Here is a 57671-nt window from a genome sequence, read left to right as displayed (position 1 = left end):
AATGCTTTAAAGAATGGTTTAACCAGAATCCTTATGCTTATTTTAAGCATTGTTCTATATTTAAAGATTCTACTCTATCTGAGGCTTATTATAAAGAGTTTAAAAATTCTTATTATCAACTTAATTTAAAATATAATTTAAACCTGCTTAATTTTACTTCCTCACTATTATTTCTCGCTTCTTATAATTGCTGCATAAAAAAACAATCTCCATCCTCATCAATTTTTACTAAAGCTATACTTGAAAATTTCATAGATAAACTTCATGAAAAACCAGATGATATCAGAAGTTATCTTGAAAAGCTAAATATTAAAACCATTGACTTTAAAGATGAACTTAGAAACATCCTTAGCCTAATTGCTTCGGAAGCCTTATATTTTGAAGATATACCTTTGAGGTTATTAGATTATGCAAGTACTAGTGATGTTTTAAGAGTAATAATTATTATTGTAAACACAAAGGAATTCATAAATGAAAGAAAAGTAATTCCCTTTAAACTTTCAAGATATAGTTTCATGACTATAGATGAGTATAAAAATTTTATGAGCTCTATAAGTGAGTCTTATCTTAGAATATATGATTATGATGAAGAGGTTAGAAGAAAAATTGAAGAAGATCTTAATTTATGAATTTTAAAAGGCTATGTTGAAAACATAGCCTAAAAAGATATTAATACTCTTTTATCCTTTTGTCATTTAGAATTGGCCATATGTACTTTGTCCCTACAACCATACTTTCTATCTCACTAAAAGTTAATTCTTTCATTAAATTATAAACTTTCAAAAAATCCTCTTTACTTAAAGCATGATTCTCTCCCTCTACAATCACCTTATTTTTTGATACATGATATCTAAATTCTATTCCATTTCTTCTACTAAAAGTATTTCGCTCATTTAGTATTATTCTACACCAAATACTATTAAACATAACTAAAAACTCCCTTTTTTTCTTAATGTTGAAAACAACTTTCCTTCATTAAAAATTATAACATATAATTACTATAAATTAAATTAACTGTAAATAAATAGTTAACTCATCTTCTTAATCCACTTATTTTCTTTATATTCTTACATTTAAACCTAATTTCATATTTTAAATTCTTTTTCATAACAAATAACTCCCAATCTAAAATATTATATGATACAATGTAATAATGTTAATATTAGAATATACTTTTGAAAGGTGGGTGACACTGTTAAGAGGTTTCCTCAAAATTAACAGTAAACTATGACAAATAATAAGAAAAATACTCCAATATTTAAATACAATAAAGCTGAAAAAAGAAATAAAAATTTTATGTACATGGACTTTAGAAGAGCAAATTGCTACAATTGCACTTTTTCAAACTCAAACTTCAACTATGCTAGCCTTAGAGGAGCACATTTTAAATCATGTGATTTCTTTGAATGTAGTTTTGAATCTACAGAATTTATAGGAACTAACTTAAAGAAAAGTAAATTTAAAAAAGCTAAATTTAAAAATGTAATCTTTGAAGGAGTTAACTTAGATGGAGTTGACTTCACTGGAGCAACATTTGAAAATGTAATTTTAATAGATACTGATATAAGTAACACAATTGGTATGGGTTTTGATTTAGATGAAATCAGAGAATTCAAAGAAATGCCTGAACTTAATGAAAGTGAAGAACTTAAAGAAGCAGTTTTAAATGCGCTTAAAAATCCTTACATAAAAAAATCAAGAGTTTTAGACACAAAAGAGGGTAACATAAATCCAATAAGCCTATTAAGACTTAAAGAATATTTTAAGGAAGATGTTCTTATCAAAGGACTAAATCTTTGTGAAGAAAATATAGATAGAGACTTCTGCACTCTAAGCTACATATATGGAGCTATAAAAAGATATATAGCTGAAGGATTACTTTAATTTTATAAAAAAACAAAATGCTATATCAAAGTAACATTTGATATAGCATTTTTTATTAAATTCTATTTCTCTTCATTTCTTTTTGTAAGTTTTTTAGTACCTTCTTAGATCCCCTTTCTATATCTCGTTCAAACTTTCTATCTTTAAAGCTTATAAATAATGAATTTAAATCATATCCTTCTGGATAAAGCTCCTCTGCCTTTAAAACTAACTTAACTCTATTTGTAGGCAACTCTAAATACTCTTTTTTATAATAAACAGTAATCTTATTGTATTTATCTTCAGGCTTATACACTATTCCTTCTTCATTAAAATCTAATAAACTAACTCTATCCCCTATAGAGAACACATCTTTATCTAAAACTTTCTCTTTCTCTTCAAAGTCTACCTTTCTCTTTATTTTACTTTCTTTTACTTTATCTAGATTATACTCTTTGCTACTAATATACTTTTCTGCTCTTCTCAATATATTATCATTTATACCCATTTTCTTAGATATCCAAAGAGCATTACTCTGTCCCGATTTTCCTATTACAAGTTTATAAAGAGGTTGGAGTGTATCACTTTTAAACTGCATAGCTGAATTTTCAAAATCACTATGACTTTCCGAAAAATTCTTAATCTCTCCATAGTGAGTTGTTGCAATAGTTATGCATCCCTTATGATAAAATTCTTCTAAAATAGCAATAGCAAGTCCAGCCCCTTCATTTGGCTCAGTTCCACTACCTATTTCATCACATATTATAAGAGTTGATTTATTACATTCTTTTAATATTTCAGATAGATTTTTCATATGAGATGAAAATGTACTCAATGAATTTTCAATGCTCTGATTGTCACCTATATCGACAAATATTTTCTCAAATATACTTAATTCTGTTCCAGCTTTTGCACTTATATGAAAACCACTTTGCACGGCCAAAGAAAGTAATCCGACTGTTTTTAGGACTATAGTTTTTCCACCAGCATTAGGTCCTGTTATTATTAAGGATCTATAATTTTCTCCTATCTCAAAATCCAAGGGAACTACTTCACCCTTTAATAGCGGGTGCTTTCCAGAATTAATTCTTATATAACCATTATTATTTATTTTGGGCTGAATCCCATTTATATCCTTGCTATACTTAGCTTTAGCAAATATCATATCATACTCTGAAATAACTTCTATATTTATCTTTATTTCCTTTATTTTATTAAATACAAGATTAGTTAACTCTGATAATATCCTATATTCTTCTACAGATTCTTCAGATTTTAAAACTGCTAATTCCATTGTATATTTTGATATTGTTTCTGGCTCTATAAATACAGTTGAGCCTTTTGAAGAAACTTCAATAATAGTTCCCCCAACCTGATTTTTAAAAGAAGCCTTTATAGGAATAGTAAATCTATCATTTCTTTTACTAATAAAAAATTCTTGTATATATTTTTTATTTTCATTATTCTTTAAAAATTTTTCCAATCTCTCTTTAATTTTTTCCTCACAATTATCTATGTGCCTTCTTATTCTTTTTAGTTCTTTACTTGCATTTGAATCAATTAAAGAACCTTTTATACTTATTTCAATTTCTTCTTCGATATTCAAAAATGTGCTTATTGATTCACTATAAGATACTAGTGTAGGTGCATAAAACTCTTTATCTCCCATAAACCTTTTTATTTTTCTGCATCCTCTAAAAAAGTCGCATATGGCTACAAGTTCTTCCGGCTCCGCTATAATCCCTTTTTCTATATTATTTATTATTCCCTTTATATTCGAAATACCTTCTAAAGGAATATAACTAGCCATATCTAAAATTCTTGTTCCTTCACTAGTCTCATCTAACCTCTTTTTTACAACTTTAATATTTGAACTTGGTTCTAATCTATCTATTAACTCTTTTCCTAATCCACTTACACAGTATGATTTAACAATTTCCCTTAACTCATCAAATTGTAGTTTTTCAAACGTATTCTTGTTCATCCTTATCCTCCTCATAAATGATATTTTCCATTTTCTATGAAGATAACTACTATTATTTCCTTTAAGTATTCTTACAAGTTATTAAATTTAAAATTTATTTTGTAATACTATTTTAGTTAGTACATTTTTTACTTTTTACCTTAAATAATAATCATATTATTTAATATAAATAATTAATAAAAAAAGCTGTGGATACTCCACAGCCAATAAATGCATACCTATAATTTAAACTCATAAAACTAAATATTAAGCGTAAACTAAAAACGTAAATCTACTTTGTTTACACTAAAAAGGTATCTTAGCTAGATTGTATCTTCATAGAATTAATTAAATAAATCCATAGCAAACAAAGACATATAATTAATGTCTCTAAAAGAGAATTTATTTAAATATTAAGTTATCTATTTAGATACTACCTCACTCATAAAACACCTCTTAAAATTAAAATATTAATTAGATATTAATACATAATTAAATCTTAGTCAATTAACAATATGTAAATATATAATTTATATTTATTTTAAAATTTTGTACTTTTAATGATATACTATTCATAGAATTATTTATTCATTATTATATAATAATAGGTTTTATTTTAAATAAGATTTGCTTTATAACAAAAACTTATTTTAACATTAAAACAAATATTTACTTAAAAATTCTAAAGATAAGAGGTGGAAAATGTTTAGACATATTTTAGAAGGAGCTATTTGGATTATAAATGCCATATCAATAATTGTTCTCTTATGGGGAGTTCTTTTAACTGTTAAGGATTTTATAATCTCAGAAATCAAATCTAAAGACCGTATTGAAGTTGTACAAAAGATAACAGTAGTAAAAAACTGCTTAGGAACTTATATACTACTAAGTTTAGAAATTTTAATTTGTGCTGATATTATAGAATCTATATTAAATCCAACTTTTCACGATATCATAGTATTAGCATCCATTGTTGTAATAAGAACTGTAATATCTTTCTTCTTAAACAAGGAGATTGAATCTAACAAAGAACATCTGATTAAATAATAAAATACTGATAAGAGGAAGTGATTTCTTTGGTAGATAAAATTTTAAAATTCATAATAATTTTTCTACAAAGCATCTCAGTTATTATTATTGTATATGGTGTAATACTTACAATAATAAACTTTTTAAAAATAGAATTTTCAAAAGATAATAGAATTGTAACTGTTCAAAAACTTACAATTATAAAAAATTTCTTAGGTAGTTATATATTATTAGGTTTAGAAGTTTTAGTTTGTTCAGGTATAATACTTTCAATTTTAAGACCTACTCTATATGATATTTTATTATTGGGTTCAACAGTTGCATTAAGAACTATAATATCTTATTTTCTAAAGAAAGAACTTAAAACACCTACTAAAGAGGCCAAATAAGGCCTCTTTTCCATTCTTAATTACCAATTTGCAACAAAATAACATATAATATCTTAAACTATTTCTATATTGAAATAAATCAATGTTCTGAGGTTTACCATGAATTTAAATTATATTTTTTCATTATTTATTTTTTATTGCAAAAAATTACTTTCAAAAGAATGTACTAAATTATTATTTTGTTTTATAATTTCACAAATAGTATTGATTCTTATTTCTAAAAAAGATTATAATAATAAAATTTCACAACCAGCCTACAAAAAATATAAACTCAAAAGAAAATTACCCATACTATTAGCTAACAATACTAATCCATCTATTGATTCATCTGCTGATTCTTCAAGTGATACTTTCAAAATACCACTAAAAATAACTTCTAATATAAAGCATTTAAAAAATTCTACTCATTTTAAACAAAAAGATTTACCTATTAAAACCTTTAACTTTGATAAAATAACAACTTCATTACCTCCTAAAACGCCAATATTGTTAAATGACTTTTCCATCGTTGAATCATTTGTAGGAAATATATGTTTTTATAAATATATCTTAAATATTAAAAATATAAGAAATAACTTAATACTTAAATCTAGCACATTAATTTTAGATAATGATAATAGAAAATGTGGTGTATTATTTTTAAGCGGCTATCTTGAAATTGATCTTATGTATTCTATTCCTGATACTCTTAATCTTCCTATAATATCTTCCACTAAAAACTATGTGATCAGAGTTCCTTTTAGTAGTGCACTTCATGTTAAATTCGAAAACGAAGTTTCAGGAGATAAATTCTATTTTACTAATTTAAATATATGTTTAAAAGATACTAAATACTCAGTTAATTCAAAGCTAATAAATGAATCTAAGCTAGATAATGATATTTCTCTTTTTAATGCTATAAGACTTTCTACAATAGTAAATTATTCTGTTGAACTATATGATTTCTCTAATGATAAATAAACTCTATTTAAATCTTAATAAATATATTGTAGAAAATTAGAACATTAAGTCACAAAAAAGAATACTATATAACATAAGTTATAATAATATAAAGTTATGTTATGAGGTGAAGAAATGAGTTCATATTGCGAAAAAGATTTCCCTGTATGTGCTGAGGATATAGATGTAACTGTTACAAATTTTAATGCTACACTTAAAGAGAGGGACTATAACCACGGTGGTGGACAGCCTCCTATGGACTATATAAAAGCTAAAGTTCTTGCTAATGTTGCTAAGGTTAAAGTTACTCAACCTTTAACAGATACAATAACAATTCCAGAAGGATTTTACGCTATAAAAAATATTTCTAGAAGACTAGTTTTAACTCAATGTTATGTTGTTCCTAATGAGATAAAGCCACATTATTGTGCTAATCCATATTCTAATGGAGGATACGATCATAATAAATGCGATGCACATCTATTTGTAGAAGGATATATTCTTAAAAATGTAGAGTATGCTACTCCAAGTGAAAATCAACCTCCAGTTGATTCTTGCAATAGTTGTGTAGCTATGAGAAATGACTATAAAGACTTAACTGCTAAAATAGAATTTAGTTTTTCAGTTCCTATAGAATTAGATGGCGCTGACTTCCCAGTAGATATAGATAAAGATGAAGCTGCAGTATTAAAAGACTGCATGAAACCTTGCGATAAAGGTACTATGAGTGAATCAGACTGTGAAAGATTCTATACTCAATCAGTTCATTTACAAGAACCTTTTAAGTGCGAACTAGATAACTATAAAATATCTGAAGCAGTTATTAATAAAACTAGCTGTACTTTAACTAACCCTGATTTATTTGACACAATCGTTGAAAAATTAACTCTTAACTTCAATATTTCAATATTCCAACTTCAAGTTAAGAAATTACAGTTGCATCAATATATGCCACCAGCTCCTTAAATAGAAAGATAATAAAGAGTGCTTAAAAAGCACTCTTTATTATTTATAATTATTTATTACTTTTTCAAAAGCAATTCTTTTATTGCCATCATCTAAATAAATAATTCCACATCTTTCAAATCCATTCTTAATCAATGAATTTTGCATAACAATATTGTCTACATGAGTATCTATCTTGATACTAAAGACTCCATTTTCAGCTGCCAATTTTTCTGCTTCTCTTAATAATTTAGAGAATACTCCTTTTCCCTTAAATTCATTATGTACTGCTACTCTATGCATTACAGCGTATCTATCATCTGTAATCCAATTTCCCTCATAAATATTTTCATAAGTTTTCTCACCATCAAAAGATATACTTGATATTCCAATTATCTTATTGCCATTATCTATAACATAGCTAATATCCTCTTCTATATCATTTCTTAGGTCAGACTCATATGGATACCCATCTTGCCACTGATCAACACCATTTTCCCTCAAGAACTTTTTTGCTTGTTCTATTAAATCTACTAAATCATTCAAATCAGAAATGTTACTTTTTCTAAATCTCAAACCTACTCCCCCTAAATTTCAAACTATATTTTTTATTATACTAAATCAATTAATATTTCTAAATATTAATTAATTTAAATTCTTATCAAATAGTGTAGGCTCTTGCATATTATATAAATTATACTCTAATTAACATTAAAGGAGTTTTATTTATGAAAAAGAAAGGTTTATTCCTAGCATTATCGGCTATAATCCCTGCTGCTTTTGTAGCCTTGCACTCAAATCCTAAAACTTCAATACGAACCCATATTTTAAAAACAGGTAATTTTAAAACTGCATTAAACACAGAAATTATAAAAAATGAAAAATATACTGAATTAAACGACCAAGAAGATGAAGAAATATATACTGTAAGTGAGCCTGTTAATGAAAATGGAACTATGCACTTTAATTATAAAGTAAAGAAAAAATGGTTTCTTTACTTTTCTAAACACTTTCTCTCATAATACTTAAAAAGGAGTCAAACATAATTTGACTCCTTTTCTTATAAAATATATATTATTCCTGCTGCTATAATAAAAAAAAATATAATTATCCCTATGAATCTATCTATTTTATACATTTTTATTCCTAATAAAAATATAGCTAAAATTAAGCTAGCTATTGCATATGGCATTAAAATTAATGCTAATTTACACCCCAAAAACTTCAAGATTAATATAATAACTATAAAAATTTCTAAAAGCAAAATTGAAGCTGTCAACATCCTATTTTTCAAATACTTTCCCCCTTAAAAGTAATTATAGATAACATAACTCTTTTTAAATAATCATCCTAAAATCACACTTTATTTACATTTCATTTACAATTTAACACTATATTTAAGCAATCACAAGGAAAAACTTTCGATTACATTCGACATTTTTTTGTTTTGTTTCTGCTATGTTTTTACTTCATATATTTTTCAATAAGATGCTTAGCTCTATATTTTATATTTTTTAACAGAATATCATTCATAATAAAAAAGCTAGCAAAAATTTACCAGCTTTTTCTTTATGTTTGAATTATTTTTTTCTATTATTATAAACTTTAAATATTAAATATGCTCCAAATATGATAGTGTAAACTATTATACTATCCCAAGAGATTGTCTTCTTATTTAATAAGATAACCATTATATGTAAATATACTAAGATATAAAATGGATATGCCCATTTTTGCACTTTATTCCATTTACTTGGCGTCATTTTAATTCTAACCTTTCTAAATGATGTTATAAATAATGGAATCATTATTATAAAAGCTATTGTTCCTAAAACCACCAAAGCTATATATGCAACACTTAATTGGTTGCCCCTTAATAAATTTAATAAAAACTTATATAAATAAATTACACAGTGAGGAATTATAAGTATTGATGCCATTATCGCCATCTCTGCCCTTGCTCTTAAAAGCTTTTTCGTTATTCCCCATCTTTTATTTAGAGACCCCGCAAACATTACTAATATAAATAAAGCAGTTGCAACATACCCTTTCATGAAACTTCTTTCTATCACATATAAAATTCCATCTAACTTAAACCCGGTATTAATTTTTATAAGTTCATACCATGTAACAATTATAGAAATTATTATAGCTAGTCCATAAAATAATTTTGATTGTTTTTTTAAAATAGAGTTTAATCCTACTGTTAAAATTATTGCTCCTATTAATGAATAAATTAAATACTCCATCGATTTCTCCTTTCAATTGTTGTTGACAATCATTTTCATTAAGATGATACTATATTATTTATTCAAAGTCAATTAAAAATTTATCAATATATTGTTCATTTTTATCACTTTATGTACATAGTAATTTTCTTTTTATACATCGTTTATATAAATTAAGATTTTCTCTTTAATTACTTATTGTTAAAAACTTAATTATATAAAAAATAGAGCCAAGTTTTACTCGACTCTATTTTTTATATAATTTTCCAATTAAATTTCTTGCTGTAATACAATCTATTAACTATTTCTTATTTCAAGAAATTCTTCTTTTTCTTTATAAGATTTTAGTGATATATATCTTAATATTAATCCAAGTATAGTAAGGATTATTGGCCCTCCATAAGTTTTTATTATAAGCATAATCGCTTCATTTCCTGAACTTCCAACAACATCCTGAAGACCAGCTCCAAAGAATCCAGCACATGAAAGTATTAATGCTATTCCAGCCACTGTATATGCTACTATATCGGATTTGAAAAATTTAAATTCTAAATTTTTATTATTCTTTCTAAATGATATAAATGCACAAATTAACACAACATATGGAATAACTACTGCTAAGGATGATAAATCAGTTAATAGCTTGAAAAAGTCATTTACTGAACCAATCCCTAATAAAGGTATTGATATTAATACTACCAAAATGGCACATTGTGTCCAAAGTGCATTTACTAAAGTTCCATCTTTTCTTTTCTTTGTTAAATAACTTGGAAATGTTCCTTTCGGCACTTCACTAAACATAGCTCTTATTGGAGATTCCATCCAAATTATATAAGCAGCAATTGATGTTATAAGATTTATAGCTGCATATATTTGAACTACAATTCTTCCGTTTATCCCAAAATTATTTGCTAATATATAATAAACAACATAACCTGCATCTTGGATTCCAGCCTTACTTAAAACTTCTGGTGAAGCTATAAGTTGAATTGCCACTGATCCTAAAATATATGATAGAGCTATTAAAACTGTTGCTATTACCATTGCCTTTGGAAATGTTTTCTTAGGATTTTCTGTTTGCATTATGTATGTACCAGCCACCTCAGAACCTGATACTGCAAATAATAGCCATGAGAATGTTGAAAAATAACTAACATTAAAATCTGGTGTTACACTTTGCACAGTAAATTCTGTTGCTGATGGTTCCCCTAAAAAATATCCTAAAATAGCCATAACTATAAATATTACCGTAGCAGCTAAAGTAAACTGACCTCCAAAGTCTGCAAGTTTAGAAAACTTACTAACTCCTATTGTTGCTATATATGTCATACCTATACATATGAATATTGATAGTATAGGTAATAAATATGCATTTGAATCTGTAAATATATTTCTTCCTAATATAGCCCATGAAGCAGCTACTGGTATTCTTGAAAATACCATTTGTAAATAAAATAATATTCCTATAAAATATGTCCAAGTTCCTATAAATGCCCATTTTTCTCCTATAGCTTTATTTATCCATGAATATATTCCACCCTCTTTATCCTGGTTTGCTGAAGCCATTTCAGCAATTATTCCGCATAAAGGTAAGAAGTAAAATATTGAAACTATTACCCATGAAGGTATTGCTGCTGGCCCTAAGTAGACAGCATTACTTGATATATTACTAAATCCAAAAGTTGGCACAAATATCATCATTACCAATGCCCATAGTTTTATTTTTTTATCCTTTCCCATTATGAAATCCCCTCTTTTGTAATTTTAAATTCAATTAATCATTTGTTAACTTTTTATTCATTTGTTCTAATGGAATTATAACACCCCTCAAATAAATCCACAACTACTTTTTGTATATTTATGCATATTTATTTGTTTTTATAAACAAATTATAAACTAAACTATCTATCATATTTCTTTATCAAAAGAAATCTTTATTTTGATATATTTCACAAAAAAGAAAATAAAAAAACGTTAATTACACTTTTTCTGTAATTAACGTTTTTTTATTTATGTAATACTCTATTCTCTTATCCATTCTATAACTTGATCATTTAAAGTGGCCACCTCTTCTTTGTCAACTTTAGTTACAAAGATTAAATCCCCTTCTTCAACATGAGGTTTTAGTTTTTCTAATATATCTTTTGCTCTCATTTCAGACTTAACTATGAAACTTGTTGGCATAAAGTGTGCCCACGCTCCTAAAGTCTTTATATGCGCTTTGATTTCATAATCATCACGCTCATGATGGTGATGATGATCCTCTCCATGATTATCACCACATGAACATGAGTGACTTTCTTCTTTCAAATAATAAGTTATCATATAAGTTAACATATATATAAATCCTCTTTCTCTCTATGTATTTTCTTAACTATATCACTATTGATAAATAATTTCAATAGAAACTCCATATCATTTTACAAGAATTAACCTTATATATAAAATAAAGGCTCTTTCACCGTGAAAGAGCCTCTTAATACATATTATGAAAATTGGTGTTATATTTTAATCAGTAAAATTACTGGGTATCTTATAATCCTACTGACTGTCTTATTTAGTTAAAATATATCTAAACTTATTGGGTAGATAATTTTAGATACTATGTACATTTAAAAGTTTGATTATTAAAATAAATTGGGTAGATATACCTCAATAATCAAAACATTTAATTTTTTATAATTAAATATTTATTATTAAAATTGTTGTTTAATGTTTGTTAAAGTTTACTTAAAGTCTAAATGTGTTTATGCTTTTTATTTTAATTTTATAGTTTTTTTAAATTGCTAGCTTCATAAAGGCAGAAGCTAGCAATTTATATTTATAATGTTTTTATATACTTAAATACTGTAATTAAATCTATTAGAATGCAGCTTTGAATATTTCAACGATATCTCTTTCATTACCTTTTCTTGGGTTACTGAATGCATTACCATCTTTAAGAGCCATTTCTGCCATATATTCAAAATCTTCTTCTTTTATTCCTTTGTCTCTTAATCTTGCAGGAATTCCTATATCAGTTGATAATCTGAACATTGCATCTATAGCCTTTTGAGCAGCATCCATTACTGATAATCCTTCTATGTTTTCTCCCATGAATTCAGCTATATCAGCGAATTTTTGAGGATTAGCTATTAAGTTATATTTACATACGTGTGGTAATAACATAGCATTAGCTACTCCATGAGGCATATCATATAATCCACCTAATTGGTGAGCCATAGCATGTACATATCCTAAGTTAGCATTGTTAAATGCCATACCTGCTAATAATGAACCGTAAGCCATATTTTCTCTAGCTACTAAGTTTTCTCCTAAAGCAACAGCTTGTCTTAAGTTTTGTGATATTAATTTTATAGCTTGTATTGCAGCGGCATCTGTTACAGGGTTAGCATCTTTTGATACGTATGCTTCTACTGCATGAGTTAAAGCATCCATTCCTGTTGCAGCTGTTAATCCTGCTGGTTTTCCAACCATTAATAGTGGGTCATTGATTGAAACTAAAGGTAAGTTTCTCCAGCTTACTATAACAAATTTAACTTTAGTTTTTGTATTTGTTATAACACAGTGTCTAGTTACTTCACTTGCAGTTCCTGCTGTAGTGTTTACTGCTACTATTGGAGGAAGAGCATTTGTTAAAGTTTCTATTCCTGCATAGTCATAAAGATCTCCTTCATGAGTTGCAGCGATACCGATTCCTTTACCACAGTCATGTGAACTTCCTCCACCTACTGTTACGATCATATCACAGTTTTCATCTTGGAATATTTTTAATCCTTCTTTAACGTTTGTATCTTTTGGATTTGGTTCTACTCCATCATAGTAAGCAACTTCTATTCCTGCTTCTTTTAAATATTTCTCAGTTAATTCAACTGCTCCACCTTTTAAGCTTCTTAAAAATTTATCTGTAACTATTAAAGCTTTCTTTCCGCCTAATATTTTACATCTTTCTCCTACTACTGATATTGAGTTAGCTCCCATAAAGTTTACACTTGGTACTAAATAATCGTACATTCTCATTTTAAATTCCTCCATTTTGTTTTAAATTCTTTGACAACTAATTTTAATTTATGTATTTTAATATTTAGCTTGTACCTTTTGTTTAATTTACAAGTTAAATAATATTAACTTAAGGTATTTCTTAAAGATTATTGAAAGCATCTACTGCAGCTTGAGCTATATCCATATCTTCTTCTACAGTTCCACCACTTACTCCTACTGCTCCGACAACTTTTCCTTCAACTATAATTGGGAATCCACCACCAAATGGTACAATTCTGCAGTTATTAGTTAATTGAAGTCCATAAAGACTTTGTCCAGGTTGAACACATTCTGCTATTTCATGACTTCCTTGTTTTAAGCAAGCAGCTGTATAAGCTTTATTTATAGCTATATCTATGCTTGTTATAAAAGCATCTTCCATTCTATGCATAAGCATTAAGTTAGCTCCTGCATCAACTGCTGCAAATATAACTGGAACATTTATTTCAGCGGCCTTTTTCTCTGCTGCTTTAGCCATTTCCTTAACTATTTCTAAACTTAATTCTTTTACTTCATTTAGTTTTTTCATAATACTTCCCTCCATTAAGGTAATATTTATTTTTCAGCTTCCTCATATCTTGCTAATGCAAATAGAGCATCTGATAATCTATTTATGTATTTTTTTATCTCTTCTCTTAAAGGATCCATTTCATTTAAAGAAGCCATTATTCTTTCTCCTCTTCTAGCTACAGTTCTAGCTACATGAAGAGAAGCTGAACTTTTGTTAGCTCCCGGTATAACAAAGGCTGTTAATGGTCCTGTTATTTCCATATATTTATCTATAATTTTTTCAAGTTTCTCTATATGTGATGACTCTATCTTTTCCTTTAACCACTCAAGACCTTTTTCATCACTAGCTAACTCAGCACCTAGCATGAATAACTCTTTTTGCATATTAAAAAGTATATTTTTTTCTTCTTCTCCAGGCACTTCAGCACGTGAAACCCCTATAAATGATATTAACTCATCTATAGTTCCATAAGCCTCGACCTTTAAATCACACTTATTAACTCTACTTCCTCCAAAAAGAGAAGTTGTACCTTTATCACCTGTTTTAGTGTATATATTCATGCTAATCACCTCTTAATTAATACTTTTTAAGGGCATTCCCTTAACTAACCTTGCTCCATTAGCTCCTAAGTTTCTTAAATTAAACCCGTCCTTTAAGCTAATATGAAACAGAGGATTCTCTTCTTCTAATTTATCCATAGTTAAACTTATATTACCCTTATTATCTATTCCTATTCCTACAGAAAGCTTAGAATCTATAGCTGCTAGATGTGAAAGCTTTTTAGAGTTATCTAATTCTTTTCTTTTTATAATAAAAGGAATTCCTTCTTCCTCTACTCCCCATAGAATTTCATCTATATCCATTTCATTTATCCCTAAAGAACAATATATAAATATACTTGGGTGCCCATAATCCTTAATCATATTAGTCAACACCCTTCCCATTAAATGCTAGAACAAGACCTGTAGCAACAGCATTTCTTGGGCCTTCACAACCTCTAATATTTCCTCTTCCTGCAACTACCCCATAATGTGATAATGAATCAGTAACAAGTTCTGGAACTTCAAAATCTAAAGATGATCCTCCAACCAAAACAACAAATTCTATATCTCTTATGTTGCCTGTTGGTGAAACACTTCTTAATGCTCTTAAACAGTTAGTTACAAAGACTCTTTCTTTAGCTGTTTTTCTAATATTCTTAATCTTTTCTAAGGAATTTTGTCCATCTACTGGTATAAGCATTCCTTCTTTAAGAATTACTATTTTAGCAAATACTGAGGAATCTAAAGGCTTTTCAAAGAATTCCACAGTTCCATCTTCATGTCTTATATGGAATAAGCTTTCAACCTTAGCTAATGGATATTTCTTTATATCCTCTGCTAATCCAAAATCCTCTATACCAAGCTCAGATTTAATAAGCATAGTAACCATATTACCCGCTCCTGCTAAATGAGTTGATATTATTTTTCCTTCTTTATTTATTATAGAAGCATCTGTAGATCCAGCTCCCATATCTAAAATAGCAAGTGGTGTACTAGTTCCTGGAGTTGTTAAAGCTCCTCTTATAGCCATATCAGCCTCTACTCCACCAACTTCAACTGGCACGCCTAGCTTTTCCTCTAATTTATTAGCTATTATTTGCATTTGAAGCTTATGAGCCTTAACCATAGCAGCTATTCCAACGGCATTTTCCATTGAGAATTCCTTAGCAAGCCCACCCTTTACCTTTTGAGGTATAAATGTATCTACAGCTAATAAATCTTGTATTTTTATATCTGAAATGCTTTGGTTTGTTAAGTCAGCCATAACTTGTCTAACTTTCTCAAGCATTCCTCCTACATTTGATCCAGCATCGCCTCTTAAATCTTCTATTGGAGTACAAAGAGTTACTGCATCCATTATTTTTTCTGCACCCTCTTCAACATCAACAGATTCTTTTCTTCTAAGTCCAGTTATATTTATTTTTCCTGCAGGTATTTTCTTCTCCTTAACATCCCCTTGAGGTGTTTTTATTACTACTGCTGATCTATTCCCTATTAAAGCTCTTGATACAGGAACTATCATTTTAGTTTCCTCTGGACCTAAATCAAATACAGTAGCTATTCCATATGGATTAGAAAGTTGTTTTATAACTGCTCCTTGCGGAGCAACTTCTACAGCAGCTTTCATATTAACTGGAACCTTTTCCAAAAGAGAAACCTCATCAACTATAGGTATCTTCTTATCTAGTCTATTATTAATTAAAACTCCATCATCCTTTTGAACTATAGCAGCAGTTATATTTATTCCTCTTCTAGTTGCCTCATTTAATCTATGAACAGCCTCTAAAAAACTAGTATCTTTTAACACTAAAGGAATAAATGCATTTTCATCAATTTCCATAAGTTCTAAAGTTTCTAAATCTTTTAAATTTATAGTTTTTCCTATTCCTAATCCTAATCCTCCTGGAGTAGATGGATTATGTCCTATCATTGTTGATTCAGTTATTATTGTTTCAGTAATAGTCTCCATAGCAACATCACCTATAACTGGCGCTGCTTCATTAATTCTAACCAAATCTAAATCTTCTAAAGTTAAATCTGCCTTTTTTAAAGCTTGATTTAAAGAAGCTATTACTCCACTTATATTATCTTCCGTACCTTTGATTCCTGTAGTGGGAATTATCCCACTAGACAAGAATTCAACTTTATTTTCATAAACTTTCCCTAAAGCAGTTTCTGTAGAAGAGTTTCCTATATCAATTCCTGCTATGATTTTCATACATTCACCTCAAAAAATTACTCTTCTATTCTTAGTTTATTTCTATTTTCATAAACTTCGGCAGCTTCTCTAACGAAATCAGCATTAACCTTAGCTCCATATTTATGTTCTAATTCATCAGCCATTTCAAAAAGTTCTTCCTTTGTTGAACGATATGGTCTTAAAGCATTATACATTTCTAAGATTCTATCATCTGGAACCTTTATAAGTTCTGCTGCTCTTCTAAAGTTTCTAGCAATAGCATCCCTATTCATACTTTCTGCTATTTGAGCTTGCATCTCTAAAGTCTCTGGTGAAATTCTTATATCATCTGCCCCGATTTCTCCACTTAAAACTTTTTCTAAAGTTATATCTTCTAACATTTTTCCTGTTGGAGTTTTTATTTCTCCGCCTCTTTTAGAAGTTAAAGGATAATCTGCCGCAGTCATTTTATTCTTTTCCATGATTTCAATCCTTTCTAACTAAAACTTAACTTCTAATTGAACTGGTTTTTTACCTGGTTCAACATGTTTAGTTTCTTTTATATGTAATAAAGCAGCCTTAGCCATAAACTTAGGTCTAACCATTTGATCATTCTTAACTGGAACTGGTGTTGGTGACTCACCTTTAGCATATTTAGCCGCATTTTTTCCTATTAATCTATATGTCTCTGGAGTTAAAAGTGGTGCTTGTGAAAATAGTTCTAAGTTATTTAAAGGTAATAAATCCTTTTGATGAATAACCGTAGTTCCTTTTGATTGTATTCCTATACCTATTCCTGATCCACTTAAACAAGCAGCATCATGAGATATGAATGATACATCTGAAGTTCTTAGCACTCTAACAACTCTAGCATTTAATCCTTCTTCCTCTATTCCAGCTATCATTTCTATTAAAGCTTCACTATGAGGAACATTTACTATTGTTTTATTTTGGTATTTAGCGAAAGCAGGTGCTAAACCTATAACAACTTCATCTGCTTTTACTCCTACTTTTGCTTCTCCAAGCTCTTCTATATTTATTTCAGGTATAAAAGTTCTTTCTTCCATTGTTATTCTCCCCCTACTCTATATCTTCTGGCTTCATAACAGTAGGAACGTTCTTTATTTCTTCCCATCTTTCGCCATCTAGTCTATATCCTGTTCCAGGTCCCATATAGTCATTTATATCATTAACTGCACTTATAACATTAAAATCCTTATCTAAAATTGCTGAAGTTTGAAGGTAATCTCCAGTAACTCTTTGCTTAAGCATATTTAATAAATTATTTGCTATATCTTCCATACCATTTTTACTTAAAGCTTTTATTATATCTAAGCCTGTTATTCTTCTCTCTAACATTTCTTCAGCAGCTTTTAAGTCTTCAACAATATTTCTATCTGGCATCTCTTTACTTCCATGACAATAAGTTGCAGCTTCTACCTCTTCATCAGTTACTTCTGGGAATCCTAATTCTCTAAAGATTATTTGTATGCATTTAGCTGCCTTATTTCTAACCTTTATAGTTTCTTCTTCAGTAACTGGCTTAACTCCACCATCAACCTTTAAGTCTCTTTGAAGTATGTTGTAATCATCAAAATCTTCTGCATCGAAGTTTGATCCTGCAAACATGTTATCATAGTTTGGAACCGCACTATATCCTGAGAATATAAAATCTGTTCCTGGTAGCATTTGCATTAACATTCTAGCAGTTCTTCTTATATCAGAATGTGAGAATGTTTGGTCATTAGCTGATGCAACCTCTATATCAAGCATTGCTGCTATTAAGTTTTCTCCTAAAACAGCTCTTACTCCTGATGGAACTGCTCCAGTCATACCTATACAGCTAACTGCTCCATTTTGTAATCCTTGAACTCCAGCTCCTTTAGTTAAGTATATACATCTTGACTCTAAGTAAAGCATTGATTTTCCTTCTGAATATCCCATTAATGCTTCTGAACCAGTTCCTGATGTAAATCTCATCTTAAGTCCTCTTGAAGCATATGCTGATGCTAAAAATGCTTTTGACCATGGAGTATCATCTCCATCAGTAAATACTGCTTCTGTTCCATAAACTGAAACTGTCTCTGCATAACTTGTAAGGCCTCTCATTCCTAGGTCAAGTTCAGTAGCTTCCTCAACTGCACATTGAGTTAAAACTCCTCCTCTTCCTACTTGTGAACCAACTAATATAGCTAATGCATTAAATGGTGCATATCTTACTATACCTACTGTAGTCTCTTGTTCTGCAAATCCTCTTAAAGCAGCCTCAGCAGCATCTGCTGCTATTTGTACTGGGTTGTCTTTTACATTAGTAACGTGACATTGGTTAGCAGGAGTTCTTCTTGCTCTCATTTTTTGAAGAGCCATCATCATTTCAACAACATTCATTTCTTGAATGACTTCTACTGATTTCATAGGAGTTATTGAAGTTGTTATCTTAACTATTTCATCTCTACTTACATTTATATCAACTAATCTTCTTGCTATTTCCTTAGATGAAAGGCTCATAGACTCTTCTGCATTTTCTAAGTTTATAGCATAATCTGCTATAAATTTATCAATCATATCGAAGTCTACTCTCTTTTTACCATCTAATTCAGTAACTTTTCCATCTTCTATCTTTATTGATGATTTTGGATCGTTTGGGTTATCTAAAGCTATTAAACCTTCGTCAGCCCATTCTCCTATAAGTCCATCTTGATTTACAGGACGTTCTGATAATACTTGGAATCTTTTAGATTTCACTTTAACGTCTCCTCGCTTTCAAATTCATTTGTTAATTTTTTATCTATGTCTAGATTATAATATGCTTTCAATCAAATTCCATCGAACAATATTCATGTGTTATGTTAAATTCTTGTCATCTTTTAGATATAAAAATAGGATTATATTGATCTTCACTATAATAAAATCAATATAATCCTATAAAATACCACTTTTATAATAATAATCCCATGACCTTGGTGATATTTTCCTATCAAGCTTGATTATTTTGTAACAAGATAAAGTTTTAATAACAAAACATATATTAAATACATACTTAATTAAAACAAAAAAACTGTATAGTTAACCCCCTTGATTTAAGGTTAACTATACAATTTTTTCTTATAAAATATTTTCTCTAAAAGCTTTTGGTGTAACTCCTGTAATCTTCTTAAACACTCTTATAAAATATCCGCAATCATCAAAACCAAGATCAAGAGATATATTTATTATAGGTGCTTCACTATTTTTCAAAAGCTCCTTTGCTTTTTCTATCTTCATTTCATTTATATATGTAATAACAGTTTTTCCAGTTTCTTTTTTAAACACTCTACTAAAATACCCAGGACTAAGACTACAAATCGCTGCTAATTCTTCTAGTTTTAATGCTTTATTCATATTTTCATTTACATAATTCTCAACTCTAATAACAAAATTCTTATCGTTCTGTATATTTGTCTCATATGTTAAAATTCTATCATCTTTTGATTCTAAATCCTTCTTTTCTATTTTATTAATCATTCTATTTACAATCTCAGTTATTTTATCAAGCTTTATTGGTTTTAATATATAATCTGCTCCACCTAACACTAAAACCTTATGTATAAATTCAAAATCATCATATGCAGTAAGCATAATAATTTCTTTCTGAGGAAATTCATTTTTTATAAGCTCTAATGCTTTTAATCCATTAATTCCAGGCATCTTTATATCCATGATTATTAGATCAGGGTTAAATTCTCTATTTAACTCTAAAGCTTCCTTCCCATTTTTCGCCTCTACTATTTCATTTACTCTACTATTTCTTTTCAAAATAGATACTAAAACACTTCTTTCTAGTTGCTCGTCATCAACAACCATTATATTAATCATAAATATTACTCCCTTCGGTAAAGCTATAAAAATTCCAATAATTAATATTAAATCTTTTTAGGAATTGTTATATAAACATTTGTTCCTTCTGAAACACAACTTTCAATTTTTATATCATAATCATTCCCATAATAATGATACATTCTCTTATTGACATTGTTTATACCTACCTTTTCAAGACTGAACTTTTCTTTTCTTTTCAAATCTTCTCTTATTTCATCAAGTTTCTCTTTTGATATGCCAACCCCATCATCACTAATTGTTACAAGAATCTTCTCTCCCTTATCTTCAATTGACATATTTATTGAACCCCCCTGTTCTTTTTCCTCTATTCCATGTAAAACTGCATTTTCAACAAAAACCTGAAGTGCCATAAAAGGAATTTGAACATTTATATCATTTTCATTAAAATCCAAGTTATATTTTATTCTATCACCAAATCTAACTTTTTGTATTTCCAAATAAGCCTTAACATGATTTATCTCTTCATCTAACCTAACAATTTTATTAGCTTTTTTTAAAGTATATCTTAAAATATAAGAAAGATTATATATTACCTCCTGTGTTTTAGGAGCATCCTCTATAATAGCTAAAGAGGCTATACTGTTTAAGACATTAAATAAAAAATGTGGATTTATCTGAGATTGAAGTGCCTTTAGCTGACATGCTTTATATTCTTCTTCAAGTTCGAACTTAGTTCTCTCAGCTTTTGCAATCTCAATATTCTTTTTATATATTTCATTTTGAGTCCTTTTTAAAAGAGCTTCTTCCACAATGTAATTGCTTACATGAGACATCATTTCAGATACGGACTTAATCTTTTCAAAGCTTAAAACTGGTATTTTATTATAAGCCTCCAATATTTCCTCTTTTTCCTTAACATCATACTCTAACGTATTAGTTAAAACCTCTTCTAAATTATAATTTTCTTCATTATCTACAAGTACTTGTCCAACCATAACTGAACCTAAATATTGTCCTTCTATAATTATAGGAACAGCTACATCTACTAATCCTCTATGACATTTATATATATAAAAGCTACCTTCCCTAGCAGCCTCTAAACCCCCTCTTGAATCACACTTCTCACAAAGCTTTGAAAACTCTTTCTTTTTTCTTATAAGCTTACAAAATTCACTACATCTACTGTGTTCTGTAACAGGTATTCCCATATAATCTACAGTAACTATTGCGAATTCAGTTGCCTTAGCTATATCATCTTGTATTTTTTGAAATGATTTAAGGTCTAAAATATCTCTAATATCTAATAAACTTGCCATTTTTCCTCCTTAAGAGTTTTATAGTTTCTAATTATGTCTATCTTTACTGAAAATAACTATATTAATTTTACTCAATTAGATTTAGCAAAAAAAAATTATTACCTATACCCAACATATAGATAATAATTTTAAATCTTACTCAACTTAGTTTATTAAAATATATTTACATAAACTAAAGCTCCACATATTGCTCCACATATTGGTGCAATAACTGGTATCCAAGCATAACCCCACTTTGAGTCGCCTTTTCTTGGAATTGGTAATAAAAAGTGTGCAAGTCTTGGACCAAAATCTCTTGCTGGATTTATAGCATATCCAGTAGGACCACCTAAACTTAGTCCAATTGCCCATATTAAAAATGCTACTATGATAATCTTTACACCATAATTTAAATCATGAGCACCTATACCTAAAATAGCAAATGATAGAACAAAAGTACCTATAAACTCAGTTAAAAAGTTTATTTTTTTATCTTCTATCTCCGGTATAGTACAGAAAACTCCAAGTTTTGAAGTTTTATCTTCAGTTTCTTCAAAATGATTGTAATATATTATATAGACAACAACTGCACCTAAGAATGCTCCTATAAGTTGAGCTATTATGTATGGAATAACCTGAGACCATGAAAACTGTCCAACTACAGCTAAAGCCAAAGTTAAAGCCGGATTAAAAAGCGCTCCGCTTACACTTGTAAAAATTGCTGCTGGTATAGCTACAGCTAAAGCCCAGCCTGTAGTTATAACTATCCATCCTGAGTTATTCCCTTTTGTTTTCTTTAAAACTACGTTAGCAACAACACCATCACCTAATATTATAAGTAGCATTGTTCCTATTAATTCAGCTAAAAATGTTACCATAAGTATCCCCCTAGATATTTATAGCATAAATACATTTTCACCTTAATAAAACTTTAATATTTCTTTAACAACATTTATACTATAATATATATGTTAAAAAATAGTCAAGCCTTTTTATTTAATTTTCTCTTTAAACTACTTGATTCATTGATTTAAATTATCTATTTTTCAATTCATTTTTAATTTCTTCAATGTCCTTTTCCATTCTAACTATTCTTTTATTAAGTCCAAATGTACCTTTTATAAATTTAAATATTAAAACTATAATTCCTATAAGTATAGCTATATTTATAAGCGTAGCTAACATTCTAAAAAAATCTAATTCCATATAAATTCTCCTTTTTAATTTTAATTATTAACAGCATTATAATTTATTTACATTTTATTTTCAATCTGCCAATTAATATTTGTTAAATATAAAACTTTTTAACACTCTTTTTATAAATTTTAATTTATTTCCTTATAACTATTGTAAATTTTCAAAAATAATTATTTACATTTAATTAATATTTATTGCTTTATAAATACTTTTTGACAATGTAAACCTTGTAAGAAGGGATATTACTCCAATATGTTTCCAACTGGCGAACTCCTGTATTTAAGCTATTTCAAAAGCAATTTGACATAAATATATCCTTTGATATATAGTTATTTTTAATTGGATTTTAATTTATTTTTTATTTTATATTTATTCATATTTAACATTGATAGATAAATAACATATAAACATACTATCAGAAAATATTTTTTATTATGGGGAGGATACTTAAAATGTATAGCTTAAAAAATGACTATAGTGAAGGAGCGCATCCTAAAATTTTAGAGGCTTTAATGGAATCAAATTTTGTTCAAGAAGAAGGCTATGGATATGATAAACATACTCAAAATGCAATTTCTAGGATAAAAGAACTTTCAGAAAATGAAAATATAGATATTCATCTTATTTCTGGTGGAACTCAAACAAATCTTATTGCAATAGACGGATTTTTAAGACCTTATGAAGCATGCATATCACCTAATACTGGACATATTGCAGTTAATGAATGTGGTGCCATTGAATATACTGGCCATAAGGTAATAACTATAGATTGTGAAGATGGAAAATTAAACTCTGAATTAATTGATGATTTATTAGGTGAATATGGAAGTGAACACTTACTAATACCTAAGCTTGTTTACATATCTAATCCAACAGAACTTGGAACTGTTTATACTAAAGACGAATTAAAAAATCTTTATGACTTTTGTCAAAAGAAAAATCTTTTATTATATGTGGATGGAGCTAGACTTGGATCTGCTCTTTGCTTAGAAGAAGCTAATCTTTCATTAGCTGATATGTGTAAATACACAGATGCATTTTCTATTGGCGGAACCAAAAATGGTGCTCTTCTAGGAGAAGCTTTAGTAATAAGTAATGAAAGTTTACAACCTAACTTTAGACATAATATAAAACAAAAAGGTGCCCTTTTAGCCAAAGGAAGACTTTTAGGAATTCAATTTGAAGAATTATTTAAAGATGGCTTATACTTTGAACTTGCATCCCACTCAAATAAAATGGGTAGAATATTATCAGAAGGAATTAAAGAATGTGGATATGACTTGTTAATAGAATCACCTACAAACCAAGTCTTCCCTATATTGCCAAACAAAATTATAGAAGAACTTGAAAAAGATTATTTATTCTATAGATGGACAAAAGTAGATGAAAACACTTCTTCAATAAGACTGATAACTGCTTGGGCAACAAAAGAAGAAGCTATCTCAGACTTTGTAAAAAAACTTAAAGAACTTTCATTATAACTTTATGATTTGATTATATAAAGTAATATAATGAACTATATCTTTAAAGTTAACTATAAACAAAGAGGAGTTGTATAGAACAACTCCTCTTTTATCATTCAACAAATTATATATCAACAACTTGACCTGTAGATATATATGATATTTTGTTTCCTAAGATTCCTTCAAGCATCTTAAAAGCTTTCATACCAGTGCAGTGACAAGTATAAAACTTAGTATCTCTTGCTCCTAATACTTCACCTAATGCTTCTATAAAATTATCCCCTTCACTTCTGCCAGTAACAGGATTAAATATATGAAAACCACTTATTACACAATCTAAATCTTTTCCTACTATAATTTCAGCTTTATCTATTATATTTCTTATATCATTGTGAGCACATCCTCCAAAAAGAACATACTTTTCTCCATCTTTTATTATAAGATTCTGTTCATGAGCAAAATCATCTTCAAAATAAAGACCGTCTACCCTTTTATATAAAGCTCCATTAAAACGTGAAATTTCATATTTTCTTTCTATGCCAGAAAATAAATAAAGTTCATCATCTATTTTTAAATCTCCATCAGTAAGTATTATTCTTGGATTATCTTTAAGCTCTGCATCCAACCCTATATACTTTTTAAAGATTCCAACAACACTATAATATTCATTAAAAGCATCTTTATTAACATATATTTTAGCTTTATTGTTTACTTTTAAAAATGCCTCTAATCCACCACCATGGTCACTATGTCCATGGGAGATTATAACTGTATCTACCTCGCTTAAGTTAATGCCTAGCTTTTGTGCATTTTTGATTAAAGCATCTTTTGGACCTAAATCAAAAAGAATACTATGTTTAGCAGTTTCTATATGAAATGATAAGCCATGCTTATTTTCAAATTCTGGTGCTATTTTTGTATTTTCTACTAATGTTGTTATTCTCAAAATTCCCATCCCCTTTTGCTATAAAAAATAATAATTTAAAATACTTAATATTCTAAATTTTTATAAGGTTAATTCTAATTCTTTTTATTATAAAGGTAACATATTTGCTTTTTTAGCTATTATTTTTTCTTCTTCTGTTAAATCTCTTGAAATATACTGATAACAATTTAATATTAAATCTGAATAAGTATCAAATGCTTCTTGGTTAGCAAATCCCTTTCCTTCAAACATTCTATCCATCATTTGACTTACATTTTTTATATAAAGATATGGATTTACAAAAGTAACCAAATCTCTAAATCCATTACCTTCATCATCTTTAATTTCATCTTGTAACTTATGATCACATTCGCCTTTACAACATGGAAGAACTCTAACTATTTTATCGTCTTTATCTGTTATGATTTGAACCATTGATTTCTTAACATCGTCCATTAAATCTCTTCCACATAAAACACAACGTACAGTTTCATTATTAGAAAATATATTTGATTTTTTTATCATATTTACATCTCCTCTGTCAATAATAATCAATTATTCATTACTAACTTATTAATTTTATAAATAGTCTTTTTTTCATCAATATTATCTTCATAACAACTTACATAAATGCTTCTTCCAGTCTGAATATGAAGAAGCCAATTATCAAGCAAATTTAAATAAATTAACCTTAAATATAAATCATCAAGCTTTCTTCCAACAAAACCATTTCCACTATTATACACTTCATTACTAACTGCATAATTTGAATGATATATGATATCTTCTGGATTACTTTGTACTAGCTTTAGATTTCCTTCAAAATCAATTATCAAAGAATTATTATATCTATCATCGCCTTCTTCCAAGAGTTTTCTTAAGTCTTCAATTGTAAACAGCTTTGGCTTTTCACTTCTATGAACTACTATTTCAATATTAAAATTATCAACTCCTAAGTAACTTACATGAGCTCCTAAAACATTAACTTTTTCTCCATTAACAATAAGTATCTCTTCTTTTTCAAGCCATTTTTCGGCTTCTTCGTGAGTTTTAAAAACCATATCATTTACTAAGTCAAATTCTTTAAAATTGTCTTGAGGCTCCCAATTAGAATTACATTTTAATCTATATACGCTTTCTAACGGTATTTTATAAGCATTTATTGTAAAGAACATATCCTCACCCCTCATTTAAATAATAAAACAAAGTTTAAAGCCAAATAATTACATTTAAATTATATCATTTTCTTTACTTTTTGTACACATTTACATAGCTACTGATAACTTAACATTAAAAATTACTAAACTTATCTAAAGAGTAATTTGATTAATTCCCTATTCTTTAGCATATAATAAAGTATAATATTTCTTCAAAAATTTGTATATAATAAACATCTTAATTTGAAAGGAAGTGTAAATAAAACATGTATGAATATAAATGTATTGAAAAAAAATTACTGACTCCGAATTCAAATAGAGAAATTAAAGAAGAAATTAAATTATTAGAAAAAGAACTCAACTATTTAGCTGAAAGTGGGTGGAAGCTTATCTTAAAACTTGAACCCTCACATAACACAGAAGATTATGAAATACTTATATTTGAAAGAACAAAACAAAATCCTCTTGAATAATTTAGTATATTTATATAGACAAAGTAATAAGGTAAGGAAAGATCTTACCTTATTTATATTCATTAAAAGAACTTATTTCATCCATGCTTTTTCTAACTTTTTTTCTACTTTCCTTATTATCATAATATCCCAAAGAAATAACTAAGTGAATGTCTTTATTACTAGGTATATTTAAAACCTTTTTTATGTTTTTCTCTTTAAACCATCCCATCATGCATGTTCCTAGTCCAAGTTCAGTAGCTGCTAGACACAAGTGTTCTGATGCTATACCTATATCAATTGAAGTATAATCCTTCTTTTTTATAAGTTCACCCATTTTTGATGTAAAATTACGTTTTTCTCCAACAACAATAATAAAAGCTGGCGAAGTTAAAGCAAACTTATTTATTCCTATAAGAGGATCGTATAAATTATTAGCAATCTCTTCCACCTTATTTTTATCATCTACTAAAACAAACTTCCATGGTTGAGCATTGCAAGCTGAAGGTGCCATTCTAGCTGCTTCAACTACTTTAATCATTTTTTCTCTTTCAACATCTTTATCCAAATATCCTCTTACACTTTCTCTTTTATTGACTAATTCAAAAAAGCTCATACTTACTCTCCTCTACCTAATTGATTATAAAATCTATTTTATCATTTTTATTATCAATACAGTTAATTTAATTTTTAATATTAATCTTATTTTTAGATTTTTAGATATTTTTTTATTATTATCATCATCATTTACGAGTATATCTAATAAGTAATAATATCTATTTTTAATAGGTGATAAACCTACTAGAACTATGGATTACTTATTATATTTACTTCTATAAATCAACACTCACTTAAAATATAGCCTTTTTTAAACAATAAAAATAGTTATTAGACTATATAATCTTTAAATGATATAATAAACAGATATTTGCATAAAAAATTATGCAAATATCTGTTTATTATATAAATACCAAAGAAGAAATCATCATCTATGATGATATTTATTAAGGAGAGATTTTATGTTTATAGTTAACCAAGAAAAATGTATTGCATGTTCTCAATGCATAAAGGATTGTCCAGTAAACGACATAAAGTTTATTAATGAAAAAGCTAATATAAAAAATAGAAACTGTATAAAGTGCGGTCATTGCATAGCAATATGTCCAACAAAAGCTATTTCAACAGACGATTATAACATGGATGAAGTCAAAGAATATAATAAAGATACATTCTCTTTAAATGCTGAAAATCTATTAAACTTTATAAAATTTAGAAGAAGTGTTAGAAAATTCAAAGATAAAAAAATTGAAAAAGAAAAGCTAGAAAAAATAATAGAAGCTGGTAGATTTACTCAAACTGCTGTAAATAGTCAAGATGTTTCATATGTAGTTATTACAGAAAAACTAGACAAGCTAAAAGAATTAGCTTATGAAAGTTTAAGAGCTAAAGGTGAATATATACTTAATAACGAAACCGAAAACAACCAGTTAAAAAGATATGCATTAATATGGACTAAAATGTATAAAGCGTACAAATCAGATTCTATGAATAATGACAGACTGTTCTATAATGCGCCTGCTGTTGTTTTAGTATTTTCACATCATGATCTTGATGGAGAATTAGCTTCTTCAAATATGGAACTTATGACTAATGCACTAGGTCTTGGAACATTCTTTAGTGGATTCTTACAAATAGCCGCTGAAGGTAATGAAGAGATGATGAACCTATTTGGAGTTAAAGGTAAGAAAATTGCTTCATGTATGGTCATCGGCTATCCTGCTGTTTCTTACAAAAGAACTACACCTAGAAAAGAAGCTGAAATTAATTGGATTTAATAAATTTTATGCTTTAATAATAAAGGAGCTATATAAATATATCTCCTTTATTATTATATTAAAACTCACTATACTACAATTTCATCTATTATTGGTAAAAAGCATTCTACTACTTTAGGATCAAACTGAGTACCAGCGCATCTTGCAAGTTCTAATTTTGCCTCTTCTTTTGACATTTTTCTTTTATAAGTTCTTTCTCCAGTCATAGCATCAAAAGCATCTACTACACATATTACTCTTGCTAAGAATGGGATATCTTCTCCCTTTAACCCTAGTGGATAACCTGTCCCATCATACCTTTCATGATGAGCAAGAATCCCTTGTGCTAAATGTTCTATATCTGGATTAAACATAGCTATTCTATAACCTTTTTCTGAATGAGTTTTTATAATTTCAAATTCCTCATTTGTAAGCTTTCCTGGTTTAGATAAAATTTCTATAGGTATTCCAACCTTACCTATATCATGTAATTTAGCTAGTTTACATAGTTCCAATAAATACTTTTTATCTAGATTCATCTTTCTTCCTAATTTAAAAGCATACTCTTCTACTCTTTCAATATGCTCTTTTGTTTCCTTATGCTTTTTTGATAAATTATCTTGCAATGCTTCAACTATTCTTTTCTTTATTTCCTTTTCATAAATAAGTTTCTCCCTATAAACCTTATCCTCTGCTTCTATTAAAAACGATTCTATAGGCTTATCTTTATCCCTTGTAGTTGCGCATCCAAGAGCTATACTTAAAGGGAATTCACTTCCACTAAATTTTTCACAATTTTCTCTTATTCTACTACATATAATGTTAGCTTCCCTTTCATCAGTCTTAGGTAAAAGAATACAAAACTCATCTCCCCCCCATCTAAACATAAAATCACTTTTTCTGCATGAATTCTTTATTACATTAGCAATATTTATTAAGAGCTTGTCTCCATCTAAATGTCCTATAGTATCATTTATTATTTTTAATCCATTAACATCTCCCATTATAAAGCTTAAAGGAAAAAAGGATTCCTTATTTAGTTCTTCTATTTTTTCATCAAAATAAGCTCTGTTATATAATTCAGTAAGTTTATCCATATAACTCATCTTTTTAAGTTTATTTTCTAAAACAACATTATCAGTAATATCCCTAATTATTCCTACTATTCCAGTAGCATTTCCACTTTTATCTATAACAGGAACCTTTATCGATTCAATATATTTTACGCCTACTTTATTTTTCAACTCAAATTCCATACGTTTTTTAATTTTTGTTTTTATAACAAGCTTGTCTAAATTATTTATTTTTTCAACTAAATCATTGTTACTCAATATAATATTGTCTTTTCCTAAAGTTAACGATAATTCATTTATATTTTTATTTACAATTTCCTCTTTTGATTTACCATAAATCTCCCTAGTTAAAGTATCATTACATGCCAAATATCTTCCATCTATATCTTTATGATAAATACCATCTGGCATATTATCAAAAATAGTATTTAATAAATCTTTTTGATGTATTATTTCTTCCTCATACCTTTTTCTTTCACTTTGATTTTGTAAAATACCTAAAAAGCATGTAATTTTATCTTTATCCATTATAGGTGCTAAATAACATTCTAAAAATGTTCCTTCTGGATATCCTAAATGCTCTGAATATCCTGTAAATAATTTAGGTTTTCCATCCTTTAATACCTCATTATAATTTCCTATATATTCCTCAACTGTTTTTTTAGGAAATAGTTCATAAATTGTTTTCCCAATAATCTCATTTTTTTCTAATCCTAGCGTATTTGCATAATATTTATTAACAAAAAGAAATATACCATCTTTTCCCAATAACCATATTGAATAAGGTATATTATCTAATAAAACTTCTAATAAATTCATATACTCAACCTTTCCTCATAAGTATTCAAATAATGCCTCGTGAATTTAATTTTACCATAAATATTAAAATTATTTTATACTTACAAAAATGTATAATAAATTTCATCATTCTACTTACTATAGAGACTAGTATTCTAATATTCTATATTCTCCTATGTATGTAATAATATTTTCTATGACAGTTACACTGTTTTTCTTTAAGCATTTTTATGTGTGATTTACAATCTAAGTATTTAGTTACTTTTAAATAAAATAAAATAATTGATATTATTAAAACTGCTAATCCACAAATATAAATTCCTCTATAATTTATTCTATCTATTATAAATCCACCCACAAAGTTTCCTATAGCACAGGAAACTCCATTTACTAAAAGTTTAACACCTGCAAATACATCCCTGTTTTCAACTTCTATATGACTCATCATTGAACTATCTAAAGAAGATCCAACTAAACACGCACTTGTAGCTCTACATACTAAAAATATTGTAAAAATCATAGTTGAGAAACCTAATGACAATAAAAATGTACTTAATGCTATTCCTATCATTGCAAATAACTCAAACTTTCTTATACCTATTTTCTCTATAATATTTGGCATTAAAGTTATACTTATCATATTTATAGCAGTTATTATAAAATTAACTATAGAAATTGTTGTATTACTCATATTAAACTGATTCTTTAAAATTAGATTGTTGTATGGCCAAATAGCACTTCCACCTACTGATAAAACAAATAAAAACACTGCAAATACTCTTATTCTTTCATGAGTCTTAAGTAAAATCAATGCATTCTTTAATGCCTTCCTAGCAACTCTACGCTCTCCTTTAATTCTTTCATCTTTAGGTAGTAAAAATAATCTTATTCCAAAAGCAACTAAAGTCATGAATGCAGCTAATAAGAATAGCTTTTTATACCCCATATTATGAAATATCGGAACTCTATTTATATTACCCGCTAATAAACTGCCTAATGTTGATGCTATAAAATTAACTGATGATTTATAACTATATGCACAGCACTCCTTATCAGGAGTTGTATATGAATATAAAAGTTGTAACTCTGTAACCTGTATAAAACATAATCCAATATTAACTAAGATTTGTGCTATCAATAATAGTGTATATCCCGTAAATATTACATAAAAGCCTATACCTATAGCACTTAATAAACATCCTATAATAAGAACACTTTTCCTCCCTAATATTTGTATAAATGGTCCTATGAAGAATCCTACCATAGAAGAAAGTGCCCCTATAGAAAAAATAAAGCCAATTTTATCTGGTGAAATATTAATTTCATTTAAATATAATATTTGTAAAAAACCATATATTCCAAAAGCTCCTGCTAAAATTAATTCACTTATAACAATTATTTGTACATTCCTTGAAAAGTTAACATATGTTTTTATAGTATTAAACCTCTTCATAATAAACTCCTTATATCTATAACTATAAAATCTCTATTTATTATAATGAACAGTATGCATCACTTTTATGTATCTTACTTCATCCAAAGAATTTAAATATATAAAAAACATATAATTAAATCTAATAAAATTGGGCATTTATAATATCATAATGAATGAACTAATTTCTAACAATTGTTATTTACTACTTTATATGCTACCATTTTCATAACACTATTTAATAATTACTTTCGAAAGGATTTATTATGAATTTTAATTTGACCGAAACACTATTTTCAATTTCATTTGCTTTAGATTGTGTAGAGCGTGATTTGTTGGGAGTAAAAACAAATCACTCAAAGAGAGTTGCATATATGTGTATAGAAATATGTAAAATCATTGGACTTCCTAAGTCTCGATTATTTGATGTAGCTGCTTGTGCTATTTTACATGATAATGCCTTAACTGAATATATACACTCTGAACATAAAAATTATAATAGTGTAAATATTAAAAACCATGTAAATGAAAACTTACATTGCATTCTAGGTGAAAATAATTTTAGAAAACTACATTTATTTGAAGATGTTACTGGCTCTATATTGTTTCATCATGAAAATGCTAATGGATCTGGTCCTTTCAATAAAACTTTTAATGAAATACCACTTTATGCACGCTTAATCCACTTGGCTGACTCACTTGATAGTAAATTTAATTTAAATACAATAGATGAAAATAAATTTAAGCTAGTAACTAAATATCTTCAAGAAAATACAGATAAACTTTTTGATTACCAATGTGTAAACTGGTTTTTATCTGCTTTTAATTTAGATAAATTTACAAACTTAAGAGATGAAAACATAGATATATCACTTCATAAAGTTTTACCTAAGTTAAAGCTAAACTATTCAAGTGATGACCTTATAAACTTTGCAAGGATATTCGCAATAATAATAGATTATAAATCTGAATTTACTCAAAAACATTCTTTAGGCGTTGCAGATAAAGCAATGAAAATGGGTGAATACTATAATTATGATACTGATACTCGTGCAAAAATGTACTTTGCTGGAGCTATACACGATATAGGAAAGCTTGTTGTAGATGTAGATGTGTTAGAAAAACCAGGTAGACTTACAAGTGATGAATATAGACATATTCAAACCCATGTATACTACACATATATTATGCTAAAGGATATAGATGGCCTTGAAGATATAGCTTCCTGGGCTTATTGCCACCATGAAAAACTTGATGGCAGTGGTTATCCATTTGGAAAAACAGCTAACGAACTTGGTAAATTTGAAAGACTTTTCGCTTGTATAGATATATATCAAGCATTAACTGAAAAACGTCCTTACAAAGATGGGATGAGCCATAATGATGCCATGAAAATAATTAAAGATATGGTCTATAAAAACCAACTTGACGGAAATATTGCCAATGATATAGATAAGGCATTTTCTCCAAATAAATATTCTTTAGAACTATAAAAATGATATACCAAGATTAATCTTGGTATATCATTTTTTATAGTATAATTACATCATAATTTCATAATATAAATCTACTAAATCATAAATAAAATCGTATTCTTTAACCACAAAACTTATACAATTAAATCCATTACCTTATTGCCTTTTTTAATCTTTTCTTAAATTTTTCAAGTTCATTTTTTGAAGGATATGGTGTTTTACTTTCTAAAGCCTTCTCAACCACTGCTAATGCTTTTTTATATTCTTCTCTCTTTTCATATGCTAAAGCTAAATAATATGGATATATGCTTGTATCCTCATAAGATTTTATTTTACCTTTATAGTAATCAACAACTTCTTTATAGTATTTTTTATCATATTTATTGGTTGAGTGTAATCCACTTTCTTTTATATTATATATTGAAATTTGATATCCACCATCATTATTCTTTTTCCACAAAATCAATTCATAATTACAGTCATCATTTAAATCTTTTAAATACATTTTATTATAAAAATATTCATTATTATCAAAAGCTTTGCTTAATCTTCCACCTCTTAATCTCAATATATATAACTTATTTAAATCTTCATTTACTTTAAAACCTACAAAAACATAGTATTCTCTATCTATTTTTTTAACAATAAGTTCCTCTATTGTACATCCTTCGCCTCTAAAATTTGCTTTTAATGTACAAAAGTCTCTATTTTCTTGAATAACTCCAATATAAGGGCTATCATTCAACAAATAAGGGACTAATATTTCTAAATGTCCATCATTATCTATATCTTCTTTTATAAATGATTTATCCCCTAAGTCTGTTTTAACATTGATAAATACTGTATCTATTGGAAACTTATTTGCTATTTCTCTAGATACATCTTCTTTTATGTTATATATTAAAGTATTATTACTCTCATTTCTATTTTTGATAACTTCCTCCTCTATTCTTATTTCATTAGTTTTATAGCAAGCATTTAATCTATTAGAAACATCCTTTATCTCTTCTTTTGAATTATAAAAATCAACAAATGCAGTATTTGTTGTTTTTATTGTTTTAAACTCTCTTGCTCCTAATTCCTTGCCACTCTCAAACTTATCTTTCAAATTATCTGTAAAATAAATATTATCATTTTTAAATTTTTTCTCTTCGCTTTTGTTGATAAAACTTCTATTTCCACCTTCAAAACCATCATCTATGAATTCAACTGTATTATCTATTTCTTTTTTACTATTATCCTTAGTAATCTTTTCACCAAATTCAAATGATCCTATATTGAATATAGTTATTTTATCATCTATAAGACTTACAAAGCTCTCTATAAATCCAATAGTATCTGCATTTGAAACACCTACAACTCTCTGCCTTATAAATAGATAATATGTTTCTTGATAGACTGCTTTTATTGGAAATGCGTTATTTATAGCTGATACAGTTGGTATTTCATCCTTTTTAACCTTTCCATTTTTATCATATATAATATCTAAATATATTTTAGGCTTATTTCCAATATAAAATGTGTATTTTTCTCTCAATGTATTTGAAAGTACCTCAACCATATAATCTTCTAAATATTTAGAAGTTAGCTCGTATTTTTCTGAAAACATATCAGGATTAAATATTTGCTTTAATTTTCCATTGCTATAAACATAAACTACAGAAATAGCAAAACCACCTGTTCCACCATAAGCTCCTCTAAGCATTATTTCATCTCGGCCATCATTATTAAAATCCCCTAAAAACAACTCTAAATTGTATCCACTATAATCAACTTTTGTTGTTATCGGCTCATTCCCATCACCTGGATTAATCACTATCTCAATATTTTCAACATAATTGCTTCCTTTTTCAAAATAACTTCCTACCAATATAACTTTATCCTTACTATCTTTTTCTATTACATTGCCAATTTTCACATCTAATATTGTTTGTTTATTTAGATTTGGCATAATAAATCCACCTTATAAATTATTGTTACAATATATAATATTTAATTACTTGTAAAAAGTTATAAGGTAATTAATTTTAATTTTTGTTATATTTTAATATCTTTTGGTAAAAATAAAAAAGAAAGAGTTAGACTTAAATAAATCTAACTCATAATATAAATCAAGAAAACATATATTGGGGTCTTCCATCTAAAGTTATAACCTCTACAATGTCTATTAATCCTAATAAACACAAACATCTTATTCCAGAGCCAACTTGTTCTTTTGTAAATCCATGAGGCATTATATTTCTCTCAATAGCACTTGTAGAAGTTACTCCAACACTCTTTACAAAAGCTAAAATCAAGTGAGATACCATATTACAACACCTCTCTACAATAAAACTTATAAAATTCAATAATACTTCTACAATTATATTTTTTGCTATTTTAAAAATATAATACTCTACTTACTTAGGATATTTAGGTATTTTATGCTAATCATTATATTTTTCTAAGGCTTTTTTAACAAGCTTTTGTCTTTCTCTTGCGCGTTCCAACCCACTTTTAGTATTTAAATCATAAGAGCTTGGTGCTTGAGGAAGTCCTGCAAGAAGTGTTGCTTCATCATAAGTCAAATCCTTAGGCTTTTTATTAAAATATCCTTCTGAAGCCTCTGAAACACCTGTATATCCAGAACCAAAATATATTGAATTCACATAAAGCTCTAATATTTCTTTCTTTGAATAATCTTTTTCTAATTGAAAGCTAAGCATAATCTCTTTTATCTTTCTTTTTAAACTTCTTTCATTGCTTAAACAAAGATTTTTTGACGTTTGTTGAGTGATAGTGCTTCCGCCCTCTCTAAGTTCACCAGCCTTAATATTATTTACTATTGCTCTAACAATCCCTCTAAAGTCAAGTGCCCCATGATTATAAAATCTTCTATCTTCAGTCGCGACTATAGCATCTAAAAATGTTTCATTTATATCATCTATTTTTACGTAATTACTTTTACTTTGTAATTCATTTATGCTATTTTGTAAAATATATTTATCACTCTTTTTACCACTAGAACATCCAATAAAGAATGTGGCTATTACTATTGTGAAAATTAAAAATAATATAAACTTATTTCCTAATATCTTTTTCATATAATACTTTCTCCCCTAATAAATTATGTACACTCTCCATAAAGCCTTTTAGTTATTTACAAATTTTAAATCTTTAATGTAATTATACGTAATTTATTCTATAAGTAACATTCAATTTTCTTACTTTTATATTTCAATTTTGTAAGAATTTTATCTACTACATAGATGTTATTTCCAACAGCCTCAACTAGTTCAAACTTAAAGATATAAATGAAGCACCTTCTAAAAACAAAGCTTAATAAAAAACTAGCCGTATCAAAATCAACTAATAAAAAGTTGTTTTAATACGGCTAGTTCTTTAATTTACATATTTATTTAAATATTTATCTATTGTTTGCCAGTATAATTGCGGATCAACTTTATTGGACTTAGCATGACCAGCACCTTCTATTATTAGTTTCTTCTTTGGTGCAGAAGAAGCATTATAAAGCTCATCCACCATATATGCTGGTACAAAGGTATCTTTATCACCTTGAATAAATAATGTAGGTGTATTTGATTTAGAAACTTGACCTATTGATGAGTCTCCATTTATCCAATACCCAGCTCTTACTCTTGTAATAATATTTGCTACATAAAGCATTGGAAATGGAGGTAGTCCAAATAATTCCTTTAACTGATATGCAAATTCATCCCATACACTTGTATATCCACAATCAGCAATTATTGCTTTAACATTGCTTGGAAGCTTTTCTCCTGATACATTCATAACAGTTGAAGCTCCCATTGAAACTCCAAATAAAACAATCTCTGCATCTGAATCTTCTTTTATTATATAATTAATAAGATCTATTATATCAATACGCTCATCCCACCCCATACCAATATAATCACCTTCACTACTTCCATGACCTCTTAGGTCTGGAATAATAACATTATATCCCATATCAAAAAAGTTCTTAGCATATGATGCTGTTAATTTCCCTTCTGATGTATATCCATGGACTGTGATAGCCCATTTATTTGTATTAGGTTTTTTTATAAGATAATTATGAAGCTTTAGTCCATCTCTTGATGTCATATAAAAATCCTCATATCCACTTTGTTCTAAAAGCCATTTTTGACTTGAAATACTCACAGGACCGCTTGTCCCATTAATTGTAACAACATCATTGTTGCTTTCTGTTGAAGCAAAAATCATATCTTTAGGTGTATCTGGATTTAAAGCTAAATTATATAAATAGTTACCACCAAAACCTATTGCAGAAATAGTAACTATTACTACTATAGCTAAAATTCCACCTATCCATTTCTTAGCCTTACTCCACTTATTCTTTATTCGTTCTTCTTGTCTTATATCTAACTTACTCATTTATTCTCCTTTAATAAAGAAATTCGTAAGACATATTATAACACGACTTATTTTGATAATCAAATATTTCCAACCACAAATTATTTGATATAATTACCAACAAAAAAATAAGCAATATGAAAAGTATACAACTAATTTCATATTGCTTACTTATATAATCCTAGTATTAACATATTTTTATACTCTTAGTGTAATTTAACTTAATCAATTAATAAAATAATAATATAAAAAAATTAACACAAACACTGATATCATAGATATAAAATACGCTACATTTCTACCAAATTCGCTTTTTACCTTAACAAGTATAAAATAATTAACTAAAGGTTCAATGATACCAATTATAGTAAAAAATAATACTATTCCTAATATACTTATATCAAAGAAGCCTAAAATAAATTTATTAAATAAAATTATTATAATCATTGCTATAAATGAAGATTTTATAGAGTTAAAAATCCATTTTCTCCATGAAAAGCTAGAAAAATATGATTTTATAATATCTGAAATAAATTCTTCTAAATCATCACCTATAACCATATTTATAGGAATATTATTAGTTTGATTTCTATAAAACATTTCTAACAAATCTTCTTTTATTTCTTTACAGTCTCTTTTTTTTATTAACTGCTTCCCCAGTATATCTTCTATTCTATCCATTGCAATATAATATTCTCCTCTTAAAGAATACTTATTAACTTTGCTATTTTCCATACAGCGCTCCTTTTATACAAATAAATTTTAATAATGCTCTAATTAATATTTTTCATCTGTACAAAAATTCTTCTAAGGAATCCAAAGGTTATCTAATGCTTTGGCTATATTATCCCAAGAAACTTTAAACTCATTAAGTTCATTCCTTCCCTCTTCTGATAAAATATAGTATTTTCTACTGGGTCCAATATTAGACTTTCGCTTTGTACCTATTATTAAGTTCTTTCTTTCTAATCTGAGTAATAGTGGGTATAATGATCCCTCCGAAAAGTCATTAAACCCTAATTCTTGAAGTTTAATATAAATTTCATAACCATATGTTTCTTCATTATCAATAATTTTAAGTATAACCCCATCCATAGTGCCTTTTAAAAGTTGAGAAGTAATTGCCATAAGCTAATTTCTCCTTTATCTACCTTGCTATACAATTTAGTAACTATATTGTATAACAAGGTAGATTTTCTTGTAAATATTTCCTGATAAAATTTAAACATTATTAACTTTTAAAGTTATTTGTATAAACAATATTAGGTTTGCCTCTAAATTATATATTCTTAAGGATTTCATAGAGAATTTTAATAATAAAAAATTTATATACCATACTCAATTTAAGTGATAAAATAATAAAGCACGTTAAAAACTAAAATAATTATATTTTATAGACGAAAGATGGTGTTTTTGTGAAAGCAAACTTTTTTATACCTAAGTACATGGAAATATTTAAATGTATAGGTCCTAATTGTACTGATACTTGTTGTGCTGGTTGGGATGTTAATATAGATGAAAATACATTCAATAAATATGAAACTAGTACTAATAAATTAAAAGATTTAGTTAAAGGAAAGTATATTAAGAATAATGAATCTAATGATTCATTTAATTATGGATTCATGGTTATTACCACTGATAATAAATGTCCTTTTTTAAACTCTTCTCTACTTTGTGATATTCATGGAGGATGTGGTGAAGAAAATCTATCAATAACATGCAAAAGATATCCAAGAGTTTTTAATATTATAGATGATGTATATGAAAAAAGCGGAATACCATCTTGTGAAGAAGTTTGTGAATTAGCTTTTAAAAACAAAAATAAAATGGAATTTATAGAAATCGAAGAAGAAATAAATGAAGAAACTATAGAGATACGAAGAGTTATTGATACCGAAGCCTTTGACGGATCTGATAGTCTACTTCAATATTTCTGGGATATAAGAATATGCTCCATAAATATTATGCAAAATAGAGATTTTTCAATAGAAGAACGTTTAAGTTTATTAAAATCTTTCTACTGCAACCTAAAATCTCTAAAATCAGTATTTGATTTCAATGGAATTGAAGATTTATTAGACTCATTAAACCAATCTAACTTTGACTTTTCAAAGTTTTCTAGTAACCATATAAATAGTTCAGAATTAATCTCATCAAAATATTTAAATGATATTACGAGTAATAAGCTAATAGATAGCGTAATTGGAAATAGAATTAAAGATTTACTTAAAGATTTAAAAGTAAATATATCTATATATCATAACAAAACTATTTCTCCAATTCTAATATTAGATGATATAGTTAAATGTAATTCAAAACTTGAAGAATATTCATATATCTTTGAGAATTATTTAGTAAATCAAGTCTTTAAGGATATCATACCATTTAATAAAGGTGAGAACCTAATAGAAAGTATTGATACATTGATAAACTTATACACTTTAGTAAAAGCTTATCTAATACTTGATTATAAGTATTCAAATATAGCTATTTCTGAAGAACAAATCATAAGAGTTATTCAAGCTTTAAGTAAGGATACAGAACATAATAGAGTGTTTAAAGATATATTAGCTCAATAAAAGTTCATATAAGCTAAACTAAAATAAAAGACGCTATACTCATAATTAGAGCTACGGCGTCTTTTATTTTAGTCTTTGTTTAAACAATATGATAATTCATCACTATTTAAGTTTCCTAGATATACTTTATTCAAGTAGTTTTTTAGTAAATTATAAGCCATTTTCATTTCATCTAGTGATGTAGCTCTTTCCGTCATCTTATATCGTGGAAAATATCTTGATACATGAAGAGGAATATCTTTATTTAAGTTACTTAAAAACACACCTACTTCTTCAATGCTTTTGTTATCACAATTTGAATTTGGAACTAATAATGTTGTTACCTCTATGTGCTTTTTTTCATCATTAGCAATAGTAATTGTTCTTTTCACATCTTCTAAAGATCCAAAGCAAAGTTTTTTATAATATTCAGCATTTCCTTTTAAATCAATATTTAAAGCATCTACATACTGTAACAATTCTCTTAAAGGTTCTTCATTTATATATCCATTAGTAACCAAAACGACTTTATGATTTTTATTTTGTTCTTTTATCCTTTTTGCTACATCAATAACATATTCAAACCATATTGATGGCTCATTATAAGTAAAAGCCAATCCAATACTATCTTTTAGGCTTAATGATAACTGAGCTAACTCCTCTTCATCTACGAATCTACTATCTGCTTCATACTGAGATATACTATAATTTTGACAAAAAGAACATTTAAAATTACATCCAAATGATCCAACAGATAGTATATTACTATTAGGATAAAACTCATGTAAAGGCTTTTTTTCAACCGGATCTATTGCCATAGATGTAATCTCACCATAATTCAATGTATATAGTTTCAAATTCCCTTCTATATCTATAGAAGCCTCTCTAACATTGCAAGCACCACGTTTACCATCATCTATCAAACAATTATGTGGACATAGATTACACCTTATTTTCCCTTTTTCATTCTTATAATAACGAGCTTCCCTTTTCATAAAACTCACTCCTTTTTCACAAATTAATATAGATTTATTCTAGCCTTCAATTTCACTAAAACGCTCTACCTTAAATCGCTCTAAGGAATAATTTTCGCCTGGCTCTATGCTTGCTTTATCCATAGCTATCTCTACTTGCTGTTCTTTAGTATTGACACCTTCTAAATTTGGTAGTAATAGTCCTCTCTTAATTCCTGATGTTACTATAACCCCATAATTTTCAGGGTCTAATCCTTCAAAATCAGTTGACTCTGATGGATACAGCAAATCTACAGATATATCAACATCCATTAATTCATCCTTTGTAAGAGGTGGAAATCTAGGGTCATTCAATGCAGCACTTAAAGAGTTCTTTATTATTTCTTCCCCTACAGAATCAGTTGTTGGAGAAATTGTTCCTATACACCCTCTTAGCTCTCCATTTATTTTTAAGGAAACAAATACACCCTTCTTCTCATCCTTAAGTCGTTTATCCTCTAAATCATCGCTTGTTAGCAGTTTACCTTCATTGAAGTATAAATCTAAATTTTTTCTTGCTAATATAGTATAAATATTTCCTTCTTTCATTTTCTCTTTATGCTTCTTCTCTCTTTCACTTATTATCTCTTCATATAAATTTCCACTCTCTTCTTCAAAGTTAAATACTGCATATCCTACACCTAAAGGCCCCTCATAACTTAATTTATTTCCCTTAATCTTTGATGAATTCAAAGCACCTGATAGAATATATAAAGATCTTAATCCACATTCTCCAGCTTCTCTTACCATTTCTCTATCAAGATTAAATATCTCTTTTATCTCACCTTTATAAAGTATATTTACTAACTCATTATCAAATCTTTTTCCTAAAGAATTGTATTTATATGGTCCATCCTTAGTTAATCTGTGAGATAAGTCTCCTGACGCTATGAATACTGCATTTTTCCCAAGTTCATTTACAGCTTCTTTTACTACTGTTCCAAACTTTAATAACTCAATCGGTGAAAGTAATCCATATGTTATGTGAACCAATTTACACTTTCTTTTCTTATCTACATAATATAAGGGAACCATAGCACCATGATCTAAAGATAAATCAATGTTGTATCTTAAAGCAGTACCTTCATCTAAGCCAATAACAGGAACACTTTCTTTTAAAGATAGGTCTATTATCTTATCCGTAAGTTCTAAATCTATTTCATAGTTAAACTTAACATCTGACGCTCCAAAACTACCTAAATCTCCATATATACAATTACTCTTTATAAGTGCTATTGCATCTCTAAAAACAACACCATGAGGTGAAACTATTATTATAGTTTCACCCTCTAAGCTTTCAATATCACTTCCAAGCTTTTTACAAGCATTAATAGTATCAATAACATCATTCTCCCTACCTTTTCCAACCTCAGGTATAATTATAGGTGGATGAGGCATCAAAAAATAACCTTTCATAAAATCAACACCACTTTCTATTAATTCTTATACTTTATTTATAATACTTTATAAAATTTATTGCCATATGCTTTTATCTTTATAATAATTCACCCCTTGATTTTCAAGCCTTGTTCCTTGTGCCTTTAATCTTTCCTTAAACTCTCTAAAGCTTCTACTTGCTTTAGGTGACCATCCTATTTCTGAATATCCTATAAGTCTTGGATATATCATATAATCCATAGCTTTTGTATCTGTTATTGCCTCTGTCCATAATGGAGCTTCTATTCCTAACACTAATTCTTTTGGCGCAAAATCTGTTGGATCCCAATTATAAGCATTTTCTATTGAGTTATACCCACCCCAGTTCAATCCATATGGAGTATTTTCATCATATTGGAAATCTAAATAAGCTTTTTTAGCTATTGATATAACCATCTTCATATTCTTCTTTCTTGCCTCTTCATTGCTATCTTTCCAGTTTTGAAGGACAGTGTTTGAATCTATATTAGATGATGTATCAATAGGATCCCATCCAATTGGTGTTTTACCATACTTTTGAGCTATTTTAGAAACTCTTCCAACAAAATAATCATAATCAGCCTTATTTGTATTATCAGCCTCATCTCCACCTATATGTATATATTTAGATGGTGATATTGTAGATACCTCTTTTATTAAATCATCAATGAACTGATAAGTTTTTTCATCATTTGTCATAAGTGTGCTAAATCCAACCTTAGTTCCTGTATATAGAGCCTTTGGCTTTCCATCAGGATTTAAAAATCCATAAGAAGCAAGAGCTGCATTTATATGACCTGGCATATCAAACTCTGGAATAATCTCAACATATCTATCTTTTGCATAGTTAACTAAATCCTTAAACTCTTCTTGAGTATAATATCCTCCTTTTCCTCCACCGACTTCAGTTTTACCTCCTATATTGGTTAGTTCAGGATATTTTTTTATCTCTAATCTCCAGCCTTGGTCATCACTTAAGTGTAAATGTACTTTATTAATCTTATACTGAGCTGCTAAATCTATTTGTCTTTTTATTTCATCAACAGTAAAGAAATGTCTAGCTACATCTATCATTAAGCCTCTATAGTCATACTCTGGCTTATCTGATATATTTGCAGCTGGTATTATCCAATTTATATTTTCGACCTTAGTATTTTTTTCTATATCAGCAGGTAACATCTGCCTTAATGTTTGAACTGCCCTTGACACTCCTTCTGGCTTATATGCTTTAACTTCAATACTTTCATTAGTTGAAATTATGTCATAGCCTTCATTTCCCAAATCCTTATTTCCACCTATGGTAGTTAGATAAATTGCTCCTTTATTTGTAGGTTCTCCTCTCACTATTTTAATATCAAGTCCTGTTGCCGGTTTTATTTTCTCCTTAAAAAATTCAGCTATCTTATAAAGTTCTTCAGTTTCATTAGAATTATTACCTTTAACATATATAACAGTGTTACTCCCTATCTGAAAACCACCCTCCTTAGCTTCATAACTTAAAGGCTTAGGAATAATGGTACTCGCAGCACTTTGTAAAGATATTGTTTCCACAACTTCCGTTGACCCAGGAATAAATAGATATCCACCTATTAAAATAGCTATTATTGCCATTATATAAGTAAGATTCAAATTACTTTTTTTCATTATCACAATCTCTCCTTTATTAAAACTTATAGCTATTATTTTTTATTCCCAATTTTTAAGATACTATGTAACCATCACTTACCAAATCCTCCATTTTAAGCGAGTGTTGATTTCTATCTATATCTAAAAATCAACACTGATTTAAAATAGAATCTAACTAAAAAGGATAACATAATATTATGTTATCCTTTCTTTAATTAAATTTAATTCGGTTCTTTATTCATTCATATAAGCTTAGCACTGGAATATTAATGAGATAAAAATCTTGATAATGACCTTCTTAAAGATTCATTGAAGAAATCCCAATCATGTCCTCCATCCCATTCCTCATATGTAAAATCAAAATCTTTCTCTTTCATCGCTTCTTTAAATTTAATATTATATTCATATAAAAAATCACTTTTTCCACAAGTTGAATAAATTATAGGTTTTTCATTATTATTTTCTATTCTATTTATCAATTCTGTTATTTCATATTCTGGCTTCCATTCTAAGTTATTACCAAATATAGAATACCAATCATTTTCTTCTAATATTTCACGCTTTGCATCTCCATTTAAAAATTTCTTTAAGTATAAAAATGCAGTTGAGAAAACTCCACAAAAACCATATTGTTCTGGTTTTAAAAGAGCACATCTTAATGATCCATATCCCCCCATTGAACATCCCATAACAGCTGTATCTTCTCTTTTTGAAGATATATTAAATACATTTTCACATATTCTAGGTAGTTCTTCTGTGATATATGTAAAATATTTTGGTCCATATTCCATATCTATATAGAAGCTTCTTTGAACCTCTGGCATAATTATAAAAGCATCATATTGATTTGCATAAACAGAAACCATACTATAATCTATCCAATTGCTTGAATTATCACTTAATCCATGTAAAAGATAAACAACTTTATATTTCCCATCTTTATTAAATTCTTTTGGTCCAACAATTGATATACCAGTATTCATACCTAATACTTGTGAATATATACTTCCTCTCAATCTCATAATGTCTCTTCCCCTTTTCATTGTTGATATAATTTGTGATTTCATATTAATATTTTATCAAAAATTTATTCTACTTATCTATATAAAAACTTCTTATTTTGATAATTATTTTGATAATAACTCACAATTTACTCCACATTATTTTAGTAGTAAAATTAGTTAAACCTTTTAATTTTAGGAGAGACTATTATGAAAATTTGTGAGAACAAAACCTCATTAACATCAATAATTACTACAGATGAAAGTTTAAGAGCAGCCACTATCTTACAAAAATATTTAGAAAAAATAACTATGTGTAAATTTGCTATTTATAATGCAAATTCATTTACAGAAAGCACTTGTTATTCTAATATCTTAAGTCAAGCAAGTGAAATAAATAAAGTCATTTTTAACTTAAGTGATAAATTTAGAGAAAATGGATTTTCTTATTTTATAGAAAGTAAGAACATTCACTTTCTAGCTAAAAATGAACAAGCCTTTGTCTACTCTGTATATGATTTTTTAGATAGAATTATAGGCTGTAGGTTCTTAAGTGCAGACTATGAGTTTATACCTAAAATAACCTCATTAGAATTAGACTTTGAATCCTATTCTTTTATTCCTCCAATTGATTATAGGGAGGTTTACTATAAAGATTTTGAAGATGAAGTCTTTGCTGAAAAGCTTAAAATGAGTACAAGTAAAAAACATGAAGGTTGGGGATTTTGGGCTCATTCTTTTCAAGAATTATTACCCTATTCACTCTATGAAGAACATCCTGAATACTTTGCTCTAATAGATGGAAAAAGAACTAAAAAAGGAGAGCCGTGTTTAAGTAACCTTGAAGTTAGAAAAATAATGAAAGATAATCTTAAAATCTTCATGAGTGAAAAAACAAACTGTAAATATTGGTCTGTAAGTCAAAATGATGACAACTTATATTGTCGATGCTCCAAATGTACAGAAAAAGATACTTACGATGAAAGTCAGATGGGTTCTATATTAGACTTTGTAAATGAAGTTGCTAGCGAGTTTCCTAATAAAGTTATTTCAACTTTAGCTTATTGGTATTCTAGAAAGCCACCAAAACATACAAGACCACTTTCTAATGTTCATATAATGCTTTGCAACATAGAAGCCAATAGAGGTCTCTCTATAGAAACTGATCCAAGTAATAAAGAAGTTAGAGAAGAACTTTTAGGTTGGTCAACTATATGTGAAAATATATCTCTTTGGGATTACAACATACAATTTGCTAACTTAGTTAGTCCATTCCCAAATCTTAGAACACTAGGTCCTAATATGAGATATTTTGTAAAAAACAATTTAAAGCTTTTATTTAGTCAATGTAACAGAGAATATGGTGGAGAATTTTCAAAACTTAGAGGATATATTTTGGCTAAATTAGCTTGGGACCCAGAATGTGATGAATTTTATCATATGAAAGACTTTTGTGAAAAATATTACGAAGCTGCAGCTCCTTATATATTAGAATATATAGAGCTTCTGCATAACTCACAAGAAAGATTTAATGAAAGACTAGATATATTTCATGGCCCTAAAAATGCAAAAGATACTTATTTGTCATTAGAACTATATACTAAATACAATGATCTATTTGATAAAGCTTGTAATTCAGTACTATATAATAAAGATGTACTTCTTAGAGTACAAGAAGCAAGACTTCCTCTATATTATTCCGGAATAGTATTAAAGTATGGAACAGAGGAAGAACAATTAAAGAATATTAAAGAATTTGCTAAAATAGCAAAAAGTACAGGATTAGAAAAAGTTGAGGAATGGACAATCACTGTTGAGGAATTTTTATATGATTCTTTAGCTAATTTATAGACTAGTATCTATATCAAAACTTAACAATAAAACTTGCAAGCATATTCCTATAATTACCAGATGTAATTCTTACTGTTTGCAAGTTTTATTTTAAAATTACTTTGACACAAGACTTTTTTCTTAATCTTCAAATCTTATATAACCACAGCTCCATCTACTGATAATATTTCTCCACTTATATAACTTGCCATATCTGAGGCTAAGAATAAAAAGGTGTTTGCAATATCTTCTGCTTCTCCAATTCTTCCTAATGGTATATTTTTAGCTATTTGATCTATTATATTTTTATCTAAAGCAGCTACCATATCTGTAGCTATTACTCCTGGTGCTACTGCATTTACCCTTATTCCACTTGCCCCTAATTCTCTTGCCAAAGACTTAGTTAATCCATTTACGGCAAACTTAGATGTAGGATATCCAACACCAGTCTTTTGACCATATAAACTAACAACTGAACTTGTATTTAAAATTACACCCGACTTTTGATTTTTCATTATTTCTACTACTGCCTTACTACAATTAAACACTCCTTGTACATTAATATCCATTATCTTAGCAAAATCTTTAGATTCTTGATTAAAAATTGGTTTATTATCACTTACACCTGCATTATTTATAAGTACATCTATTCTTCCCCATTTATCCATAACCTTATTAACCATGTCATTTACAGAGTTCTCCTCTAATAAGTTTGGATAAAATCCAATAACATTATAATTTGAATTAATATTACTTAACTCATTTAAAGCTTTATCAACAGTTTCTTTCCTTGAACCACATAAAGCAACCTTTGCACCACAATCAAGAAACTTCTTAACAGTAGCAAATCCAATACCTCTAGTGCCTCCTGTAACAATAACAACTTTATTTTCAATACTTTTTGATAAAATATCCATAATAGTCACCTCTTCAATTAATAGATTATCTAATACATTCAATATCCTTTAGTTAATCATCCCTTATTTATATATTAATACAATACCCCTGTAAATTATTCTAAACAATATATAAAATATATTAAACTTTTCTATCTCGAACATTAAATTAACCAATAATTTCTTTTAAAATCAGATAAATTGCTTATATATTGTTCTTTTATTTCAAAAAATCATATATTTAAAGAAAAGCCTTATGAAGTAAACTACTTCATAAGGCTTTTCTTTACCATACTAATTTTTATAAATTTAATTATAGCAAATATATAAAATATAATACTAAATATACTAATTATAGAAGTAAAACCAATAGACTCTATTAGGCTTGCTCTACGTATAACAACTATATAATATATGTTTAATAATGAGACCAATGAAAGAATCAGACCTGATAAAACAAACTTTATTTTATCTGATTTATTCAAATTAAAATTAATTCTTCTTTCACTATTTGACTTAAATCCAATTAAGCTTAACATGAAAAATAATAATCCAAAACTAATAAAGTTTAATTGCCCCACAATCTCCTGCATTAAGTATTCTGGTTCATTTATAATAATATTAGCATTGTTATCCGGTATATATTTAACTCTAACTTTAGTTCCAATAGGATCTCTCATATCTAAAGATGTTTGATTACTAGTCATTATAACTCTAAATATCTCTCCATCATCATTTACTTCTACAACAGGCGAATATACCTCTCGACTTCCACCTTTCATCCTTGCAGTTTGTTGATCAAAAGATACTATTTCTCCTATATTCTCTTTTCCCATAACTTGAACATAAACTATATTTCCGATATCTGACCCTATGATCAATATTGCAAGCATAATAAAAAATATAGTAAACCCATTACTAGGCTTTTCTACTTCCCTTCTCCCATAATACATAAACTCTACCCCTTATTTTCAAATTCTTTTCCAACCTTATTAACTCTAAATAGTCTAACTATTGAAACTATATAAAATATCAAAAACCCTAAATTAAAAAGTGATGGAACTATATTCAAACTCAATATATTATCTTTTATAATCATAATTTGATAATATATTGATAATATAGAAACAATACAAATTGGTATTCCTAATAATATAAATTTAACTCTTTCCCGCTTTTTTATATTAAAGTTTAATTTCTTTTTTGTTTCTCCATCAAATCCTAATATATTCAACATTTGAATACATATACTAAAACTCAAAAATAGTAAAGGTCCTAAAACCATTGGAACCATATAATCTGCTTCATTTATAATAAGCTTTGCCCTGTTATTTATCATATATTTAACTCTCACCTTCGTTCCAATAGGCTCATAAAAATTCGAATTACTTTGATGTATATTAGCTACAACATTGAATACATAGCCATTCTCATCAACTTGAATAACAGGTGCAAAAATATTATACTCTCCATTTTTCCCTTCTAAAGTCCTCTTATCTATTGAAACTATCTCTCCAACTTCACTTTTTCCAAAAGCTCCTACATAAGCTATATTTCCAACATCAGATATAACGTATACTATAGTTATTATCAAGAAAAATATATTGAACCTTTTCATAACTTCATTTTTTTCTTTAACACTAACCTCTCCACTCATTCAAAATCCCCTTACATTAAGCAGTTTTTAATTTATTAAACTTTCTAGCTCTTCAATTTCTTCTTTACTTATGTGTCTCCATTTACCATACTCAAGGTTATTTAAAGTTATGTTAACCATTCTAACTCTTTCTAGCTTAACTACATTATATCCAAATACTTTACTCATTCTTCTTATCTGTCTATTTAATCCTTGAGTTAAAATTATTGAATATGTGTTTTCATTTATTCTCTTTAGTTTACAAGGTCTTGTAACTTGTCCTAATATTTCAACTCCACTTTCCATCTTTTCTATGAAATCATCATAAAAAGGCTGATTTAAGGTTACTATATACTCTTTTTCATGATTATTCTCTGAAGCTAAAACTTGATTTGCTAAATCTCCATCATTAGTTAATATAATAAGTCCTTGTGAGTCCTTATCAAGCCTTCCAATAGGAAATATATAATCATCTATTCCTAAATAATCTATTATATTATCTTTAACATCTTCTGCAGCTGTACAAACAACCCCTACTGGTTTATTTAAAGCTATATAAATCTTTTCTTTAGGAACTAATGGTTTCCCATCAAGAAGTATTTCATCGCTTAACTCAACCCATTGCCCCTCAATACAAGGCTTTCCATTTACAATTACTCTACCTGCTCTTATTATCCTGTTCGTTTCTTTTCTAGAACATATCCCAAAATTACTAAAAAGCTTATTTATTCTCATTAAATCTAACTTATTCCTTTCATCTTATGTTATTATTTATCTATTTGGAATTCAATCCATATATTATTAATTAATTGTATCAAAAATTTAATAATAATATCTACTAATATATTTAAAATGTAACTAAACGTTAAAATACTTCTATTTCCTATGTACTTTAGAATATAATTCATATTTAATTTGTTTATGTATTAACAATAGAGTATAATAAATTTATAGTATATAAAATTTATTCCATACATAACAGAGTATGGTTATACTATAACTTTTCGGATTTTCTGATAACCTGCTTTTTATATTGTATTTTTTCTAGCAAATAACCTTCTTTGCTAAGGAAACCAGCGTGGATGATTTTTATGAATAATAAGTACAAGTTTTTGCTTGTATCTTACTTCTTAAACTCTCTCTTGCTTGTTTGCCACCAAATACGGATAATTGGTAAGATTAGAGAAAAAAGCTAAGACGTTAACCTGTCTTAGCTTTTTTGTTTACTCAAATAATTTACTTATTTCATCCTCAGTAAGACGTTTTAACCCCTTACCATCCATAGCTTTTCCATCCATCAAACTTTGAATTAACTCTCTTTTATCTTCTTGCATAAGAACTATTTTTTCCTCTATAGTGTCTTTTGCTACTAATTTTATTACTTCAACTTTATTTTCTTGTCCAAATCTATGAGCTCTATCTGTAGCTTGATCTTCCACAGCTGGATTCCACCAAGGATCAAAGTGAATTACTACACTAGCAGAAGTTAAGTTTAATCCAACTCCACCTGCTTTTAATGATATTAAAAATACCTTTATATTATCATCTTCATTAAATCTTTTAACTCTTTCTACTCTCTCCTTAGCTGAAGTAGCTCCATCTAAGTATAATAACTCTATTCCTTCTTCTTTAAAATCTTCTTCTATTTTCTTTAATACAGAAGTAAATTGAGAGAATAAAAGTACCTTTTTATTTGATTCAATAGCATTTAAAACTATTTCCTTAGCTACAATAAACTTTCCTCCAACACCATTATATTCATCAACTACTAAGGCGGGATCTAAGCAAATTTCCCTAAGCTTAGTTAAGTATGAGAATAGATTTATCTTTTCCCCAGATTTCATTTTTTCCTTTAATAACTTAATATAAGATTTATAAACCTGCTTCTGTTTACTCTGCATTTCTACTAGATATTTTTTCTCTAATTTCTCTGGTAGTTCACTTAAAACATCTTCTTTAAGTCTTCTAAGAATAAATGGAGTTATTAATGTCTTTAACTCATCTAAGTTGCTTTCATCTTGTATAAAACGCTCTCTAAATCTTTCTTTTGTGAAAAGATATCCTGGCATAACAAAATCAAATATTGACCAAAGTTCAAGTAGATTATTCTCTATAGGAGTTCCGGTTAAAGCAATATTACACCTAGATTTTATACTTTTAACTGATAGTGTTGCCTGTGCTTCTGGATTCTTTATATTTTGTGCTTCATCTATTATGAAGTAATCAAAAGTTACATCCTTATAAGCTTCCTCATCATTTTTAAGAGTTCCATATGTAGTAAGTAAAATATCATACTTCTCATATTTCTTTGATTTACCATCTTCAACTTTTATTCCAAGACTTCTTTTAAAATCATTTAAAACCTTATCTCTTTTATATTTACTTCCATGAATCATTCCTATATTTAAAGAAGGTGCAAACTTTTGAAACTCATCCATCCAGTTATATATAACTGAAGTTGGTACAACGATTAAACTCTTACTTTTCTTTTGAGATAATAAAAAGGCTATAATCTGAAGGGTCTTACCAAGCCCCATATCATCTGCTAATATTCCTCCAAAGCCCAATGCTGTAATTTCATTTATCCACTTAAATCCCTCTTTTTGATAGCTTCTTAACTCCGCATTTAAAGCCTTAGGAACTAACTTTCTCTTAAACTCCTTGTTAAGTAGCTTTTGTACTACTTCTTGAAGAACTTTTCCACCTTTTATAAATCCCAAACTTCTATCCTTCAGTTTTTCTTGTATATATAAAACCTTATTTTTATCTATATCAATCTCATTATCATTAATATTGTCTAATCCTAAGTCCTCTAAAAGATTTAAAAATTGTACCATTCCTGGATCTTCTAAATCCAAGTAGCTTTTTCTAGTTTTATAAAACTTAGCTCCATTTTTCATTGCATCTATACTTTCTCTAAGTTCCCTTATTTCAAAATCTCCAAAGTCAAACTTTAATTTATAGAAGTTTGAAAACTCCTCTAATTCAGAAACAATAATAGATGAATCTATAATTCTAAGTTCTTGTAATTCTGGTGATAATCTAATTTCACCAATCTCTTTTAACCTTTTAAATCCCTTTGATAACACTTCAAATAGATCTTCTTCTTTTCCAATAAAGCAAAAATCCTGTTCTCTTTTTATAAACTTAAATCTTTCTAATAGAAAATCTATATACTTTTCTTTACCTAAATCTCTTAAAAAGCTCTTGTCCCTTTCATCCCGTATTAAATCAATAATATAACCACAGTAATCTACCTTTACATTGCAGTATATATTTCCTTTATTCTTATAAAAATAAAATGTTGATTCCATAAGCTTTTCTTTAAAATTTCTTATGCCTTCATCTAAAACAATATTTTTGCTTATATTTTTTAGTTCTTCTAAAAGAGTTTTTAATATTTCCAAAGACTTTTTATAGACAATAGCATTATTCTTTAAAAACTGTTTATATAGTGGAATATAATACTCTAGCTGTCTCTTTCTTGGAAGATATATATTCCTATCAAAAAGCATAACATCACCAGAATTATTTAAAACTACTGGAAATTTTTTATGATGGCTTAGCACAAATCCTTCCTTGCTCTCTTTAAGCGTTAAGGATACAGGTACATTCTCCATTTTTACCTTAACTTCATAGTTTATTGAATTATGATTAAAATTTATTTTTTTCTTTTCATCAATTAATTTAAGTAAATCCCTAATATGATTTTGTCTAAGCTTTAGGTATCTTCCACTTATCTTATCTCTATTATCCACAATAAACTCTATTATCTTTTTATCTTCTTTTAAGAAATCATCCTTTATAGGATTGTATGTAAAGTTATCATTGAACTTTAACTCCTTCTTAAGACTGCTTTTATATAAGAAATCATTTAAGTCTAATATTAAAGTAGGAGTTCCTGCCCCTATTCTAAATTCACAGTTAAAGAATTGAATACCTTCTTGTTTAAGATGTTTTATGTTTAAATCTAATGTAAGGTATCTCTTACCTTCATTTTCTATTTTTTTATTATTATCTTTTAAGACTTGCCCTTTTGTACTCTGTTTTTCATTTTTAGCCATAGTCCTTTTCTTAGCTATAGAATAAAAGGCATCTCCTGTAGCAGCTATATGTTTACAAACATAATTTCTAATATGCTGACTATTTTCTTTAAAAGTTTCACAGCTACACTTAACTCCAATAACCTCATCAGTTTTCATATTTATCTTTATGTGAGTATCATACTCCCAATTCTTATCATCGTTAAGAACTCTTCCATATATGTGGTAAATTCCATCTATGCTTTTTCCCTTTATATCTTTTATGTACGATTCTTTTATTAACTTTTTCCCCTGCTCTCTAGTAAAGCTAGAAGTTCGCCTTACTAAGTTTTTCATTACACTTTCTAAATTCAAAGGCTTAACCCTCCTTACTTTTTCATAAGGATATTCTAACATACTTATATAATAAGCTCCAATTATAAGTAATTAGCCAATAAACTTAACACTTATAAAATACTATTAAAATAATTATAGCCAAGACCGCACTCTATACTGAAGTCTTGGCTTTTAATTATTTTATACTAATCTAAGTTTATTAATTTTCAGCTTTGAAGAATTTAACTCTATCTATTGTTTTTCTATCTGGATTCTCTATTTCTAAAGTAAACTTATCTACATTGTCAAAAGAAGAAATCCCCTGAAATGTTCCGGTTATTCTATCTCCTCCTTCTATAGTTTCAGCACTACATTCATACATTTTATGTTCTTTTCCATTTTCATCAATAATCTTCATTTTCTGAAGTATAGCTTCATAGTGACCTGGAACTAAATAATCTAAATTCATAAATAATCCAGTAGGAACTGCTTTTACTTCATTTATAATTATATTAGAGGATTCACTCTCATGAAAATATAAAATATCTTCAGTTTTCTTAAATTTATCATCTAAGTCAACTGTAAAATCCCAATCTAAATTTGTTTTATACAGAATTCTATCAGTAGACGTTCTGAATACTAACTCTCCAATTTCTACTTTCATTTTATTCATTTTAGGAATTTCTCCACTAGTTGAAGCAAATCTAAAATTTAAATTTACTTTTCCCTCTTTAGCCTTTATATTGTCTGCTTTAAATTCAGACATACCAATCAAACCAGATTCTCCATCTTTACTTATAATAGTCCCATCTTCAGCATATAAAGATATATCGCAATATACCATCTTGTTATCTTCCTCTAACTTTAAAAGTTCCTTGGCATCTTTAACATCTATTTCAAAGTCTAAAATGATATTGCTACTATCAACTAAAACCTTACTTAAGCTCATATCAAAGTCCTTAGTAACAATGTCTTGATCCGTTACCTCTTGAATATAATTATTGTTTATAGCACTTTCAATTCCTGCATTATTAAAGAATAACTTATTTATAGTTGCTCTAACTGGAGTTGATAATCCTATTAAAGTGACTAATGATAACCCTGCCGCTATTCCTATATACTTTCTCTTATTTGACTTTCTTCTAGTTGTTCTATTTTCTTTATTACTCCTCTCATCTACCATACTAACTACATTTCCCTCTAGCTTATTTACTTCCTCTTCTTTATCCCCTAAACGTTCTTTTATATCATTATTCTCATTTAAAACCTTTGTATTGTATTCCTCACCTCCACTATTTTCTTTACTATTTCTTTTTCTTATTTCATCAAAAGCTAAGTTAACCTTATTTAAAACACTTTTTGGCACTTCAGAATTATCATTTTTTAAGTTTAATAAGTCTTTTTCTAAATTATCCATCTACTTTACCCCCTTACTAACACCATAAAACTCTCTTAGGTCACTTCTCGCCCTACATAATCTAGATTTTATTGTCCCTTCCTTTTCATCTAATATAGAGCATATTTCTTTCACACTAAAACCCATAATATAGTACAGTGTAATTGCAACCCTATAATCTTCTTTTAATTCATTTATAGCTTCATTAAGTTCTAAATTTTTAAATCCATTATCCTTATAAGTCAAGGTATTTACATCATCTAATGATATAACCTTTCTATTTTTACTTATTATATAATTACACCTATTTATTAAAATCCTAACTAACCATGTATTAAAATACTTTGGTTCCTTAAGTGTATGTAGCTTTTCATAAGCTATCATTATTGTTTCCTGCAAGGCATCCCCTATATCATTATCATTTTTCAATATCGCTCTTCCAGCTTTATACAACTGTCCAGTCGACTTCTCTATAATCTCTATAAAGGCCTCATGATCGCCTTTTAACGCCTTTTCTATAAGAACCTGCATCTCCTTATACTCCCCCTTAAATTTCTTTAGTTCGAACTAAAATATTTTATCTTTAAAACCTTTTACACCTATTAGATAAGTGAACCCTAAAAAAGGTTGCATATATTTTTTAAAAACTTTCATTCTATTTTATCAGTTAAAATTCTTATTTAATAAAATACTAATTATATTAAATAAACTTTAATATAACTTAATAATCATGAATGTCTGTATAAATAGCCAATAAGCACGCTTTACGAAATTAAGCTAGTTATGAATATGTATTTGAAATAAATGCTTAAGAATATACTATCAATAAAATAATAAAGAGCCAGCATGAAACCATACTAGCTCTTTATTATTATTATTATATTCTATTCTGGAAACTCATTACATATCTTTAAACTTTGCTTTCCTGCTTCTATTACTTCATCAAAGATATCCTTATATTGCCTTGGAAAAGACCCTATTATATCTTTAGTCATCCCTCTATCTAAAACTGTATAGTTAAAATGATCTTTGTCAGCAGCATTTCTATAAGTATATACCCAATTATCACCCAACTCACTTTCAGAAGCTCCTTTAGAAAAATTATCATATATCTCTTTTATAGAGCTACCATTTACATCATATCTATTAACCATAATTCCATATTCATAATCATCACTTCTAAATGATAATGTACTAATTCCAACCTTAAAATATTTCTTTGATAAGTTTAAAAAGTTAGGATACTTAACTATAAACCCCGGCAATACAACAGTATTAAAATGCCAATCTCCGTACATATCGCCTTTTTCTAAAGGATTTTTACCAATTAAAAATCCATAAGTATCACTTTTTTCTTTTTCAGCCTCATAATCAGTTACAGGTTCCAACTCTAACATAGGTTCATTAGTTTCGCCCATGTTTTTAGGAATAACTAATCTTATTATCTGATTTTTATCTCCAATTTCTAGTTTTTCTCCATTTAGCTCAACCTTATAACCTTCATCTTCCTCTTCTGGATAATGTGAGTTTCTTTCTTTTTCATTCAAATCAAAATCTTTTTTATCTTCTTTATATTGATTATACTTATTTTCAATAGAGTTATTATCTATAATCTCTGAGCCACTATAATCAAAAATCCCATTTATATTATTTGCACTATCTTGTATAAATTTTTCTGTTATTTCATTAAATGATACATATGCATGTCCAGTAATAGCGCTATTTACTCCTCCTATTAAAGTAACTAAACTTATAAAAATCTCAAATATTTTCAAATTATCCCCCCCAATATTTACTTAAATTAATACTAACATAATATTTATATTTTTACATTAACATATTAATTTAGCTTTTATTGGAGTTACAATCTTAATATTTCTTTCTTTTGTATTTCACTACAAAAATCATGCTAATTAATAATATCCCTCCAAATATCCCCATAAAAATATACATTACTTTATTTATATTAGAATTTTGAAGTTTATTTCTCATATCATCTTGTGGTATTCCATTTCCCATATTAGGGTTTCCCATT

At 27.8% G+C, this 57671-nt stretch carries 57 protein-coding genes (2 of these 57 only partly in view); 13 read left to right on the top strand and 44 right to left on the bottom strand.

Annotated elements, in window-relative coordinates; all coding sequences use genetic code 11:
* Positions 1-629 carry the 3' portion of a hypothetical protein gene (locus ACQZHJ_RS07520; protein WP_430484931.1) on the top strand. It extends 253 nt beyond the left edge of the window, so 629 of the gene's 882 nt are visible here — the last part of the coding sequence; its start codon lies off the left edge, out of view; the stop codon is at positions 627-629.
* A 40-nt stretch (positions 630-669) separates the two neighbouring features.
* Here the strand turns inward: ACQZHJ_RS07520 and ACQZHJ_RS07515 are convergent, their stop codons facing one another.
* The gene (locus ACQZHJ_RS07515) at positions 670-927 is read right to left on the bottom strand and encodes a hypothetical protein (protein ID WP_430484930.1); all 258 of its coding nucleotides are present in this window, start codon (positions 925-927) and stop codon (positions 670-672) included.
* Positions 928-1227: 300 nt separating this feature from the next.
* Between ACQZHJ_RS07515 and ACQZHJ_RS07510 the strand changes: the two genes are divergently transcribed.
* Complete coding sequence (locus tag ACQZHJ_RS07510; protein WP_430484929.1) at positions 1228-1884, top strand: pentapeptide repeat-containing protein; 657 nt, start codon at positions 1228-1230, stop codon at positions 1882-1884.
* A 55-nt stretch (positions 1885-1939) separates the two neighbouring features.
* Here ACQZHJ_RS07510 and ACQZHJ_RS07505 read toward each other — a convergent pair whose 3' ends face one another.
* Complete coding sequence (locus ACQZHJ_RS07505; protein ID WP_430484928.1) at positions 1940-3847, bottom strand: endonuclease MutS2; 1908 nt, start codon at positions 3845-3847, stop codon at positions 1940-1942.
* Between the two features lie 681 nt (positions 3848-4528).
* Between ACQZHJ_RS07505 and ACQZHJ_RS07500 the strand changes: the two genes are divergently transcribed.
* From ACQZHJ_RS07500 to ACQZHJ_RS07485, 4 genes are all read left to right on the top strand, one after another.
* Complete coding sequence (locus tag ACQZHJ_RS07500; protein WP_430484927.1) at positions 4529-4873, top strand: DUF1622 domain-containing protein; 345 nt, start codon at positions 4529-4531, stop codon at positions 4871-4873.
* Positions 4874-4902: 29 nt separating this feature from the next.
* Complete coding sequence (locus ACQZHJ_RS07495) at positions 4903-5244, top strand: DUF1622 domain-containing protein (RefSeq protein WP_430484926.1); 342 nt, start codon at positions 4903-4905, stop codon at positions 5242-5244.
* A 99-nt stretch (positions 5245-5343) separates the two neighbouring features.
* Positions 5344-6204, top strand: coding sequence for a hypothetical protein (locus ACQZHJ_RS07490; RefSeq protein WP_430484925.1), 861 nt, complete (start codon positions 5344-5346; stop codon positions 6202-6204).
* 114 nt (positions 6205-6318) lie between these two features.
* Positions 6319-7149, top strand: a complete 831-nt coding sequence (locus ACQZHJ_RS07485; protein WP_430484924.1) for a hypothetical protein — start codon at positions 6319-6321, stop codon at positions 7147-7149.
* Between the two features lie 39 nt (positions 7150-7188).
* Here ACQZHJ_RS07485 and ACQZHJ_RS07480 read toward each other — a convergent pair whose 3' ends face one another.
* Positions 7189-7704, bottom strand: coding sequence for a GNAT family N-acetyltransferase (locus ACQZHJ_RS07480; protein WP_430484923.1), 516 nt, complete (start codon positions 7702-7704; stop codon positions 7189-7191).
* Positions 7705-7856: 152 nt separating this feature from the next.
* On the opposite strand from ACQZHJ_RS07480, the gene ACQZHJ_RS07475 reads away from it, so the two are divergent.
* Entirely contained in the window at positions 7857-8150 is a 294-nt protein-coding gene (locus ACQZHJ_RS07475) for a hypothetical protein (protein WP_430484922.1), read from the top strand.
* Between the two features lie 38 nt (positions 8151-8188).
* Here the strand turns inward: ACQZHJ_RS07475 and ACQZHJ_RS07470 are convergent, their stop codons facing one another.
* From ACQZHJ_RS07470 to ACQZHJ_RS07395, 16 genes are all read right to left on the bottom strand, one after another.
* Positions 8189-8422, bottom strand: a complete 234-nt coding sequence (locus ACQZHJ_RS07470) for a hypothetical protein (protein ID WP_430484921.1) — start codon at positions 8420-8422, stop codon at positions 8189-8191.
* 286 nt (positions 8423-8708) lie between these two features.
* Complete coding sequence (locus ACQZHJ_RS07465; protein ID WP_430484920.1) at positions 8709-9377, bottom strand: ferric reductase-like transmembrane domain-containing protein; 669 nt, start codon at positions 9375-9377, stop codon at positions 8709-8711.
* 276 nt (positions 9378-9653) lie between these two features.
* Positions 9654-11096 carry an amino acid permease gene (locus tag ACQZHJ_RS07460; protein WP_430484919.1) on the bottom strand — a complete coding sequence of 481 codons (1443 nt, stop codon included), beginning with the start codon at positions 11094-11096 and terminating at the stop codon, positions 9654-9656.
* A 282-nt stretch (positions 11097-11378) separates the two neighbouring features.
* Positions 11379-11693: a hypothetical protein gene (locus tag ACQZHJ_RS07455; protein ID WP_430484918.1), complete on the bottom strand. Its 315-nt coding sequence runs from the start codon at positions 11691-11693 to the stop codon at positions 11379-11381.
* A gap of 525 nt (positions 11694-12218) precedes the next feature.
* Positions 12219-13376: a 1,3-propanediol dehydrogenase gene (dhaT, locus tag ACQZHJ_RS07450; RefSeq protein WP_430484917.1), complete on the bottom strand. Its 1158-nt coding sequence runs from the start codon at positions 13374-13376 to the stop codon at positions 12219-12221.
* A gap of 121 nt (positions 13377-13497) precedes the next feature.
* Positions 13498-13926, bottom strand: coding sequence for a GlcG/HbpS family heme-binding protein (locus ACQZHJ_RS07445; RefSeq protein ID WP_430484916.1), 429 nt, complete (start codon positions 13924-13926; stop codon positions 13498-13500).
* Between the two features lie 26 nt (positions 13927-13952).
* Entirely contained in the window at positions 13953-14468 is a 516-nt protein-coding gene (locus tag ACQZHJ_RS07440; RefSeq protein WP_430484915.1) for a cob(I)yrinic acid a,c-diamide adenosyltransferase, read from the bottom strand.
* A 12-nt stretch (positions 14469-14480) separates the two neighbouring features.
* Positions 14481-14831 carry a glycerol dehydratase reactivase beta/small subunit family protein gene (locus ACQZHJ_RS07435; RefSeq protein WP_430484914.1) on the bottom strand — a complete coding sequence of 117 codons (351 nt, stop codon included), beginning with the start codon at positions 14829-14831 and terminating at the stop codon, positions 14481-14483.
* Between the two features lies 1 nt (position 14832).
* A complete protein-coding gene (locus ACQZHJ_RS07430) occupies positions 14833-16668 on the bottom strand; it encodes a diol dehydratase reactivase subunit alpha (RefSeq protein WP_430484913.1) in 1836 nt (611 codons plus the stop codon).
* 17 nt (positions 16669-16685) lie between these two features.
* The gene (locus ACQZHJ_RS07425) at positions 16686-17111 is read right to left on the bottom strand and encodes a diol dehydratase small subunit (protein WP_430484912.1); all 426 of its coding nucleotides are present in this window, start codon (positions 17109-17111) and stop codon (positions 16686-16688) included.
* An 18-nt stretch (positions 17112-17129) separates the two neighbouring features.
* Complete coding sequence (locus ACQZHJ_RS07420; protein ID WP_430484911.1) at positions 17130-17696, bottom strand: propanediol/glycerol family dehydratase medium subunit; 567 nt, start codon at positions 17694-17696, stop codon at positions 17130-17132.
* A gap of 13 nt (positions 17697-17709) precedes the next feature.
* Positions 17710-19374 carry a propanediol/glycerol family dehydratase large subunit gene (locus tag ACQZHJ_RS07415; protein ID WP_430484910.1) on the bottom strand — a complete coding sequence of 555 codons (1665 nt, stop codon included), beginning with the start codon at positions 19372-19374 and terminating at the stop codon, positions 17710-17712.
* A 360-nt stretch (positions 19375-19734) separates the two neighbouring features.
* Positions 19735-20484, bottom strand: coding sequence for a response regulator transcription factor (locus ACQZHJ_RS07410; RefSeq protein ID WP_430484909.1), 750 nt, complete (start codon positions 20482-20484; stop codon positions 19735-19737).
* 47 nt (positions 20485-20531) lie between these two features.
* Entirely contained in the window at positions 20532-21764 is a 1233-nt protein-coding gene (locus ACQZHJ_RS07405) for a sensor histidine kinase (protein ID WP_430484908.1), read from the bottom strand.
* A 152-nt stretch (positions 21765-21916) separates the two neighbouring features.
* Entirely contained in the window at positions 21917-22621 is a 705-nt protein-coding gene (locus ACQZHJ_RS07400; protein ID WP_430484907.1) for an MIP/aquaporin family protein, read from the bottom strand.
* Between the two features lie 157 nt (positions 22622-22778).
* Positions 22779-22949: a hypothetical protein gene (locus ACQZHJ_RS07395; protein ID WP_430484906.1), complete on the bottom strand. Its 171-nt coding sequence runs from the start codon at positions 22947-22949 to the stop codon at positions 22779-22781.
* 443 nt (positions 22950-23392) lie between these two features.
* Here ACQZHJ_RS07395 and ACQZHJ_RS07390 point away from each other — a divergent pair, with 443 nt between their 5' ends.
* Complete coding sequence (locus ACQZHJ_RS07390) at positions 23393-24421, top strand: threonine aldolase family protein (RefSeq protein WP_430484905.1); 1029 nt, start codon at positions 23393-23395, stop codon at positions 24419-24421.
* 106 nt (positions 24422-24527) lie between these two features.
* Here ACQZHJ_RS07390 and ACQZHJ_RS07385 read toward each other — a convergent pair whose 3' ends face one another.
* The 3 genes from ACQZHJ_RS07385 to ACQZHJ_RS07375 all read right to left on the bottom strand — a co-directional run bounded on the left by ACQZHJ_RS07385 (position 24528) and on the right by ACQZHJ_RS07375 (position 26503).
* Positions 24528-25349, bottom strand: coding sequence for an MBL fold metallo-hydrolase (locus tag ACQZHJ_RS07385; RefSeq protein WP_430484904.1), 822 nt, complete (start codon positions 25347-25349; stop codon positions 24528-24530).
* A gap of 87 nt (positions 25350-25436) precedes the next feature.
* The gene (locus ACQZHJ_RS07380) at positions 25437-25853 is read right to left on the bottom strand and encodes a hypothetical protein (RefSeq protein ID WP_430484903.1); all 417 of its coding nucleotides are present in this window, start codon (positions 25851-25853) and stop codon (positions 25437-25439) included.
* A gap of 26 nt (positions 25854-25879) precedes the next feature.
* Positions 25880-26503, bottom strand: coding sequence for a hypothetical protein (locus tag ACQZHJ_RS07375; RefSeq protein WP_430484902.1), 624 nt, complete (start codon positions 26501-26503; stop codon positions 25880-25882).
* 248 nt (positions 26504-26751) lie between these two features.
* Here ACQZHJ_RS07375 and ACQZHJ_RS07370 point away from each other — a divergent pair, with 248 nt between their 5' ends.
* A complete protein-coding gene (locus ACQZHJ_RS07370) occupies positions 26752-26958 on the top strand; it encodes a DUF4177 domain-containing protein (protein ID WP_430484901.1) in 207 nt (68 codons plus the stop codon).
* Positions 26959-27007: 49 nt separating this feature from the next.
* Here the strand turns inward: ACQZHJ_RS07370 and ACQZHJ_RS07365 are convergent, their stop codons facing one another.
* Positions 27008-27553 (bottom strand): nitroreductase family protein, encoded by a 546-nt coding sequence (locus ACQZHJ_RS07365; RefSeq protein ID WP_430484900.1) that lies wholly within the window; start codon positions 27551-27553, stop codon positions 27008-27010.
* A gap of 403 nt (positions 27554-27956) precedes the next feature.
* On the opposite strand from ACQZHJ_RS07365, the gene ACQZHJ_RS07360 reads away from it, so the two are divergent.
* Positions 27957-28772, top strand: a complete 816-nt coding sequence (locus tag ACQZHJ_RS07360) for a nitroreductase family protein (protein WP_430484899.1) — start codon at positions 27957-27959, stop codon at positions 28770-28772.
* Positions 28773-28840: 68 nt separating this feature from the next.
* On the opposite strand, the gene ACQZHJ_RS07355 is transcribed toward ACQZHJ_RS07360, so the two are convergent.
* Positions 28841-30643 (bottom strand): sensor domain-containing diguanylate cyclase/phosphohydrolase, encoded by a 1803-nt coding sequence (locus tag ACQZHJ_RS07355; protein ID WP_430484898.1) that lies wholly within the window; start codon positions 30641-30643, stop codon positions 28841-28843.
* 142 nt (positions 30644-30785) lie between these two features.
* A complete protein-coding gene (locus ACQZHJ_RS07350; RefSeq protein WP_430484897.1) occupies positions 30786-32075 on the bottom strand; it encodes an MFS transporter in 1290 nt (429 codons plus the stop codon).
* A 245-nt stretch (positions 32076-32320) separates the two neighbouring features.
* On the opposite strand from ACQZHJ_RS07350, the gene ACQZHJ_RS07345 reads away from it, so the two are divergent.
* A complete protein-coding gene (locus ACQZHJ_RS07345; RefSeq protein ID WP_430484896.1) occupies positions 32321-33547 on the top strand; it encodes an HD-GYP domain-containing protein in 1227 nt (408 codons plus the stop codon).
* Positions 33548-33680: 133 nt separating this feature from the next.
* Here ACQZHJ_RS07345 and ACQZHJ_RS07340 read toward each other — a convergent pair whose 3' ends face one another.
* The 6 genes from ACQZHJ_RS07340 to ACQZHJ_RS07315 form a co-directional block, all read right to left on the bottom strand.
* Complete coding sequence (locus ACQZHJ_RS07340) at positions 33681-35480, bottom strand: hypothetical protein (protein WP_430484895.1); 1800 nt, start codon at positions 35478-35480, stop codon at positions 33681-33683.
* A gap of 160 nt (positions 35481-35640) precedes the next feature.
* Positions 35641-35838, bottom strand: a complete 198-nt coding sequence (locus ACQZHJ_RS07335) for a hypothetical protein (RefSeq protein ID WP_430484894.1) — start codon at positions 35836-35838, stop codon at positions 35641-35643.
* A gap of 117 nt (positions 35839-35955) precedes the next feature.
* Positions 35956-36612, bottom strand: a complete 657-nt coding sequence (locus ACQZHJ_RS07330; protein ID WP_430484892.1) for a transglycosylase domain-containing protein — start codon at positions 36610-36612, stop codon at positions 35956-35958.
* 298 nt (positions 36613-36910) lie between these two features.
* On the bottom strand, positions 36911-37924 hold the full coding sequence (locus tag ACQZHJ_RS07325) for an alpha/beta hydrolase (RefSeq protein WP_430484891.1): 1014 nt from the start codon (positions 37922-37924) through the stop codon (positions 36911-36913).
* 204 nt (positions 37925-38128) lie between these two features.
* Positions 38129-38638 carry a hypothetical protein gene (locus tag ACQZHJ_RS07320; RefSeq protein WP_430484890.1) on the bottom strand — a complete coding sequence of 170 codons (510 nt, stop codon included), beginning with the start codon at positions 38636-38638 and terminating at the stop codon, positions 38129-38131.
* A gap of 72 nt (positions 38639-38710) precedes the next feature.
* A complete protein-coding gene (locus tag ACQZHJ_RS07315; protein ID WP_430484889.1) occupies positions 38711-39031 on the bottom strand; it encodes a PadR family transcriptional regulator in 321 nt (106 codons plus the stop codon).
* 287 nt (positions 39032-39318) lie between these two features.
* Between ACQZHJ_RS07315 and fliB the strand changes: the two genes are divergently transcribed.
* A complete protein-coding gene (gene fliB, locus ACQZHJ_RS07310) occupies positions 39319-40485 on the top strand; it encodes a flagellin lysine-N-methylase (RefSeq protein WP_430484888.1) in 1167 nt (388 codons plus the stop codon).
* A 68-nt stretch (positions 40486-40553) separates the two neighbouring features.
* Here fliB and amrS read toward each other — a convergent pair whose 3' ends face one another.
* The 4 genes from amrS to ACQZHJ_RS07290 form a co-directional block, all read right to left on the bottom strand.
* The gene (gene amrS, locus ACQZHJ_RS07305) at positions 40554-41459 is read right to left on the bottom strand and encodes an AmmeMemoRadiSam system radical SAM enzyme (RefSeq protein ID WP_430484887.1); all 906 of its coding nucleotides are present in this window, start codon (positions 41457-41459) and stop codon (positions 40554-40556) included.
* 39 nt (positions 41460-41498) lie between these two features.
* Positions 41499-42893: an AmmeMemoRadiSam system protein A gene (amrA, locus tag ACQZHJ_RS07300; RefSeq protein ID WP_430484886.1), complete on the bottom strand. Its 1395-nt coding sequence runs from the start codon at positions 42891-42893 to the stop codon at positions 41499-41501.
* 57 nt (positions 42894-42950) lie between these two features.
* Positions 42951-44537, bottom strand: coding sequence for a family 20 glycosylhydrolase (locus ACQZHJ_RS07295; protein ID WP_430484885.1), 1587 nt, complete (start codon positions 44535-44537; stop codon positions 42951-42953).
* Positions 44538-44785: 248 nt separating this feature from the next.
* Positions 44786-45541 (bottom strand): alpha/beta hydrolase, encoded by a 756-nt coding sequence (locus ACQZHJ_RS07290; protein WP_430484884.1) that lies wholly within the window; start codon positions 45539-45541, stop codon positions 44786-44788.
* Positions 45542-45730: 189 nt separating this feature from the next.
* Between ACQZHJ_RS07290 and ACQZHJ_RS07285 the strand changes: the two genes are divergently transcribed.
* The gene (locus tag ACQZHJ_RS07285) at positions 45731-47371 is read left to right on the top strand and encodes a DUF4838 domain-containing protein (RefSeq protein ID WP_430484883.1); all 1641 of its coding nucleotides are present in this window, start codon (positions 45731-45733) and stop codon (positions 47369-47371) included.
* A 134-nt stretch (positions 47372-47505) separates the two neighbouring features.
* Here ACQZHJ_RS07285 and ACQZHJ_RS07280 read toward each other — a convergent pair whose 3' ends face one another.
* The 9 genes from ACQZHJ_RS07280 to ACQZHJ_RS07240 all read right to left on the bottom strand — a co-directional run.
* The gene (locus ACQZHJ_RS07280) at positions 47506-48267 is read right to left on the bottom strand and encodes an SDR family NAD(P)-dependent oxidoreductase (protein ID WP_430484882.1); all 762 of its coding nucleotides are present in this window, start codon (positions 48265-48267) and stop codon (positions 47506-47508) included.
* 245 nt (positions 48268-48512) lie between these two features.
* Complete coding sequence (locus tag ACQZHJ_RS07275) at positions 48513-49199, bottom strand: hypothetical protein (RefSeq protein WP_430484881.1); 687 nt, start codon at positions 49197-49199, stop codon at positions 48513-48515.
* A 5-nt stretch (positions 49200-49204) separates the two neighbouring features.
* Positions 49205-49903, bottom strand: coding sequence for a hypothetical protein (locus tag ACQZHJ_RS07270; protein ID WP_430484880.1), 699 nt, complete (start codon positions 49901-49903; stop codon positions 49205-49207).
* A gap of 27 nt (positions 49904-49930) precedes the next feature.
* Positions 49931-50617, bottom strand: coding sequence for a pseudouridine synthase (locus ACQZHJ_RS07265; RefSeq protein WP_430484879.1), 687 nt, complete (start codon positions 50615-50617; stop codon positions 49931-49933).
* 488 nt (positions 50618-51105) lie between these two features.
* Positions 51106-54279 (bottom strand): DEAD/DEAH box helicase, encoded by a 3174-nt coding sequence (locus tag ACQZHJ_RS07260; RefSeq protein ID WP_430484878.1) that lies wholly within the window; start codon positions 54277-54279, stop codon positions 51106-51108.
* Between the two features lie 181 nt (positions 54280-54460).
* Positions 54461-55657, bottom strand: coding sequence for a hypothetical protein (locus tag ACQZHJ_RS07255; protein WP_430484877.1), 1197 nt, complete (start codon positions 55655-55657; stop codon positions 54461-54463).
* Positions 55658-56167: an RNA polymerase sigma factor gene (locus ACQZHJ_RS07250; protein ID WP_430484876.1), complete on the bottom strand. Its 510-nt coding sequence runs from the start codon at positions 56165-56167 to the stop codon at positions 55658-55660.
* A 353-nt stretch (positions 56168-56520) separates the two neighbouring features.
* Positions 56521-57411 carry a hypothetical protein gene (locus tag ACQZHJ_RS07245; protein WP_430484875.1) on the bottom strand — a complete coding sequence of 297 codons (891 nt, stop codon included), beginning with the start codon at positions 57409-57411 and terminating at the stop codon, positions 56521-56523.
* A gap of 94 nt (positions 57412-57505) precedes the next feature.
* Positions 57506-57671, bottom strand: partial view of a CotH kinase family protein gene (locus tag ACQZHJ_RS07240; protein WP_430484874.1) — the 3' portion only. The gene runs 1700 nt beyond the window's last position; only the last 166 of its 1866 coding nucleotides appear in the window; the start codon falls outside the window, past its right edge; the stop codon is at positions 57506-57508.

The organism is Clostridium sp. B9 (assembly GCF_050509515.1).
Classification (GTDB): Bacteria; Bacillota; Clostridia; order Clostridiales; family Clostridiaceae; genus Sarcina.
This window is presented reverse-complemented; position numbering and strand designations above follow the sequence as displayed.

What these genes read in the sequence shown, in the direction of transcription:
- ACQZHJ_RS07515 (WP_430484930.1), bottom strand. Translation starts at nt 927, where the DNA reads ATGTTTAATAGTATTTGGTGTAGAATAATACTAAATGAGCGAAATACT.
- ACQZHJ_RS07510 (WP_430484929.1), top strand. Translation starts at nt 1,228, where the DNA reads ATGACAAATAATAAGAAAAATACTCCAATATTTAAATACAATAAAGCT.
- ACQZHJ_RS07505 (WP_430484928.1), bottom strand. Translation starts at nt 3,847, where the DNA reads ATGAACAAGAATACGTTTGAAAAACTACAATTTGATGAGTTAAGGGAA.
- ACQZHJ_RS07500 (WP_430484927.1), top strand. Translation starts at nt 4,529, where the DNA reads ATGTTTAGACATATTTTAGAAGGAGCTATTTGGATTATAAATGCCATA.
- ACQZHJ_RS07490 (WP_430484925.1), top strand. Translation starts at nt 5,344, where the DNA reads ATGAATTTAAATTATATTTTTTCATTATTTATTTTTTATTGCAAAAAA.
- ACQZHJ_RS07485 (WP_430484924.1), top strand. Translation starts at nt 6,319, where the DNA reads ATGAGTTCATATTGCGAAAAAGATTTCCCTGTATGTGCTGAGGATATA.
- ACQZHJ_RS07475 (WP_430484922.1), top strand. Translation starts at nt 7,857, where the DNA reads ATGAAAAAGAAAGGTTTATTCCTAGCATTATCGGCTATAATCCCTGCT.
- ACQZHJ_RS07465 (WP_430484920.1), bottom strand. Translation starts at nt 9,377, where the DNA reads ATGGAGTATTTAATTTATTCATTAATAGGAGCAATAATTTTAACAGTA.
- ACQZHJ_RS07460 (WP_430484919.1), bottom strand. Translation starts at nt 11,096, where the DNA reads ATGGGAAAGGATAAAAAAATAAAACTATGGGCATTGGTAATGATGATA.
- ACQZHJ_RS07455 (WP_430484918.1), bottom strand. Translation starts at nt 11,693, where the DNA reads ATGTTAACTTATATGATAACTTATTATTTGAAAGAAGAAAGTCACTCA.
- dhaT (WP_430484917.1), bottom strand. Translation starts at nt 13,376, where the DNA reads ATGAGAATGTACGATTATTTAGTACCAAGTGTAAACTTTATGGGAGCT.
- ACQZHJ_RS07445 (WP_430484916.1), bottom strand. Translation starts at nt 13,926, where the DNA reads ATGAAAAAACTAAATGAAGTAAAAGAATTAAGTTTAGAAATAGTTAAG.
- ACQZHJ_RS07440 (WP_430484915.1), bottom strand. Translation starts at nt 14,468, where the DNA reads ATGAATATATACACTAAAACAGGTGATAAAGGTACAACTTCTCTTTTT.
- ACQZHJ_RS07435 (WP_430484914.1), bottom strand. Translation starts at nt 14,831, where the DNA reads ATGATTAAGGATTATGGGCACCCAAGTATATTTATATATTGTTCTTTA.
- ACQZHJ_RS07430 (WP_430484913.1), bottom strand. Translation starts at nt 16,668, where the DNA reads ATGAAAATCATAGCAGGAATTGATATAGGAAACTCTTCTACAGAAACT.
- ACQZHJ_RS07425 (WP_430484912.1), bottom strand. Translation starts at nt 17,111, where the DNA reads ATGGAAAAGAATAAAATGACTGCGGCAGATTATCCTTTAACTTCTAAA.
- ACQZHJ_RS07420 (WP_430484911.1), bottom strand. Translation starts at nt 17,696, where the DNA reads ATGGAAGAAAGAACTTTTATACCTGAAATAAATATAGAAGAGCTTGGA.
- ACQZHJ_RS07410 (WP_430484909.1), bottom strand. Translation starts at nt 20,484, where the DNA reads ATGATTAATATAATGGTTGTTGATGACGAGCAACTAGAAAGAAGTGTT.
- ACQZHJ_RS07405 (WP_430484908.1), bottom strand. Translation starts at nt 21,764, where the DNA reads ATGGCAAGTTTATTAGATATTAGAGATATTTTAGACCTTAAATCATTT.
- ACQZHJ_RS07400 (WP_430484907.1), bottom strand. Translation starts at nt 22,621, where the DNA reads ATGGTAACATTTTTAGCTGAATTAATAGGAACAATGCTACTTATAATA.
- ACQZHJ_RS07395 (WP_430484906.1), bottom strand. Translation starts at nt 22,949, where the DNA reads ATGGAATTAGATTTTTTTAGAATGTTAGCTACGCTTATAAATATAGCT.
- ACQZHJ_RS07390 (WP_430484905.1), top strand. Translation starts at nt 23,393, where the DNA reads ATGTATAGCTTAAAAAATGACTATAGTGAAGGAGCGCATCCTAAAATT.
- ACQZHJ_RS07380 (WP_430484903.1), bottom strand. Translation starts at nt 25,853, where the DNA reads ATGATAAAAAAATCAAATATATTTTCTAATAATGAAACTGTACGTTGT.
- ACQZHJ_RS07375 (WP_430484902.1), bottom strand. Translation starts at nt 26,503, where the DNA reads ATGTTCTTTACAATAAATGCTTATAAAATACCGTTAGAAAGCGTATAT.
- ACQZHJ_RS07370 (WP_430484901.1), top strand. Translation starts at nt 26,752, where the DNA reads ATGTATGAATATAAATGTATTGAAAAAAAATTACTGACTCCGAATTCA.
- ACQZHJ_RS07365 (WP_430484900.1), bottom strand. Translation starts at nt 27,553, where the DNA reads ATGAGCTTTTTTGAATTAGTCAATAAAAGAGAAAGTGTAAGAGGATAT.
- ACQZHJ_RS07360 (WP_430484899.1), top strand. Translation starts at nt 27,957, where the DNA reads ATGTTTATAGTTAACCAAGAAAAATGTATTGCATGTTCTCAATGCATA.
- ACQZHJ_RS07355 (WP_430484898.1), bottom strand. Translation starts at nt 30,643, where the DNA reads ATGAATTTATTAGAAGTTTTATTAGATAATATACCTTATTCAATATGG.
- ACQZHJ_RS07350 (WP_430484897.1), bottom strand. Translation starts at nt 32,075, where the DNA reads ATGAAGAGGTTTAATACTATAAAAACATATGTTAACTTTTCAAGGAAT.
- ACQZHJ_RS07345 (WP_430484896.1), top strand. Translation starts at nt 32,321, where the DNA reads ATGAATTTTAATTTGACCGAAACACTATTTTCAATTTCATTTGCTTTA.
- ACQZHJ_RS07340 (WP_430484895.1), bottom strand. Translation starts at nt 35,480, where the DNA reads ATGCCAAATCTAAATAAACAAACAATATTAGATGTGAAAATTGGCAAT.
- ACQZHJ_RS07335 (WP_430484894.1), bottom strand. Translation starts at nt 35,838, where the DNA reads ATGGTATCTCACTTGATTTTAGCTTTTGTAAAGAGTGTTGGAGTAACT.
- ACQZHJ_RS07330 (WP_430484892.1), bottom strand. Translation starts at nt 36,612, where the DNA reads ATGAAAAAGATATTAGGAAATAAGTTTATATTATTTTTAATTTTCACA.
- ACQZHJ_RS07325 (WP_430484891.1), bottom strand. Translation starts at nt 37,924, where the DNA reads ATGAGTAAGTTAGATATAAGACAAGAAGAACGAATAAAGAATAAGTGG.
- ACQZHJ_RS07320 (WP_430484890.1), bottom strand. Translation starts at nt 38,638, where the DNA reads ATGGAAAATAGCAAAGTTAATAAGTATTCTTTAAGAGGAGAATATTAT.
- ACQZHJ_RS07315 (WP_430484889.1), bottom strand. Translation starts at nt 39,031, where the DNA reads ATGGCAATTACTTCTCAACTTTTAAAAGGCACTATGGATGGGGTTATA.
- amrS (WP_430484887.1), bottom strand. Translation starts at nt 41,459, where the DNA reads ATGAAAAGGGAAGCTCGTTATTATAAGAATGAAAAAGGGAAAATAAGG.
- amrA (WP_430484886.1), bottom strand. Translation starts at nt 42,893, where the DNA reads ATGAAAGGTTATTTTTTGATGCCTCATCCACCTATAATTATACCTGAG.
- ACQZHJ_RS07295 (WP_430484885.1), bottom strand. Translation starts at nt 44,537, where the DNA reads ATGAAAAAAAGTAATTTGAATCTTACTTATATAATGGCAATAATAGCT.
- ACQZHJ_RS07290 (WP_430484884.1), bottom strand. Translation starts at nt 45,541, where the DNA reads ATGAGATTGAGAGGAAGTATATATTCACAAGTATTAGGTATGAATACT.
- ACQZHJ_RS07285 (WP_430484883.1), top strand. Translation starts at nt 45,731, where the DNA reads ATGAAAATTTGTGAGAACAAAACCTCATTAACATCAATAATTACTACA.
- ACQZHJ_RS07280 (WP_430484882.1), bottom strand. Translation starts at nt 48,267, where the DNA reads ATGGATATTTTATCAAAAAGTATTGAAAATAAAGTTGTTATTGTTACA.
- ACQZHJ_RS07275 (WP_430484881.1), bottom strand. Translation starts at nt 49,199, where the DNA reads ATGTATTATGGGAGAAGGGAAGTAGAAAAGCCTAGTAATGGGTTTACT.
- ACQZHJ_RS07270 (WP_430484880.1), bottom strand. Translation starts at nt 49,903, where the DNA reads ATGAGTGGAGAGGTTAGTGTTAAAGAAAAAAATGAAGTTATGAAAAGG.
- ACQZHJ_RS07265 (WP_430484879.1), bottom strand. Translation starts at nt 50,617, where the DNA reads ATGAGAATAAATAAGCTTTTTAGTAATTTTGGGATATGTTCTAGAAAA.
- ACQZHJ_RS07255 (WP_430484877.1), bottom strand. Translation starts at nt 55,657, where the DNA reads ATGGATAATTTAGAAAAAGACTTATTAAACTTAAAAAATGATAATTCT.
- ACQZHJ_RS07250 (WP_430484876.1), bottom strand. Translation starts at nt 56,167, where the DNA reads ATGCAGGTTCTTATAGAAAAGGCGTTAAAAGGCGATCATGAGGCCTTT.